Here is a 57,671-nt window from a genome sequence, read left to right on the forward strand (position 1 = left end):
AATAGCCACTCCTGTTCCATAAAATTTGTTCATGTTTAATATTAAAGGATGCTAATATAAGATTTTATAAAGTCCTTAAAAACAAAAAAAACGGAGAAAGCTTTAACCTTATCCGTTTTACTTTAAAAAAAGTAGATTACTTTATGATGCTTTTTTTATTGGCGAAGCATCTACAAATCCTGAATGTTTTTTATTTTTTATATTCCAATCATTAATATCAACCAAACCAGGTTTAGTGCTATAGTGTTTAGGATTTGTAGGACATATGACAGAAAATAGTCCCTTTTCTTGTTTGAGTACAGGCCTTGCTCCACAGTCTTTACAAGGCTCACAGAAAAAATCTGGTTGAATTTCGCAAATTTGAATCATTTGTAGATAATTTTATAATAAACGTCTTTTCTATTTAACGTTTATTTTGTGATAAGGTTTAATTTGTGTTAAAAAAGTTACAACTAAAATTACAAAAAATTAATCTTTCAGCAATTTTAATAACTCAACATCACTAATTATCGGAATATTTAACTTTTGAGCCTTTTCAAGTTTGGCAGGTCCCATATTATCACCAGCCACCAAATAGCTTAGTTTGGCAGATATACTGCTTAATATTTTACCACCATTTTGCTCTATCAACTCTTTTAACTCATCCCTGGAGTAATTTTCAAATACTCCCGAAATAAGAAAAGTTTTTCCGGTCAGGTTTTCGCTTTGCAATATAACTTCTTTTTCTTCAATAAAGAATTTAAGTCCCTGCGAAATTAATTTTTTAATTTCTTCCACATGTTTTTCATTATCAAAATACTCACGCAAGCTTAGGGCAATACGATCTCCAATTTCCTCGGCAGAGATTAGTTCATCATAAGTTGCTGCCATCAAATTGTCAATAGTTTTAAAATGGTTAACTAATTTTTTTGCCACTGTTGCTCCCACATAACGTATCCCTAAACCAAACAAAACTTTGTCAAAGGGCATTAGCTTTGATTTTTCAATACCATCAAGCATGTTATTGATCGATTTTTCGCCAAAGCGGCCCATTTGCTTCAGTTCAGCACTATGCTTATGCAGCTCATAAATATCACTAATATGATGTATGAAATTACGGCTGTATAATGTTTCTATCGTTTCGTCGCCTAAGCCGTCAATGTTCATTGCCTTTCTGTCAATAAAATGCTGCATTTTTCCAACAATCTGTGGTTGGCAACCTTCATCGTTAGGGCAATACCATGCGGCTTCACCTTCTTTACGTTCAAGTAAAGTATTACATACCGGGCAATGGCTAATATATTTTATAGCCTTATCTGATGTTCTTTTAGCTAGATTTACGCTGATGATCTTTGGAATGATCTCGCCGCCTTTTTCTACATAAACCCAATCATGCTCGTGTAATTTTAGGCGCTCCTCAATTTCATCGGCGTTATGTAGTGTGGCGCGTTTAACGGTTGTGCCTGCTAATAATACAGGCTTTAAATTAGCCACCGGCGTAACAGCACCTGTACGGCCTACCTGGTAGCTTACGCTTAATAATTCTGTTTCAACTTGTTGTGCCTTAAATTTGTAAGCTATTGCCCAACGCGGTGATTTTGCTGTAAACCCTAGTTCCTGTTGCTGCGAATAATTATTCACCTTAATTACAATACCATCAGTATCATAGCTAAGTGTATGCCTTTTTTCATCCCAGGTATTAATAAATTTAAGCACTTCGTTAATATTACCGCATAATTTACTGTGCTCATTTACCGGGAACCCCCAACTTTTTACTGCTTGCAAGCTTTCCCAATGAGTTTTAAAAAGCGGCTTATCCGTATATAAAAAATACATAAAACTATCCAGCGGGCGTTTAGCTACTTCGCCTGAATCCTGTAATTTTATAGTTCCCGATGCAAAGTTTCTTGGATTGGCGTAAGGAACCTCGCCATTTTCAATCCGCTCATTATTTAAACGCTCAAATGCTTTAAGATGCATAAATATTTCGCCACGAATTTCAAAATGTTCCGGATAATCGCCGCTTACAAGGCGTTTAGGGATACTATGGATTGTACGGACGTTGGTAGTTACTTCATCGCCCTGAACGCCGTCTCCACGTGTTACAGCACGTACTAATTGGCCGGATTCATATGTTAGGCTCATGGATAAGCCATCAAACTTAAGCTCACAAACATATTCAAAATTATCGCCTATGGCTTTGCGTATACGCTGATCAAAATCAAGCAGTTCTTGCTCATTATAGGTATTTCCTAATGACAGCATTGGCCATTTATGCCTTACAGTATTAAACTCCTTGGTTATAAAACCGCCAACTTTTTTTGAGGGGGAATCAGGCTCTGCAAATTCAGGAAATTGTTTTTCGAGTGAAATTAACTCTTCGAGTTTCTTGTCAAAATCATAATCAGAAACAGTAGGCATTGCCAGAACATAGTAGTTATAATTATGCTGTTTTAGCTCTGCTGAAATGGCCTGTATCCTTTTTTTTGCTTCTTCGGGTGACATGCAGCGAATATAATAAATTAGATAATGAGCTGTGATTTATTACCGTGAAAATCAAGCTTTCACCAAAAACATTATTCTGTTAAACTAGTTGTTGTTAAACCATTTTAAAATTTAAGTATCTCATTATTATTAAACAACAATTATCTGTTATGAAAAAGTTAGGTAAAATTTTAATGTTATTTGTTGCAGTATCAGCATTTACTGCATTAAAAAGTAATGCGCAAATTATTGTAAGAGTTAGGCCTCCGCGCCCTGTTGGGGTTGTTGTAGTACACCCACCTGCTCCGTCTCCGCGCCATGTTTGGGTTGCTGAAGAATGGACCAATGAAGGCGGACACTATGTTTATCATGCAGGCTATTGGGCTCTGCCTCCGCGCCCGCATGCAGTTTGGGTAGCCGGCCACTGGGCTAACCGTCCGAGAGGTTATGTTTGGATTCGTGGACACTGGGCATAATTACTTTATAAATAAGAAAGGCGATACTTAACATATCGCCTTTCTTATTTATAAAAATTTAATGAATTATTGTTTCTTAAGCATAGCCTCTTTAATGTATTTAACAGGAGCGCTTCCATAGCTTAAAAATTTCTCATTAAAAGCTTTAAGATCATACTTATCACCCTGATCTTTTTTCCAGGTTTCGCGCAGATCCATGATTTCTTTATAACCGGTAAAATAACAATCCAATTGCACGCTGCTTACTGTTACACGTTTCCATTTATTTTCTGCTTCAGCCTTTTGCTGGAACGCTTCGTGTGTAAGTAATTTGATCGCGTCAGGCTCGGTCATACCACCTGCATGAACGCTGTAATCTAAAATAGTGTTGCATACCGAACGCAAATGCCATTTGTACCACATTAACCTCATTTCAGGCTCGCTGCTGTCGTAGCCTGCATCCATCATCATTTGTTCACCGTATACCGCCCAGCCTTCAATCATGGCATTGTTAGCTAAAACGGATTTTATTAAACTTGGCGATTGATTAGCATAAATCAATTGCACATAATGGCCTGGTATAGCTTCGTGTATGCTTAAAATTTGTAAAGTGTAGTTATTGTATTCCCGCAGATAGCTTTCGGCTTTTTCAGGGCTGTACCCGGCTAAACTACCTACATTATAATAAGAGTTGCCATCTTTATCATAAGGGCCTGGCGAACTCATTGATGCGCCTGCAACACCTGCCATATAAGGCGGTTCTTTGCGTATAATTAATGGTTTGGATGCATCAAGTGTAACCAGGTCCTTGGTTCTAACAAAGTTTGTTAACTTAGGTATCGTATTTTCAATTGCTGATTGAAAGTTAGCCACAGTAGTGTGCTGTGCCGAAATGGTATCCAACAGCTCACCAATCAAATCTAAACTATCCTTTGGCATTGCTTTGGTTCCAAAATATTTTGGCCATAGTTGTTTACTTAGTTTGGCCATTTCACGGTGCACATATTTTTTACGTTCCATTGCGGCATTAAATATTTGCTGCGAAGTATATTGCGACTGCAACTCATACTTAAGCTTATCATCATAAAGCTCTTTGCCTAACCTAAAGCTTCGGGGGTGATCGTTCTTCATGGTTTTTAGCCATGAAGCAAAACCTTTTATTGCACTTGCTGAGGCTGTTGCCCTGTCGAGCATCAATTTTTTTTCTGCATCGGGGATTTTGGTTTTGGTTAATGAATCGGCAAAATCCTTTTCGAAAACACCTACACCCCCGTCTAGCTGGTCAGCAGCGAGATTTGTAAGTTCAACCACCGGGTTTTTAATTTGCTTTTCGGCTTCTTTATAATATTCGGGAATGAAAGACATTTTTTGGTAGAAGTTACGCAACCGTTTTTCAAGCGGGGCGTAATGTTCATTCAAAATAGTAGCAAAAGAGCCGATGACATTATATTCACTTGGGTCCCATTCGAATTGTTTTAAGGTAAGAATTTGCCATTGCGAATACTGCAATTGATTTTGCATCAGGTAATAATCTATCCTGTTTGCCTGCGATAACTGTTCAACCGAATAATGCGCCAAAGAGTCAAGCTGGACTTTGTCAAAATCCATCATTTTATCACGACTTTTATTACTTGGAACTACCAATAAGCTATCATATTTATGATAGCCTACAGAGGTTGCCCAGTTAGGGTCTTGTTTCCATAAAGCATTCAGGAATGAGGTTTCATATACCGTAAATGCGGCATCGTCTTTAGTAGTTTGCGGGCCTACAGAGCCATCTTTTTTACAGCCTGTAAAAAAGATGGCTGCAAACAACAGGGGAAAAATCAGTTTATTCACCATCGGATCAATCAAATTTTCAGAAGAGGTAAACTTAAAACATTTAGCCGAAATATATCGGCTAAATAAAATCACTTAATTAAATATAACAACTGTATTTGTAAAAGAGGCAATAGGTTAATTTTTAATTATCGGCAACTAAAAATTGTTACAATTGTTATCAATAAAACTTCAATAATGAATAATCAGAATAAAAAATTAGTAAACGAGCTATCTAAATTGTTAACGGGCGGAGGTGCACATGCTAGTTTAAAAGATGCTTTAGCTAATCTTCCGGTCAATCTTCTTGGGGAGAAGCCTCATGGCTTGCCATATAGCATTTGGCAATTGGTAGAACATATACGCATAGCGCAATGGGATATGTTGAACTTTTGTATTGATCCTTCGCACAAATCACCAAAATGGCCGGATGAATACTGGCCTAAGGAAAATGCTCCTAAAAATGAAAGTGATTGGAAAGATGCGATCAATCAAATTAATAATGACAGGGATGAATTTATCTCAGTGATTGAAAAAGGGGATTTATATGAACCAATATCTGGTGGAAACGGGCAAACACTTTTACAGGAAGCACTACAAATGGCCGATCATACCGCTTATCATACCGCAGAAATTATTGTTATTAGAAGATTATTAGGTGCCTGGAAAAAATAGGATGGTTTAAATTATCTTTGCTAAAAATGCGATGGATAATTTAAATACAGCTTTAATACATGACAGTAAAACTTTTGAAGAAATAGTTTATACCGAAAAGGGAATTAAAGGCCGTGAATTTCAAAGCTGTAATTTTAAAAAATGCGACCTTTCAAATACCGATTTATCACACAATAAGTTTTTAAATTGTGTATTTGAAGATTGTAACTTATCCATGATCACATTAGATGGGTCTACACTTAATGATGTGACTTTTACAAACTGTAAAATGTTGGGTATTAATTTTACTAATGCTTCAAGCTTTTTGTTTAGTGTAAAGTTTGATGGCTGTATTTTGGATTACTCGTCATTTATGGGGCGAAAAATGCTTAAAACACCCTTTATTAAATCTTCACTAAAAGAAGTGACCTTTAGCCAGGCTAATTTAGCAGGATCATCGTTTGATGGCTCAAACCTAATGGATACAGTATTTAACCGCACCAACCTAAGCGCTGTTAATTTTGTAACCGCTTATAATTACAATATCGAGCCGGAGCTAAATATTGTAAAAAATGCGGTTTTTAGTTCTCAGGGCTTGGCTGGCTTATTAAGCTCTTATCAAATAAAAATAGTTTAATTATTTACTTAAGTTTCTGAATAAAATCAACAACTGTAATTACCATTTCTGCACTGAGCGGCAGCTCCGGATTTTTATATGTGGCCAGGTTTTGTTCCTTGTCAATTGGCGCGTCTTTCAACACATAATTCATTCCTCTAATTAGCATGTAATCAGCGCTGCCTTTAGCATTTTTTAATTTTTGACCATTGTCAATGCTTACTTTTAAATCATTTGAGCCTTGCACAATAAGTATCGGTATTTTTAGCTTATGCAATTCATTTGTAGGATCATACCTGCACCACGACATGATATAACTTTGAATGCTCGGCCTTGCAGTAGCATATAATTGAGGATCAACGTTATAATTTATCTTTCCTCTTTTTAAGCTATCCAATACATTCTTTATGCCTTCAGACAGAAAACCTGGCTTATCTTTAAATTCTTCAGTTAACACCTTCTCGCCCGGTACCCCATAACCTTCTAATGAAATAAAGCCTTTTATAGGTTCGTCATGCGCTGCCAACATGCCAACCAATGATCCATCACTATGCCCAACTAATATAATTTTTGAAAAGCGCTCGTCACTGCCCAACATATCTATTAAACTTACTACATCGTCAACGTTATCTTCAAACCTCAAATCTTTCTCTTTTTGCGAGCCGGCAATTTGGCCTAACATTCGCTTATCGTAACGCACAGAGGCGATACCATTTTTGCCTAAACTGTAGGCAAGCATTTTATACATATTTGTATTTAAGCCGTTGGCGCTGTTGCCATCACGGTCTACCGGCCCTGCCCCTGGTATAATTATTACTACAGGTATTTTTCCCGATGTATTATTAGGAATAGCTAAAGTGCCCGAAATTGTAGTAGCTAATGTTTTTAAAGTAATTGGCGTTTCTGTTACTGATGGGTCAGCCGGGAGAGCGGCTGATGTTTTGGATTCCTCGGGTGTTAATCTTAAACCTGTAAGCTTGTTTGTTTTATCTAATGCGATATTTAGCAAAAAAACAGCGTTCTGAAAAGTAGCTCTGTATATGCCAAGCGGTTCATTATATTTTACAAATTCAGTTTTATTTAAAGTGCCTAACTGGGCCTTTAACTGGGTTGTTGTAGTTTTAAATTGATTTAAAGGCAGGGCGATTTTTAAATTACCGCTAAACATATCAAATACACTATCCGGCTTATCAGCATTGTAAAAATTCTTAAATTTATTAACAGCAACGCCATAATTAAGCGGCTCGGGTTGTGCAAAAATAGTTACTGCGCAAAACAATATTAATATTAAAAAAGTAAATTTCCTCATGTTAAATCTTCACAATAGCAGGGGTAAATAAAGCTCCTAATTTAGGTATAAATTATATACATAAGCTGCAATATTGTTATATTGAAAATTTTAGTGTTAAATTTTTATTGTTAACTTAGCATTTAACTTTACTTACCTTAACACAAATATATAACAGTTCTACTGACCTTAATTAATGAAGCTTTTAACCAGATTCCTTTTAACCGGAGTCATTGTAATTTTATATACCTTTTCATCCGCGCAAAACGGATATTTTATAAAAGGCAAAGTTTTATTGAGCAGTTCATTATTGGCTGAAGGTGCTACCGTAACGATATTCAACTCATCCGATTCAACAATAATAAAATCCATAGCCTGTGATAAGTTGGGCAATTTTGGATTTAGTGGCATAAAAAGAGGGAGCTATATTTTTTCCGCTAAAAAAATCGGATACCGAAAATTTTACAGCAACCCATATTTAGTTAATAGTAACATCACTATAAAAGATATTACCCTGGTGCCCGAAATCAATACTTTAAATGAAGTAAGCGTTACAGGTAAAAGAAACTATATTGAGGTACAGCCAAATAAAACCGTATTAAATGTTGACAGAAGTGTGCTCGCTGCAGGGAACTCTGTATTTGATATTTTAGCTACTGCTCCAGGTGTACGGATTATACAAAATGGCATCTACATAAGGGGTGGCCAAAAAGCATTGATTGCAATAAATGGTAAATCAATTGGGCAGTTAAATGATGAACAATTGGCCGATTTATTAAAGAGCTATCAAAGCAGTATGATAAGCCAGATAGAAATCATCACCAACCCACCTGCAAGGTATGATGCTGCCGGTGGCGGAGTGATTAATATCATTCTTAAAAAAAGTAAAGATTACGGCTTTAAAGCCAATATTACGGAAAGCGCAGCAGGCGGCCAGGATTATAAATTTAATACCGGGATAAATTTAAACTATCGAACAAAAGATTTTAATTTTTTTGGTAGTTATAATTTCGCTTATAGCAAAACTCCCCGGGTGCTTGATATTGACAGGACCATTGACACAAGCAAGTTAAATGAAAATTACAAAAGCACTTCTTTTTTAAAAAATAATGGCTTTAACGGTGGCATAGATTACAATATCACACCTAAACAAACAATTGGCGGTTTAGTATTTGGTTATGATAACCTGTTGGGAATTGATAAAGGAAATATAACAAACATTCTCAATAATAGTGTATTGGACTCCAACATCATTACCAAATCGCACATTAACAGGTCAATAGCTAACTTAAATTATAACTTTAATTATAGGGGCAGTTTTGGAAAAAATGATAAAACTACTTTAGGAACTGATTTTGACTACTCAACTTACCGAAGATATTCTTCGGAACTGCTGGATAATGATTTTTTGAATGTTGATGGCTCCACATATCGCGATCCTTTATTTTATATGGATAATTCACCGTCTCAAATTAATGTCAGATCAGAAAAAATTGACTTTACTCAGGCATTATCAGCAACGGGAAGCTTAAGTGTCGGGATGAAAAATAACCAGGTAAACAGCAACAATAATATTGAATTTGGCCAACGTTCTGACGCAACTTTAACTTTTACTCCTGTACCTTCTCTAACGGATCATTTTATTTATAACGAACGCATCAATGCAGCCTATTTGGGTTATTCTGATAAATATAATAAAACCAATGTTTCGGTAAGTTTTCGCGGCGAGCAAACAAATTCATATGCCGAATCACTCAATCCTAATAAAACAATATTACGCAGTTATTTTGACTTATTTCCAAATTTAGAAATCACACAGCCTGCTAATAAAGATAATATCTTGATATTTGATTATAACCGACGGATAGTAAGGCCTAATTACCAGGACTTGAATCCATTTGTTTCTTATATTGATCAATATTCCTACAGTACCGGCAATACTTTATTAAAACCTGAGTATTACACCACTTTTCAGGTTACTGATATGTTTAAGGATAAATATAAATTAGACTTAAGTGTTGCTATTGTAAATAATTTTTTCGCCCGAATTTATGAGCAGAATGATACTACAAAGGTATTCCTGACAACCATGGCCAATATTGCGACGCGTTACGAATATAATGCGGAATTTACGATGCCGGTTAATATTACCAAATGGTGGAATGCTGATATTTATTTATTAGCATCATATCAACAGTTCGACTATTTTGATCATAATGTCGGGAATATATCGACAACTGATTTTGAAATGCGAATATTGCAGAGTTTTACATTATCCCCAACAGTAAAAGCTGAATTATATACAGATTGGGAGTCACCAACTTATTATGGAATAAATCATTATTCTTCTGCGTTTCAAAGCAGGGCAGGCGTAAGTAAGGTTATATTAAATGGTAACGGAAGCATAAAATTGGCCGTAAGCGATATTTTTAATTCTGAAGACTACAGGTACACTTCGCAATACACCAACTTAAACCTTACCGGATTTGAAAAAACAGGAAGCAGGTTTGTAACTGCTACTTTTACTTATAAATTTGGTAAACAAAGTGTTAAGACTTCAGTCAAACATAACAGTGGTGACAGTGACGAGCAAAAACGCTTAGGCGGCAGTAATAATGAAAATTAAAACCTACCCCGCCGCATGGCCGCTGATTGAGCTTAATATAATGATCAGTAATACTAATAAGCTGATTCCTATATATAAATAGTCTTTCTCTAAAATGAAGCTTATAGCAGAGAATACGATCCTGACAATTGGTGTAGCGATCAGCAAAATAATACCTGCTTGTATGATTGATCTCCCTCTGAAATTTAGAATGCCTGGTATAATCCCATTGAGCTGCACAAAATCAGGCACACCGGTAAATTTAGTGTAATTAGGGACAGACTCGCCATGCCGGTATAAGTATATAAAACCACCAAAAAATACCACACTTATTGATACAATTACACCAATACGCAATACCCAGCCAATAATTACCTGCATATCAGTATCCTTAAAAACTGCTTTACCTGCCATATTGTTATATTTTACCAATTATACCATTATAAATTAATTGTGATGCCAGCCCCATTACCACTACCACAAATACCCAGCGCAACCAACCCGATGATTTTGTTTTAACCAGTATTTTTGAACCAACTAACGCACCCACTAATACGCCAATAACCACTGGCATGGATATGGATGGTTCGATATAACCTCGCTGCAGGTATACCACAGCACTTGCTGCCGCTGTAACGCCTATCATAAAATTGCTGGTTGTAGTTGATACCTTAAAAGGGATACGCATTATGTTATCCATGGCCAGAACCTTGAGTGCTCCAGAGCCGATACCTAACAGGCCTGACAATAATCCTGCAAAAAGCATCATGATGAAGCCACCGCCAATATGGCTTACACTGTATTGAACTATTCCATCTTCACCCGGATAATTTCCATTAAGCTTTAATCGGTCGGCCCAAATGTTTTTTTGTTTTACGATTATTTCAGCTTTTTTTCTGAGGGTTAATAAGGCTGAAATAATTAGAATAATACCCAATATAATAGCTAAAAAATGAGTGGGGATGTACACCGCTATCATAGCGCCTGTAACGGCACCAAGTGTGGTGGCCACTTCTAAAAACATGCCGAGCCGCATATTGGTTATTCCCTCCTTAACATAAGCCGCTGCCGAGCCGGATGACGTGGCAATAACTGAAACCAGTGAAGCGCCAATAGCGTAGTGAATATCTACATGTAGAAAAACTGTAAGCAATGGGATAATTACAAAGCCACCGCCCAAGCCCGTTAATGAGCCTAATAAACCGGCAATGCACGAACCAATGAGTGTAATAAGGGCAAATTCAAGTACCGGCATATGTCAGAATAAGAAATTATAGCGCAAAAGTAAGCATAAATTTATAGCGGAAATCATCCCAATTGCTAAACTATATTTTACAATAATTAAACATAAACCCAACAACAATAAACTTATGTTAGTGTTTATAAATCAACCTTTAAATATATTTTATGGCTAACAACAAAATACAAGAACTTTTAGGCTCAGATGCCGATAGCTTGCTGCAACACAAATGCACAACATTCTCAAAAGATTTGTTGCATATTCCCTCTCCAGCTTTTATTGATGATATATTTATAAATAGTAACCGTAACCCGCAGGTGTTGCGCAATTTGGCTGCTATACACAATCATGGTCGGCTGGCAGGTACTGGCTATATGTCCATTTTACCGGTTGACCAGGGGATCGAACATACCGCAGGCGCATCTTTTGCTAAAAATCCATTGTATTTTGATCCGGAGAATATTTTAAAGTTAGCCATTGAAGCAGGTTGTAATGCAGTAGCAACTACGTTTGGAAACCTGGCTATCGTGGCTCGCAAATACGCGCACAAAATTCCGTTTATTGTTAAAATTAATCATAATGAGCTGCTAACTTATCCCACAAAGTATAAACAGATTATGTTTGGTTCTGTTGACGATGCCTGGAACCTTGGCGCGGCTGCAGTAGGGGCAACCATTTATTTCGGTTCTGAAGATTCGGATAATCAAATTATTGAAGTTTCTAAAGCATTTGAACGCGCGCATGAATTAGGTATGGCAACTATTTTATGGTGCTATACCCGTAATAATGCGTTTACTAAAGACGGTGTTAATTATGAAACTGCTACTGATTTAACCGGCCAGGCTAACCATTTAGGAGTAACTATACAAGCAGATATTATCAAACAAAAACTGCCCGATGTAAATGGTGGTTTCACCGCGATAAAATTTGGCAAAACTGATCCTTTAATGTACAGTCAGCTTACTTCGGATAACCCGATTGACATGTGCCGTTACCAGGTTGCAAATTGCTACATGGGCAGGGCAGGGCTGATCAATTCAGGCGGAGAATCACATGGTGCAGATGATATTGCTATTGCAGTAAGACAAGCAGTTATAAATAAACGTGCAGGCGGTTCAGGAATAATTATGGGGCGTAAATCATTTCAACGTCCGTTTAAAGATGGGGTAGACCTTATAAACCTGGTTCAAGATGTTTATTTAGATTCATCCATTGATATTGCTTGATCAATTATCATTTTAATCACTTTTTTCGGCTTTAATTTTTTTTAATTGGGTTGAATTAAGATATTTGATGCAGACGTTTTAAAGGCGTATATAATTTCTCTTATGGTGCAAGGGTAACATGTCTGATTCTGGTTCAGAAGATCGTGGTTCGAATCCATGTAAGAGAACAAAATAGAACTATTATAATATAGTAGCCATTAACGCTTCCTACACCACTTGTTAATACATTATTAGTAATATGTATGATAAATTGAATTTGGTAGATGATAAAAGCAAATCACAGCTTTTACATGATAGTTGAAGGTCAGCATGCCTTTATTGACTACAGGAAGGTTGACAATACTTATTCTTTGATACATACTGAAGTGCCCGAAGCATTACAGGGCCGGGGCATTGCAAGTGCTCTTGTGGAAAAGACTTTTAAATATCTTGAAGAAAACAATTTCAAGATGCGCCCTTATTGCGCTTATATCCAAGCCTATTTGAAGAAAAAGCCAGAGTGGAAACGTTTAATAGATAAACAGTAAACTTATTGAGATATTAGTTTAATAATCTGATTATTTTTATTCAATTTTTTTAATAAATAAAAAAGGCGCATTTCTATGCGCCTTTTTTATTTAAATTTCGACTTTCGGAGTCTCCGTGATCCCGCTGGGACTCGAACCCAGGACCCCAACATTAAAAGTGTTATGCTCTACCGGCTGAGCTACGGAATCTACTTTTATCGCTTCCGATTAAAGTGGTGCAAATATAGGACTATTAGCCATTGCATGCAAGCGTTATTTAAATTTATTTACAAGTAAATAATAAGCGCTTCATTGTCAACTTTCTATGGCTTATAAATGGCAATTTTACCGCCATTGCCTGCCAATAAAATTAATTTGCCGTGTTTTGCTTTACGACAAACGTTAAAACTTGTAGTATCAAACTTTGTCCAGGTTAAGCCACCATCGATACTTAAATTTGAACCGGGTGTGCCTGTAGCCAATAATGTATTATAATTTATATACTCTACACATGATTGATAGCCGGCCGGCATTATGTTAGCTAAGTGCCATATCTGTCCGCCATCATTAGAGTAACATGCTGTGGAATCAATCTTTTTATCATGTTGGTAATCACCGCCTACAACTACCATATTTTGACCGTTTATGGCAATTGAAAATGCACCTTCACTTGCCTGTCCCTTATATACCGGAACCTGATGATGTATCCAACCTCCATATTGATTAGGTATATCAACTTCAGCAGCTGAACCTCCGGTAGCAATAACCATATTGTCATTTATAACACGCAGGCATGTGCTGCTTGCCGCAAAGGCTGCTTCTCCTGTTAAGGCAACAGGATTGTTTTTGTAATTATTCCATGATTCACCAGCATCTTTGGTTTCCAGCAACAAAAATCTGTTTTTTATAGGGTCGCCTAAAATATAGCCAAGCTTAGAATTTGCGAACACCATTGCGTCTAAAAAATAAGCAGAGTCAGTATTTTTATATTTAAGTTGCCAGTTTATACCGCCATCTGTAGTTTTTAGTATAGCGGCTGGCGTGCCGGAACTCATAATAATTGCTTCTTTATCTGAGAAAGCCTCTATACTTCTAAAGTCTGAAGTTTCATAACCTTTTACTTGCTGCCAGGCCCAGGTTTGCCCGCCGTTTAACGTAACAGCTACATATCCTTTACTACCGCTTATCCAGGCTGTTTTGTCATCTACAACGCTAAGGCCTCTTATACTTGTTTGTTTGCCTTGTTGCAACAAGGTAATATGTTGCGCTTTTAGGGTAGATAAACTGAAAAGCAATAGTAATAGTATTGCTAATTTAATTTGTTTAACTGGCATAACTGGTTTATAATTCCTGCCAAATTAAGCCTTCATCTATCAATTTACAAATCATCAGTAATAATTATATTTTTGAAGCCGCTTTTTAACCGAAAAAAGTATATTTGCAACCTGTATAAGTTAAGTTCGGAAGGGCTAAATTTATACATGAATGCCCGGATGGCGAAATTGGTAAACGTTGCGGTCTCAGAAGCCGTTGAGAATTGTCTCTTGAGAGTTCGAGTCTCTCTTCGGGCACATTTGTTAAAAATAGAAAGTCTTTAGTAAAGCTCAAAATAATTTAATTCTGAACTTAAACTAAAGACTTTCAATGTATTAGGCCCGGGTGGCGAAATTGGTAGACGCACCATCTTGAGGGGGTGGCATTCGTAAGGATGTACGAGTTCGAATCTCGTTCCGGGCACATTACCCTCAAATAAATAAAAATTCAATAACTTCAGCCCAATGTTAAAACCCGGCATAACCCGTTTTTTACTCGCGGCATTTGTGATATTCTTTCATATCAGTAAATTTTTTTTCCTGGGTCGGTTTGCTGTTTGCAGTTTTTTTATTTTGAGTGGATACTGGATAACCCTAATGTACGAAAAGAAATACGCGCATAAAATTAGGCCGTTAAAAGTGTTTTATATTAGCAGGATTTGGCGGTTATTTCCGGTTTTTTATACATTTACAATTATTGGTTATATAGTTTGGTGGTTGACAGATAGTAGCGTTTATACACAAATAATCAATTTACACGGATTGGATAATGTTGTATTTTGGTTATCTAACAGTATCTTGTTCACCTATTATAGTTTTCCAAAAGTTAATATTCTGGTGCCCGCTTGGTCATTAGATATTGAATTGCAGTTTTATATATTGTTCCCCTTGCTTTTTTATATTAGTTATAAAAACTATAAGAGGCTTAACTATTTTTTTCTGATATTGTTAATATCATCCATCTATTTGTCAATAAGTTATTCAAACGTGTGGGTGAAAAACTCAATCCTTGTTTATCTCTATTTATTTATATTAGGAATGATTATCTATTTCAGGAATATTCAATTTAAGCCGATGACTGAAATGATTAGTATCGGAATTGCTTTAGTTGTAATAGCGTTGCAATATGTTTTTCCATATTCTATTAGACACTATAAAGATGAAGCTTCAATTTATTACATTTTATTGAGTTTTATTTTAGTGGCTTTATTTGTACCTACATTAGCAAATTCCGTAAAAAAAGCATCTGATAAGAATGATAGATTTTGGGGCGAAATGTCATTTCTTATCTATTTATCCCATTGGGTTTGGATAAAACCTTATGGAATCCTTTCGGCAGGCACATCTGCACTGGTGCACATGTGTTATTTATTCGTTTTTTTTTGCAGCTACAATATTATCATCTTTTATTATATATAAGTTGATCGATAGGCCTATGGAAAAACTCCGCCACCAATGGATCAGCAAACAGCCTTAACTATTTAAGCAGCAGTTTTAGCAATATTTTGATAGTACCATTCCAATAAATAAACCCCATCGCTCCAGGTTAACTTGCCGTCGGCTGCAACCTGTGCAATTAATATTGAAATGTTATGCAGGAAGGCATTTTGAATATCGCCATCTAAACCTTGTAATACTTTTATGGCACAAGCAGTAATTTGTGCCGGATCGGTAAGGCTTCCGCAGCTGTCTGCTAATTTCAACTCTGTTAAAACTTCGGGTATTTTGGCACGAAGCAATGTTACAATGTCTTCGCCAATTCCATCCGGTATAATTGCAGATAGGATGTCTGCTTCGGGGCTGTCGACAAAGGTTTTGATACTTTCGGTTACTGTAACGCCTATGTGTATAGCGGTTTTTAATTCTGATGGAAAACCATCGAACAAGTCTTTAATTCCTGCCCATATTTTTGTTAGAAATGTTGTTAAACTCATGATTTTAATGTTAGTTGTTTGTATTTTATTTCCTGTAATTGTTGCTGGAGGATATTTACTTCACTTTCCAGCACTTTAAGCCTGATCTCGTTTACGCGATCAGTTGTTTCCTGTTTATTGCGGAGCTGCGACATGTCATTTTTTAGGTTGAAGTAAGTTGTCATTACAGATGCAACTATGCTTGCAGTACTCACCACCGTTACAATTATGTTTTTAATCGTGATGCCCTTTAGTTCCTGGTGTTCGATCGCTGTCATTTAGGTATAATTTATTAATCGTTTTTGCCAAACCTTACCCCATTCGGCAAATCCTGCATCTTGCCGGTAACTGGCCTCGCGTTCTGCATTGATCTCGGAGTTCAATAATTTAGGTGGTAACGCATTAAATGCGTCTAAGGTGGCAGGGCCAATTTTTTTGTCGGTAAGTAAAGGCTTAATACCTGATTGAGCTGAGAACATAACGTAATTGCAAGCGACTTGCATGAATTTTCTCGCCATGCCTTCGCCCTGGTTAACCGAGCAATCGAACAGGTTATCGGCTAATTGCTGATCGTTCACATGATCCAGGCTAATTGTATCCCAATAGTTTGTTTTATAAAAACGCTCTATATTGTTTTGCAGCAACAGGTTTTGAGCCAGCAACAGGTTCATTTTGGCAATATTTAGTCCCGGGTTGTTCTTTTTAATCGGATCGATTATTTGCCATCCGTCCCATTTTGGATTTGCGCCGCGATCAATACCACGATAAGTTTCTTTTTCGCCTATTCCGGGGTTATAACCACCCTCATTACCGAGGATGGTTATTTTATAGGCTTTGATAAAATCAGCCATAAATTAATTATTTATCGGATTTTTGATAGATGCCGGAGTAAAGAAATTTTTACTGATGTAAGCTACTCCTGCACCTAATGCAACCGTGCCTATAAGTTGCCAGTTAAAATTGAGTGAGCCCGCTTGTAAACTGGTTTGAATTGTGGCAATTACAGCGCTGCCTATTGCTACAATTAATCCCTTTGCAAGGTCCTTTAGGTCAATGCGGTATAGATCTGATGTTTTCATGTTTTTATAGTTTTATATTTATTATTGATTATTGAGGAAAATATTGTTGCGCTTTTGCATATTTGAGAATGCAGATATTAAACCTGATTCACTAAATGTTAAGCCGGATCAAAACGTTTAGGAGCAAACTATTTTCTGATATCACAAGTGTCCCCGAAATACTTCAAACTGCGCATTTGCCCGGGTTAGATGGTTTGCGTGGAGTGGTTATGGTTATACTTAGCCATACATTTATGCATACTGCTTATACCAAATGGTTTACCGGCAGTATAGGTGTATGGATTTTTTTGTAATAAGCGGGTTTTTAATAACCACTTTACTCATTAAAGAAAAAATAAGTACCGGCCGTATATTATTAAAAATGTTTTACTTACGGGCGGGTGTTTAGGATTATACCTTTAGCTTATTTATTATTGTAGTAGCTATACTTAACCATTACCAGCATTTAGGTATAAAGCTTATCTCATTTACTTCAGCGGCGTTACTTATACAAAATATACCGCTACACGGGTTTTACAACTGGTACTTTGAGCATTTTTGGAGCTTATCTGTAGAAGAACAGTTCTACCCGGTTTTTCCTTTTTTATTGGTTTATGATGGCCTGGCAAAGTAATCACGTATTACACGTAATTATTTTTATAATTATAAACCTGTACCACTTATTGGAAAATAGGGTATTAGTTTACATTGGTGTATTATCTTACAACTTATATATATGGCAGCAATTGTTCGATAATGATCAAAATTGGCTCGTGCATACGAACTCAAAATGGATACACTTATTGATAATATTTATAACAGCCAACGCATCTATTATCTTTACGAACGCTTTTTCTTAAAAAATCAAAAAGCGATTTATAGTTAAGATGTAAAGATTAGGTGATATGAAATTTAAACTTTTCAAATAAAATTGACTGAAATTTGGGTTGAGTTTTTTTGGTCTAAACGATCCAATTCTTTACCATTGAGATCGTAAATTTTTGCGTTCATATTTTTAAGAACATTAAAGACATATTGCGGATCTCCAATCCCATTAAAACCTAATTCATGTAATTCTATTACAAATGTGAAGCTACTGACATTATTAACGTTTTTAAGTTCTTTTATAATTTGAGTTTCGTAACCTTCTATATCAATTTTAACAAGAGTATTTATTCCTTTAAATTCATTTAAAACATTTGATAACTTTATAATATTTACTTTATCGCCTACGTCAGAGATATGACCTGTAACTGAACCAGTGGAATCAAATACTATTTCTCCATCATAGTTTCCGATAGCAGAATTTATTACTACACATCTGTCCGAAATTTTGTTACATGCCAATGACTTTTTAAGTAATTTGACTGCCTGTTTATTAGGATCAATAGCAATAGATTTTATAGTCTTATTGTTTAGCAATGTACCTATCGTCATCACTCCAATGTTACTTCCTATGTCTATAAAAACATCATGATTTTTTGAAGTTTTATGAATGTAGTTTTGTATATCAATATCAAAATTATTATAATTCCTATCACTAGTCCATGCCCAAGAATGTTCAACTGCATTCAAGTATATATTGCCATTATAAAACTTTTGTTTTATATCCATTTTTTTAGCTATTTTTTTAGCTATTTGTCTACAGAATTTGAATTTATGCAAAAAATTGATAATTTTCATTAAGTGTTTTAATATATAACAATTATAACGAATTGTTAGAAGGATTTTATAACATAATTCAATGAAGTAAGATCAGTAACCATATTTATTGGTTTTCCATGGTTGTTGTTATTGCTCATATCTCTTATGCCCAAAAGCACATTACTGCCGTCTTGTAAATTTGAAAGTCCGACATTTCAAATTACTCAAATTTATACCATACAATTAATTTATCAGTTCTTAAAGGATAGGATCTACAACCATTATTCCAACTTTGGATTATATCTGAATCAGATAATGTTTCTGAATAAATTCGAAATTCATCAGTAAGTCCTGTGGCATAAACATTTTGAGTTGTTGAAGCAAAAAGGTTGAATAATTCAAATAAACTGTTATAAGGAGTCGTTAATATACTGGCTGAAGAAGTCGCCTTTCCGAATACATTGCCATTTAAATAGCCTTGAGCGATTCCCTTCTCTAAGTCAATGGTAATAGCTATATAATTCCTAATTCCGTTAACCAACGGTGTTAATGTCAGAAAAGATATAATTGCTCCAGCGGTTTGCCGAGTTATGAAAAAACTATTAATTATAATTTGGGCTCTAATCTCTGAACCATTGCCCTCTCCATTACTGGTTGGATAATTATCGTTGTACTGTAGCCACCCCTCATTATATTGAAGTGTATTGTCGAAATTATCCAAAACTCAAAACTCATTTGATGAGGTAATGTTTTGTGTGTAAGATGATGACAGGCTGCCGGAGCCTATGCAATCGGTGTCGGTATCGTATAGATAGATCTTGTAGGGTGTGTTTTGGTTCATAGTTTTTAGTTGGTAGTTCATAGGTCATGATTGATATTGCATGAGCTATTGGTATTCTGATATCTGATTTGACGGCCTGTCTTTCGATGGCTTAATATGCCGATTGGCATAATTCAAAGGTCGGTATAAGTTTTTAATAAAGTACTGACACTATTTTGTCAGTAAGATTGGTTTTTTGGATCCACCGATTTATTTTTTGGCCTTAACCAATTTAAGTTGGTTACAATGGTGGGGTTTTGGTTTAATTCAAAGATCGGTATAATGTTTTGAATTAGTACTGACACTATTTTGTCAGTAACATTTTGTTTTTTTGATTTCACCGATTTTGGTGTGATTATACCGATGATGGTTTGGTTTATTCAAAGATCGGAATAAGTTTTAATAAAGTACTGACACTATTTTGTCAGTAATTTATATGCGGGGACAAAGCCGATAGTTGCTTGAGAATAAGGTTATAATTACTCACCCAATTATGCTTCATTGTTCGCCTCTCTATGCCTTGAAGAAAGATCTGCTAAAATCCTTACCTTATCGGCCTCAAGATCCTGTTCCAGCGAATATTGCTGATGATACCCTTGTTTGGATCAGTGCTGAACCAGGTGATTATCGCTTTGCCAATAATATGATCTTCCGGCACGTAACCCCAGAAACGTGAATCTAAGGAATCGTGGCGGTTGTCGCCCATCATCCAGTAGTAATTCATTTTAAAGGTGTAGGTAGTTGCTTTTTGTCCGTTTAAAGTAAAGCCGCCATTTGTTTTGCCTAATCGGTTGTGTTCATATTGTTCTATAGCCGTACTGTATAATGCTATGGTTGAATCATTCAGCGGAATGGTCATGCCTTTTTTAGGTAAAACCAGCGGACCGAAATTATCAATGTTCCATTTAAATTTTGGATTGTGCGGGAAAACTTCTTCATCGCGCTGACCAGCCGGGGCAACTACAGGGGTAATGCTTTTTATGTTGGAATAACTTTTAAGCGTAGTTAGGTTATCAACCGGGATGATCATTTCATAAGCATTAGCTGCCGATTGGTTAACTATTGTAATGTTAAGATCTTGGAATATTTGCGGGTTAAACTCCTGCCCGTCGGTTATTACAGTGTATGATGTTTGTGCTTTTGGAGCATTCGGTTCCGGTTTGCCATTGATGTACACCTGTGCGTTTACAATGCTCAAAGTATCACCGGAAACTGCCTGGCAGCGTTTAATCAATGTAGTTTGCTGATCTATCGGTGTGCCTGTTTCTGATGGTTTATTAAAAACTACCACATCGCCCTTTTTTACCGATGTAAAACCCGGCAAACGGAAATAGGGCAATTGTACGCCGCTCCAGTAAGTTTTAGCACCATACATTTCGGGCTCGGTAAACGGAATAGAAAACAGCGTGATTGGCATACGTGCGCCGTAGCTGAACTTGCTTACAAAAAGGTAATCGCCGGTTAGCTCGGTGCCTTCCATTGATCCTGAGGGAATTGCATAGGCTGAAAACAATAACCCACGGATAATAGTAGCTGCTACAAAAGCGAAAATTAAGGCATCTATCCACTCACGGGTTTTTGATTTTTTAACTTTTGGTTGGGTTTTATTGTTTTTAGAGAAGAATTTCCAATTCATGATAAAACAAGTTTATCACTTTAGATTGAAACGGGCAAATCTTGTTACAAAATTATCAGTTTTAGTTTTCCTCAAAGCTGTTTAACGCGCGCCAGATGGTGCGTTCATCCTTCCTGAATTTTAAACCCGCCTCCAGTACAGCCTGACTTTTGCTGAGGTTACGGGTTTTGATCTGTGCCTGGATCCAAAGATAAATCTCACGATAAATAAATACCTTAGTTGTAATAAACCCGGCTTTGTACATGGCGGAGAAAGTGCCTTCGTCGAATAATGAGTTTGCAGTTTGAATATTCATTTTTTTTAGTAGCAAGTATTTAGTAGCAAGTATTAAGTATCGAGTATCAAGTAGTTAGTATTTGGGACGGTATCAAGAGCTAAATACAAAGAGCCAGGGAAAAGTCTTGATACTATGTACTAGCTACTTAATACTGTTAAAGGTTTACCCTGTTGATGGTTTGGGCGAGTATATTTTGCTGGTTGTTGATGTCTTTAACATCTACATAAACAGGAGGGAAGTTGTTTACCATCTGGTAGGCTATAGAGTTGGCCAGGTTTTTATTATCCGTCACGGGCTGATTGTAGTAACGGTTGGCATCGCCGCCATCAGTAAATATTCCACCTACGGCAAAGGCTCGCCCGCTTGTACTTGTTGAAAAATCACGACCGCCAAAACCAACGTTGATGGCACTTACCAGGTTACGCGCCCATGGATCGCGCATGGCTTCGGACACCACGATCCCTTCGCCGGAGCGTAGGTAGGCGTTAGTATTATCGGTGCGGCTGTAACCGGGTAGCACGCCACCACGCCCGTCGGAGGTATAATGCAAACCTCCTTTGGCATAGGCAGGTGGTTTTTGTGATGCTATTTTGGCAATTTCAACAGCAGTTTCGGCTATAATTCCCGGTATTACCAATGGCGCTAAAGTACCTGTTTGGGATGTAGCTTTGGTTACTGCCAAGGCGCCGTTTATTACTGCCTGCGCTATTGAAGCTTCCTGTTCTTCTTTGAATGCTTGTTTTTTTACGGCATCCTCCTGCTTTTTGTATTTGGTTTGTATGGCCAATCGTTGTGCCGAGGTAAGGCTGCTATTATTTAATTCGGCATCTTTATCTTTTTCAAGTGCAGCTATTTTTGCTTCGGATTGTTGCTTGATGCTGTTTTGCAAAATTGAAAATGTTGTCGACGATACTTGTTGGGCTGTTTGTATCTCAAAGTTTTTTAGGTCATCTGCGTTCTTTTTCTTTTTTTTATCATCGTCACAATCGCAGGTGTCACTATCGGATATTGGCTTGACGGCGCTTCCTGAAATGTTAGCCGGGCCGATAATGTTATTTTGTAAATTATCAGTAGATTGTCGAGATTGATCTGTACCCGATGCCCAGCTTAGCGAATTTGTCCCGTTCGCCGGTGCTAAAATATCTTTTGACCTTTTGTGTAGTTTTTCTAATTGTTTCAGCTGCTTTTTAGTGTTATCTACAACTTTTTTGCCGTATCCCTTTATGTTTTTTTCGCTTTGTGCCGCCATTTGGGTACCCTTTTGGTAAGCGTCCCCCATCGCTTTTACAGTTCCCTTTAAACCTTTAACCGTCTCTTTATATGCACCGGCAATTTTACCGGTGGCATTGGTAACACCCGTTGCAGCTTGTATGGCGCCATCGGTCACTTTTTTAAAATCAAGATGTAAAAGCCCATCCAAAATAGTTGCAAAGGCGGTAAAGCGGTTGATAATATTTTCCTCCACCATTTTGCCTAGTGATTCAATAGTATCTATGGGGTGAGAAAAAGCATTTATTATCGTATCCATAAAGGAATGGATAAAGGTTTCCACTTTGTTCACTACTACGCCAATTGCTGAAATGGCTCCCTGCAGCACTTTTGAACCTGTTGATGTTTTTATAAAATAATCAAACATCATTTGCAATACCTGTAATAAAAAATCAAAGCCATCAGCTTTCAGTGCTTCACCAACGCCGGTTAAACCGTCTTTCATAACTGAAAGACCTGTTTTCATGGCGTTAAATCCTTTCGCTGCATCCTGTAAACTCGGCCCGAAAATGCCTGATACATCTTTGACCTCATCAAATGATGTTTTTAAATGATCTATGGTAGCCTTATGTAAATCAAATGCTGCCCGGCTTTGGTCAACATTTGTGATTTGTTGCGCAAAGGATGCACCGGTGGTGTTTAAATCGCTTGTTAATTGTTGGGCTGCTTGTGCACTTTTAGCCATATTGGCTGATTGTCCCTTGATCGCATCTGAAGCCGTATCTATACTGTTTCCCTGTTGTTTTAAGGTTTGGCCAAGTGTTGTTAACCTGGTGTTTAATTCCGCAGCTTTTGCTGAACTATCACTTGTTGCCTTTGCATGTTTTTGTTGTTGCGAAGAAATTGAGGAAAAGGCAGCACTGCCATTTTTTGCAGAATTGCTTAAGCCATTTAATGCCGATGTATGATCAGCCAACTGCTTACTTGCAGTTTGTAATGCCTTTTGATAAGCATCAATTTTAGTACTCAATCCTTCGTAGCTTGCTGAGTTTTGCTGCCCTGCTTTTGTTGTGCAAGTAACCCGTTGATAGTTTTATTTAAGGTACTGATATTTTGTTCAATATCGCTTGTATCCGATGTTACCTGTATGGTAATATTTTTATTTAAATCATCTGCCATGTTAAAATTCATTATTATGTATAATATGCCATTTGGCATATTTGTATTTTAAAAATAAGCTCGTATAACGAGCTTATTCAAGTGATTAATAATCGCTTTTGTCTTTACTTTTTTGTTTATCAATAGCTTGTGAAAATAATGCCGCGTCTTGATAAACAAGTTTCACAGTTAAAGTCAGATCTTCTTTTTCTATTGAAGCATTGATAGCGTTATCATTCGACGCTTCCCAATAAGTATTAAACTCTGCTGCGCCTAATACCAAAGCACCTTGTTCATGTCCATCCCCTTCAACATAAGGAGCAGTAAATTTCTTTGTGCTCTCACCTTTACCATAAATGTCATTTAAATCGCTAACTAAACTGTTGTAATATTCAATAGCATGATTATTATCAGCAGGTGTGAAGGTAAAATCGGCTTCAAAAGCTTTATTATCTACAAACCGAACAAAAAAGATCTCTGTTTCCCTATGTCCTAAACTAACATTGTCAAATGCAATATTATCAGCGTCTCCGTTAGTGTTTACTTTTCCCCCACGTGCTTTAATTGCTGCTATAACTGCAGCTTTAGTGCTGCCAAATTTAATTCCTAAAAATCCATCAATAGGTTTTGTTGTTTTGTCTGTTTGTGAAAACCCTAAGATTGGTAACAATAATAATGCGATGAGTAAGATTTTTTTCATTTTGTAATAAAGTTTAATACCGTAAAAATAATAACTAAAATATATTTTGCAAAAAATATTAGCAAAATATTATTTCCGTTAGTTTATCCTAACAGTACCAACTCCACTTTGCAGGGTTGCCCTTTTCGCCAGCTATCAATTTTATTAATGTAAAAATAAGCTTTGTGTTGGGCTAAATAAATGGGTATCAATAAGTCAAGCTCGCAAATATCGCGTGGCGACAGCAAGAAATACCGTACGATCACTTTTGTGTTTTGTAATATTTTTTGCAGCTCCGTATAGTACTTTGTTTTTAGTCCTGGCAATTTTGTGTTAACTGAATTGCCGGCAGATGTGCCAGTTGCTGGCAAATACCAGCCCCATAATTTTGCCTGTGAGGCCACGGGCATATACTTTCCAAAGCTCTTCGTCGGCTTCCTTCAATAGTTCGATTTTATCACGTTCGGGTTGTGTCAGAAAAGGGTTATGGCGATGGTCGGAGATGATCAGTTCCACATTATTTTTGCCGATCAAATGTTCATGCACCCAAAAGTGACTGTTGGGATTATAATCAATAAATACACGTTTGCGGGTGCGTAGCGATAGCTCATTATAAATATCGTAAGTAATCCCATTGGCCTCGTTAATAAACAAATAGTCCCTTTTACCAGACTTAGCGTCCTGCGCATCCGTATAGCTTTTAAATTCTATGATCGTTCCGTTATGAAACTCGAATACGCGGTCGGTTTTATTATAATTTTTGATCATTGCTTTTAGGTGTTCGGAATTATTATATATGTTCAGGGCATCGCGCAATGCACCGGCTTTTAGGTTCGGGATATCCTGCCCAACAATGGTGATCACCTGCTTGTGGTTCTCGCTGGCAAGGCAGAACAGTACCTGCTCAATAGCATAGGTTTTGCCGGAGCTTGTACCGCCTTGGTTGATGACCACCTGGGCAGTGGCGTTGTAGTTTTGTTTGAAAAGTATGGTTGAGGTCAAGGTTAAAGGTTAAAGGTTAAAGGTTAAAGGTTAAAGGTTAAAGGTTATGATTGGTATGTAGATTGGCATTGTTCGATTCTGTTTCTTATATAATAACTTCCTTTTCATTTGTAACTGGTTTAGGCCCGGATTCAATTATTTTTATACTAAGTGTTTTTAACGCGGTGGTTTCTTCGGGTTTTTTGGCTTCGGGTTTTTCATTCCAACCCATGCTTTTCAGCGCGAAGATGGCGCCGCTGGTGGAGTGCTGATGCAATCTGCTTTCATATACGGCCTGTATACGCAGGCAGCCACGTTTCAATATATCGGCAAACTTGCCTCGTCGCATACAGTTGTCAAAAACCTCGCGGCTGCTAAAACCGAGGAATAAGGCAAGTCCGCTGATAGTGGCCAGTTCAGGTTCGCGCTCGCATACTTTGGTGCGGGTTGGTTTGCCGCCTTCTGTTTTGGGCGCGACTTTGGTCATGCGGTATTTTCCTTTTATATGGATAAAATATTCGTCGATACGTGATGCAAGTTCAACAGGTGTGAACTTTGGGTATTTGGCTTTCATAAGGCTTATGATAAAAATGCCGATTGGCATAATAGATATTCAAAGATAACTAAAATAATTAGTATTGCAAAGCAATTTTCAAAAAATATTAAAATGGAAATTTATGAGGGTAATTATCAGTTTTCTGGCTGATTTTTTGATGTAATAATACTGTAACGTTAAATATTTGTTAAAAGTTACAAAGAAATAATTTCTGCACAACCATTTTAACTAAATTCACGTATAATTATAAACAAAGGGTTATCATCTGCTATGGGTCATAAAAGGTTTACTAAAATTGTCATCGTACTATTTCTGCTACTCTGTGGCGTAATCGTATCATGCCAGAAAGACCAGGAAGTTAGCGACACGTCTTCGAGTAAATCTGACAGCACTTTTACCGCCCCTGATAACTATCTTGCTGTAAAAGGCACATTAAAAATTACCCTGCCTGATACTACTTATAGCTTTGATGCTTCAACTGATTCTATTGCCTTTGTAAATGTACACAATGGCAATAACCAGTATTTTGGTATTACAGCCATCAATAAAGCACATAATATGAGCTTCGGCATCAGCAGCGGGGGCTATGCCCTGAGCAATATCACCACCGATGTAGCAGGCAGCCAGTTCATCCTGCAACAATCAGGAAGCAAGCCGGTTAATCAATATGCACTTGTGAACTCCACAGGTGTACAGGATTACGGAAAGATCAGCCTTGGCGCTTACAAACAGGATAGCACATTGGCCAAGGGAACATTTTACACTTACCTGGTTAAATCTGGCATAAACTCAACTCCCGTTAAAGTTAAAGGTACTTTTAGTTTGCAACTAAAATAGGGAGCGGGTGTTCAGAGCGGGAACGAAGTGCCTTTCCATTGATCAAACAGCGGGACGTTTTCCATAATTAATTAAGCTTCACTACCTAATCTCTTATCTCCGTTGCTTAATCTCAAGCAATAGTAACGTTAAAGTAAAAAAGCGTTTTAGCTCGGTTTATTAATGCCACCGATAGCCCGAATGCGGCGTTTTTTGTGTATCTTTGAGAAATTTTAAAACATTGATGAAAGTATTTATTGCAGGCTTGCCACTTGAAGTGGATGAGGCCGAGTTAACAGCTGTGTTTGGTGATTTTGGGCCGGTTAAGTCCCTCAGGATCATTAAAGACCGCGAGACAAAAGAGAGTAAGGGTTTTGGATTTGTGGAGATGGTGAACGAGGATGAAGCTAAAGAAGCTATCAGGTGCATGAATGGCGCCAGCTACTATGGCCGTCGTATTACTGTAAACGTTGCCGAAGACAAAGGTTTTAATGGCGGTGGCGGTAAAGGTGGCTTTAGGCACAATTAATCGCTGCTGATAAAATATTTATTCTTTTTCAAAGCCGGGCAGATGCCCGGCTTTTTGCGTTTAACCGGTTTCGCAAACGAAAGTTTGATAAACAACAAAGCCCCGAATATCGGGGCCTTGCTTTTTTATAGGTAGATAGAGAATTGGATTATCTTGGCGTAGAATCCGGAACTTTGTTAGGTGTTGCTGTATCATCAGGAACATCCTCTTTAGCCGGTTTCTTAAACTCGAGCTTACCAAATTTATAGTTTAAGCTTATACCAAATGAACGGAACGGAACCTCGCGCGTGCTGGTTTGGTAAGAGTTACCTGTATTGGTAGTGGTAGTTTGCGCAATGTAGCTGGCAAACGGATTGGCAGCTGTTATGCCGATGCTTGCCGTTTTTTTCCAAAACTGTTTACGTACCGCGAAGTTGTAAAACGAGAACGCCGGGCTTTCACCTTGTATTGTGCGTTGCGATGAACGGTAGTTGCCAAATACCTCGGCAGCAAAGCTTGGAGCAAACTCGTAAGATGCATTCAGGTTAAGGCGGTAGGCGAAACCGCTAACTCTTGTAGGGTCACCGGGGTTTAACGGATCAAACGGATTTTTCGAGATCCTGTCGGCAAAATAGTTGTTAGACCGCAACGTAAGTTTACCGGCCGGGATCGAGAAGTAAAGATTCACACCTTCGTTTGTTTCTGAACCGATGTTGGCACGGGTTGTTAACTCTACGTCGGTATAATCAGTACCGTTAACCGGTAATATTGAGTAAAAAGTGGTTAGTGACTGAATATCATTAGTATTATACCTGTAAAATGCAGATACATATAAGCTTGGGCCGTTGTTAAACGATTTATTGTAACCCAGCTCATAGTTATGTCCATATTCAGGTTTCAGGTTCGGATCGCCGGTGCTGATATTATGTGGGTCAGAAACATTATAAAAAGGATCTACATCGCTATATTCCGGGCGTTGCAAACGGTAGCTGTAACTGAATTTTACTGACTCATCGTCGCTCAGTTTATGCTGTAATACAAATGATGGCGCTAAGATCCCGTATCCAGGTACGTTGGTACCTGGAAAGCTTGAGCTTGTTGTAGTATACTCATAACGTAAACCAGCCATACCGTTTATAAAATCATGAAAGAGCGAAAATGTGGTTGAGGCATAATAGGCATAGATCTGCCTGTTATAACCGAAATTATAAGTTTGGGCAGGGTCAGAGGTGATGTTACCATTATTTAGTAAGGTATCAGTAATGACACTATTGCTGATGTCTTCAATAGTAGCTTTTGCACCTGTTTGAAACAGGAAATTTTTGCTGAATGGATATTTGTAATCCAGGGATATATCAGTTTCCCTGTCGGTACCAGGGTTGGTACTCATTGAACCTGAAGTTGGCGTATTTCCATCTAAATAAACTGTTTGCTGAGAAGCATAGTTATAATTACTCCCAAGGCTCGTATTTACCAGGAAATCAAGTTCCTCATCTTTCTTATCGAAAGATTTCTTGTACCCTAAACTAAAGTCGCTCGAGTTAGCATGGAAATTGCTTGAAGAGGAAAGCGTACTCAATTGATCCTGCAAAATATCGTTTGATATCCCGGTTTTTATTAGCTCCTGGTTTGTTGTGCCCACGCTGGTGTTGCCAAAATGATTATAGCTGAATGATGCCGTTAACTGGTCCTTTTTAGTTACATCCCATTGAAAATTAATTCCTGATTGATAACCGCTCCTTTTAAAGGCGCTGGATCCATTTTGCAGCTGGTCAGTTTTATTGCCTAAAGAGTCTGTCGATCTTGTTTCAGAATGATTAAGCGTTGTGGTGTTGATACGCTCATTACCATTAAAAAACGCACCTACGCCAAAATTTCCTTTTTTGGCGTTAAGGTTAAAAGATCCGTTCTCTAACCTTGTACCTGCTGACAGGTTAACCGAACCGTTTACACCCTGAACATTACTTTGCTTTAAAATAATATTGATGATGCCGCCGGTGCCGGTCGCATCGTACTGAGCGCCCGGGTTAGTGATCACCTCGATGCTTTGGATCTGGCTGGCAGGGATAGATTGCAAAGCCTCGGTAAGGCTTGATCCGAAGATACTTGATGGCTTGCCATTGATCAGGAAACGGATATTGGTGTTACCCAATAACTCAACGTTACCATCTATATCCACTGATATTTGCGGTACTTTTTGCAATACGTCAATAGCCATACCGCCTTGAGCAGTAAGATCGTTTTGCGGGTTGTAAACCATCCTGTCAATTTTATTTTCAACAGTTGGGCGTTTGGCTGTTACCACAACGTCCTGCAGTTGGTTTTGGCTAGGCGCGAGCGCTACATTTCCTAATGACACCGAAGGCGCTGCATCGGTAATTGATACGTTAAGTGTTTTTGCCTGGTAACCTATAAATTCAACTTTTACGGTATAACCGCCCGCAGCCAGGCCAGCAAGAACAAAATTTCCCTTATCATCAGTTACTACACCATTGAATGGGGCGGTAGCACCTTGTTTAAAAAGGCTTACAGTAGCATAGTTAATTATTTGCTTGGTAGCAGCATCGGTAACTTTACCGGATATTTTGCCTTTATTTTGCGCATTTACAGAAAATGCAAAAACGATTAGGCAGAATGATAGTGCAATAGTACGCATGAGGGCTGTTTTAAATGTTTTGCCGCAAAGGTGCAACTTAAACTCTGAAGAAATCTTGTTTATAATATATATGTTACAATGTAATAGGTTTAATACTATAATATTTACATTTCAATAGCCTTTGGTTGTATGATTTTGATATTTATTAACTTATTATAGGTTATGATTGGCAAAGTAATATTATCTAATGTGTAAAATTTAAACATGATAAAGCAAATCCGGGATGCCTGTATCAGGTGAGGATAAAAGTTAACTGTATTATTTTTAGGTTTTTTAAAAGCAATGCTTTGAGATTTATAATTAAATAATTATCAACAATGATTTTTGGGACGGGTGTTACGAAAACAAAATTTGACTTCAGATTTATTTCTTTTCTGATGAAATAAGAACCATGAAGGTTAAAAAGTTAATTATAAATAAATAGAAAAAATCGAATTTGTCGTACCCTGCGTAAATAGTATCAGGTATCATATAAAATGTGGATTAATAAAGTATGTTGCTTTTTTGTGATTACATACTTTTATTAAATTTTGAGGCTAACGATACTATTTATAGTATAACCTAATCATTATTACTTCGTATAAAGGCTGTGGATAGTTTAGCTATGTTGATTTAATTTGTTAAGATTTGAAAACACAACTATTAAAACTTTTATTTATAAGCGGTTTCCTTTTCCTGGGATTAGGGAAAGCTAATGCGGCACTTACCTTAGGTACTGCTTCAACTACAGGTTTAGCATCCGGAACGCTTACCAATAATCAAACAGGCTTGGGTATATTAGGTTTTAGTGTAAAAAGTACTGGTGGCAATACTGGCATAAATTCCTTCAATTTTTCAAGTACAACTACTTCACCAGCAGGTGCAAACATAGGTACTTATTTTACCAACTTCCAGGTTTACGTAAGTACTACAAATAGCTTTGCAAGCGCAACTGCTATTACCGGCGGCGGTATAGTTTTTACTACAACCGCGGCAACCACTATCACTGTTACCAATGTGGGGCAAACTATACCTAATAATAGTACCTACTATTTTTTTATAGTAGCGGATTTTTACGACAATTCGCCGGCATCATCCAACACATTTAGCTTAACACTTAAACAAGTTAACGGTGCTAACGTTACAAATGAAACCGGTCCGGTACTTACACTGTCGTCACCACCGGTCATATCATATACCTCACCGGCAACATATCTTATAAATACGGCAATCTCAACATTGTCGCCTACAAATACGGGTACTGCAGTAGGAACCACCGTGGGTTATGGAGCCATAACAAATTTTGTGGCAGTTACTGCATCTCCGTACGGCGTAGCAACTGATGGTGACGGCGATGTTTATACAGCAAGCTCAACAGGTAAATCAATATACGCTTATACCTCAGCGGCTGCCGGCGGCTCCATAGCGACTACAACAGGTACATCTGCTCCACAGGAAGTTGCCGTTGATGGCGAAGGATTTGTTTGGGTATCTGATAACACGGCTAATAAGGTATATAAATATAGTATATCCGGGGGCTTGATCGCTTCATATACCTTAACAGCCCCATTAGGTATTGCATTTGATTACAACAATAACGCCTATGTAGTATCAAACAACAAGGTTTGGAAAATACCGGCAGGTTCAGCTACAGGTTATACGGCTGTGGCGATAACTACTACAGGTGTATCAATAACAGGAGCTTATGGTATTGCTATTGATCCATCCGGTAATATCTTCGTTTCTATAAGTACATCAACTACCTTACTTAAAATTACAAATGGCGTGAGCGGCGGAACAGTTGCATCAACCGTTGCAACCAGTTTAAAGAACCCAAGAAATTTATTTGCTGATGCTTATGGTGATATTTACATAGCGGATTATGGCAACAGCGTAATACAGGAATATCAGCCAAGCGGGTCAATAGCAGTGGTGCTTTCTGGCTTGAGCGGTCCAAGCGGTGTAAGCATCGATCCTAATAACATTATGTACGTTGCTAATACAGGTACCAATTACATTGTTAAAGCAGTTTTAACCGGTGGCTACACCATTAACAGTAATTTGCCTACCGGTTTATCATTTAACCCGGTTAACGGGCAAGTTACAGGTACGCCTACAGTTTTTTTCGGCCCTACCACTTACACTGTTACGGCATCAAATTCAATAGGTACATCTGCACCTGCAACATTTACTATTGCATGCAGTCAAAACGTTAATAATGCTGCTTATGGTTTTTCACAGGCTATAACTTTGAATAACGGTAATTTTATGCAGGTAAGCACTACGCTTAACAATTTTCCTTATTTACTTTACATACAAGAAAAAGCATTAAAAACCGATTCGGTTTGTACCGATAATATAAAATATCCAAACGGCCCCGCCGGCACAGGGTATGATTTTGCTTTTACGCTTAACGGCAGCACCACAGAGTTGTTTTACCAGGTAGAAAGTTATAACCCTGCTACAGGAACCTTATTGGCCTGGGTAAATTTGCCAACATTACAGGCTGGTGCAGTGGCAGTGAATTTTTACTTTGGTTCCAACACGCCAAACCACCCAACTACTTTTACCCAAGGCACCTGGGCGAGCGATTACCAGGAAGTTTATCATTTTGATGAAGCCGCAGGCAACGGGGGGACAATTATTGACGCAACCATTAACGGGAACAACGCCACACAAAGGGATTGTACATCATCTACAGGGCAAATTGGGGGGGCGTACATTTTCTCAGCTGCGGGTGGGAAAACTGATGCCCAAATGACAACGCAGGCAATAAATACCAATTTAGCCGGTTCATTTACGCTATCTGCCTGGGTTGAGCCTACTTCTTATCCGACGTCAAACCCGGGTTCCGGCTCTTATGATTATAAAATAGTAACTAATGAAAGCCAGTACACCGGAGGTGGTTATAAATCAGGTTTGTATGGAAATACAGCGACTACTGTATATCCCGAAGTTGAAACACGTGCCAATAGCGGTGCCGTTACTTTGGACAGGAGCAGCTCAACATCGCAAACAGCTGTTAAAAGCACCAATGCTTGGCGGTATGTTCAGGGTGTTTACGATAATTCTACAGGTACATTTTATTCATACCTCGATGGTAGTTTAAATAATTCATCTGCAGGCGCGCCGTCAGGCATCAACGGAGAAAATCTTTCTATCGGGTCGGATTTTACTGCGGGTAACTATTTATATGGCTTAATGGACGAGGTGAGGATATCTTCAAACGCTAAATCGGCAGATTGGATACAAGCTGAATTTCTTAACCAGAAAGCACCAACTAAATGTACTGTGGTTAGTACTACAATAGGAGAGGTATCGCCCGCTAATGTTTATGCCATAGGCGGTTCGGTTACTTATGCCTGGATCGGAAACTCAACAGGTACATCTGACCCTACAAGCGCGAATAATTGGTATTTTGAAGGTTGTGTTGGTGATACTGTTGCAACAAAATACATAACCGGTAGTTTAAACAAAACACCTCCCTATGACGGTACTGCAAGTATATATGTAAGTGGTGGTACTTACCCTTTAATTCTGCCAAACTTTAATACAAGTTTTTCTGTAAATTCATTAACATTGGCACCTAACGCAAGTATGTATCTGTATGGTAATGCATTATATGTGTTATGCCATATTTACGCGGGAAATGGTACCGGCGGAATACTTTCTTCAGCTACCGGTTCCGGAGGCGCGATCACAGCAGCTACAACCGGGGGCGTTGGCTTTGCAGGAAGCCATTATCCCACACAATATTTTTATGGCGTTGCGGGTAGCCAAATGAACCTGGCTAATTTTGTTGCCGGTAATACTGGCGGCAATACTGAACTGGTTGGCGGGCAAACTAATATTTACAGCGGCATTAATCTTTCCTCGAACAATTTAACTGTTGATGCTGCCGCCACGCTTACTCTGAAATCAAATGTATCGGGTACGGCAAACTTTTATTCTATCCCATCAGGCAGCCAGGTGAACGGCATTGTTAATGTAGAACGTTATATTGACGGAGGTACAGGTTACAGGGGGTATCGCTTTTTATCTTCACCGGTAAATATTAGTGGGGTAGTAAATCAAACCAGCACACAGGCCAATATTGATCTTCATTATTTAACAGCCAATATGATAACCGGTGGACCAACCGGGACCGCCGGCGGGTTTACACTAACCACTACAAACCCGCTGATGTACTTATTTGACGAAACACGGCCTGTAAATCATATTCAATATACAGGTGGCGAGAACGTCGGTATCAACTCCATTTACGGTAATACGCCGACCTATAGTGTCGTTACTTTACAACCTAACGTTGCAAGAACTCAAAATAGCCCTATTCTTGTGCCGGTGGGTAATGCTTACCTGGTTTATTATGTTGGCAATACAGCCGCCGGCGATGCGCTTACCACCGTAACCCCTCATGGATCAACAGTTGTTGCCAGTGGCACGCTCAACCAGGGTACAATACCGGTTTACGTAACTAACGGCGTTACCAGCAGCCAAACGATGAGTTATACGCCTATAGCCACAACAGGAGCAACTGTTCCGGGTTTGCATCAAATTGGTAATCCTTATGCTTCTACAATAGATCTAAATGCATTTTATGCTGATAATTCAACTTCTGTTACATCCGTTTTTGATGAGCTGCAGGCACCAAATGGCGCCTATCAAAGTTATAATGCCTCATCGGGAGCTACATCGGCAGCTACGGCAGGCCGTTACATAGCCAGCGGACAAGGATTTTTTGTGCATGCAAGCGCTGCAGGTCAAAGCATATCTTTTAAAGAAACGGAAAAAGCTGTTGTACAATTAACCTCATCAACTTCGCCACCATTATTGTTGAATCAAAAATCAAAAACCCCGGTAATCACGGCTTCGGCAATGCTGCCTACAGGACTTTCAGGTTTACATCTTCAGCTTAACCAGGACAGCCTGATCTACACGCAAACAGGTATTTATTTCAGCCCTACATGGAGTGATAAATATGTGCAGAGCGAAGATGGATTGGATCTTGATGGTACATCTGTATACTTATCCAGCTATTCATCAGATCACCAACGCCTCAGCATTAACCAGCTCGGTGATTATAGTAAAGGAAAAGTGGTTAAGCTATATGTTTCAGCTGCAAGCTACGGCAATTATTCCCTCAGCCTTGCTGATATCAAAAATATAGATACCTTGTATAACGTTTACCTGCGCGATCATTATCTAAAGGATTCTGTTAACTTATTACAGACCAAGAGTTATCCATTAAGTGTAACCACCGATACAGCATCCTATGGTGCTAACCGTTTTGATTTGGTAATAGAGTTAAAACAACTGCCACCTTATCAACTATTAACTTTCGGCGGGCAAAAAATAACCAAAGGAGTGCAGTTAAATTGGATGGCTAATAATACCGGAAATTACACAGGTTTCTCTTTACAAAAGGAAGCTGCCAACAGTACCTTTAACACGATATACAGCACGCAAAGCACAAACGTTAGCAATTACAGTTATATTGATACTAACCCTGTTGTTGGTAATAATATTTACCGCCTGGCTCAAACTGATGCACTTGGAAATGTTACTTACTCGCAAATAGTAACAATAGGCTATAGCAATGTTTCGTCGGGTGGGTTATTCAGTATTTATCCAAATCCGGCAAGTGATATTATTAATATATTAGTAAATTCAACCCCGCAAACACCATCAACCTACACGGCAAATATTTACAACAGCGCAGGTATGCTGATGATTGAGCGTACATTAAATACATTTAACTGGACGCAGGATGTAAGTAATTATAAAGAAGGTGTATATGTGATTGTGCTGAAAGATGTTAATGACAATGTGCTGGCTAAATCAAAATTTATAAAAAACTAAATTAAGAATGGTAATGTGTAAGAGCAGTTATTATAAACTCAAGAAAAAATTAACTTTAATTTTTATTCTGGTACTATTATTATGCCCAACATTAATTTTTGGCCAGGGACCTAGTAATGATCCTAACCCGTGCGATTTTAATGGTGGCGTTACAGGCAACAGTACCGTATGCCCGCTTGATACGTGGGTTTGGGTGCTTGTTATTGGTGCGGTAGTATTGGGCGCAATTAGCCTCAGCCGTAAAAAGCCTGTACAGCAGCCGAGATAAATCGGTAAATATTTTACTTGTCGGGTAGCTTCTAGACTGGCTATATTATATCCTAGGTTTTTATTATGCTTATTTACAATTATTTATAAAATAACTTGTTTTTTAATAAAATCATCAAACAATTAGCCAAACTATTTGTAGTAAGGTAATATTGATGAAAGATGGAAGAGATTGTAATATTCAGAATTTTTTTAATGTTCCCTTTAATAGGGTTAGTTATACCTAAGGCAGGTATTTTATTTGAAGGTGCTAAAGGTTCTGTTTCAGTTGGCGATATAATAATAGCTACAACTATAATTATAAGCATGATAATTTGCTCAATAGGTATTTCTCTTCATAAAAGAAGAATTGGTACTGTTAAAGAGTCGGAGCCACTAATTAGTTGGTAGTAAATTGCAGGCATTATCCCGCCTTTTGATTCCTAGCGGAATTTTCACTTTTTATTTCTTGAAGTTCAATTTCATATGCCCGCATACGTGCATGCAAAATATCAACCTCAGTGCGTAACATCTGTATCTCAGTAATTAGCTTTGTGGAGTCGGGTTTATTAATAATCTTATCGCCTGAACCTAAAATAAGCCACTCTGGTGAATACTTTAATTGAAAACAAAGCTTGCGGATGAGGTAATAACTCATTTCCTGTTTACGGTTGATCACCTTACTGATAAAACCCTGATCAACGCCAATGGTGTTAGCTAAACCAAGTTGGCCACCATGTTCTTTTACAATTACTTTTAAACGCCTTATTACTGCTTCATCAGTCATAACTGATGCAATAATAAACAATGTAGGTATAAAAGAGAAAATTACTTGTTACGATTGTTGCAGATCAGGATTTGATCTGTTCAAAATTCATATGCTTAACCTGGTTAATGCTAATTATTAAATTATTAAGCTTTGTGTTATAATGCGTTAATGCTATTTCACCGTTATTATATTGATTAATCAATATAATAAGCTGTTCAGCCAATAGTTGCCTTGCGCCTTCGTTAAGGTTTACCCTGCCGGTAATCGGTCCATTTATGCTGCTTGGCGAAATGTCGCCGTATATGCTGTTATAAAGTTTGTTTAACTTTTGTTCAACAGCGCGTTGCAAAAATAAAGGTTGGATATTATTTGTTTTTTTTAAAATGCCTTTTACTTTTTGATTCTGTTTAGTATCAAATTTTAGTATTAAGAATAATATTGTTGTTGCCGATATTAATAATATCACAATGCTTTCCATTTCCTGAGCCCGTTATTTAATATTAAATGAGATGCATGGTAAATTGCATCTTGCTTTTAATATTATACGGAAAAGCACTTGGAGGTGTTTCGATAAATGCAGGCGAATTTGATTAAACAAAAAAAGCGGCCTATAGCCGCTCTAATAACAATAAGATAGCGTGTTATAATTTTTTAACTAAACGATCCATTTTATATTGAAACGTAGAACTACGTATTTCTCCTTTTTCATAACTGTTAACCAATTGCAAAATCTTACTCTCAATGGTCTTTCTTTCATTTTCATTTACCGGGCTCCATCGGTCAAATTGATATTCAAGAGCCGTAATTGTAAGTAGTTGCCTTAAATTATCAGTATGTAAATTTGATGTAACTCGGTTTTGTTCTCTTTTGTAAAACTCAACAATAGCTATCGCCGCAATAATTGTAATGATTATATATATTAATTTGCTATCCATTTTTCTATAATTTATTAAACTAATTGGTAATAAGAATTTGATGAATTCTTAACACTAATAACGTAAATAAAATAGATAAGATTTTATAAAATAGCGCTTTGCTGAATTTTTAATAAAAATTTCGTTATGAGGCTCGAAAAATAAAAAATCTATATCTAAAATATTATTTTGTTATCAACTATTTAGCTTGTAACTGAGCAATTAGTCGAAATCCTCTGATTTTTTACAGTAGATATTAGATTTTTTGAACCTAAATTCTATAAAACGAAGCATTTTTAAAGCTTAATTACACAACACTTCATTTACAGCTATTTAATTTGATAAATTTAAATCAACTTTTCGTAACAGTAAAAACGAAGATTTGGCCTAAAGGATAATGTGATTTCACCTGCAAATTCATAACCCAGCTTAGGAAATAATATGCGGGTAGCTTTATTGTTACTGTTGGTGTCAATTCTTAAGATGTTTATGCCACGGTATTTTGCAACCAGCTCTGCTTGCTTTAATAAATTCTCCGCAATCCCCATTCGGCGATGGTTAACACTTACAGCAAGGCGATGGGTAACAATGGCGGTTTCGTTTATATCCCAGCCAATAGTGGCATATTCAGTATTTTGATCGGTTGTTATAGCAGTAACGCCGCCTATTTCACCATCAATTTCGGCAACCCAAAGCTGGCTCAATTCAACATCTTTTTTAAACACTTCGGCATTAGGATAAGTATGATCCCATTGAAAATTGCCTGATGCCTGCATTACCGGGACAACACCGGCAACCAGTTCCATTACAGGTTCAATATCTTCAAGTGTAGCAAGGCGGATAAGCATGGCACGAAAATAATCATTCGGATAATGCGAAAATTAAACGAAATGTAATTTTAAACCTCACTGGCCTTCCTCATCATAAACCCGTTCAATACCCTCTACAGCATCAAAATAATCCAATACCTTTTTGTAGATCTCCTGGTCCCTGCCATCAACCCACCTTAATGAAACAAACACCTGTTTGCCAAAATCGGAATCAAATTTTAATTCGAAAATCAGCATGGCTGAACTGCGCCCCGGTTTTAGCCCTATGTCCTCAATATCTTTCCAATCCAGAATAATGTTACGGATGTAATCTTTAAAGCCGTTCTCGTCAAGCTCAAGTGCAACCTCGCCCTTTAAAGCAGGTGCCAATCTGCTTACGATCATCAATCCCAAAAGAAAAAGCAGGAACAAGATAAATACGCCGAATATGCTTGTCCCTAACATATCATGCGCCAAGTAATTGCTAATGGAGGTTTTTAGCAATAACAGTATAAGTATAATCAGAAGCGCAAGAGCTGCATAACCTGACTTTCTGCTGTACATGAATTTGACAACCTCTGGCGGCATAGTGTTGATTTTAGGATTTAATAAATATAGTAATTCTTACTGAACGGCTTTCGCCTTAATGATTGTGCTTTTTGTGAATATCTTTAACCAGGCAAAGCTTCTTGATCTCGTCTATTTTTACCACAAACGGAGCGTACTTTAAACGGTTGCCACTCATTTCTGTAATATTATCCGAGTGGGCGATCACTTCATCCGGGTTATCACCTGGAAGCAGGCGTTTATACATACGGTAATCTCCCCACTCAATATAATACACCTCGCCGGGTAATATTTTTTTATCATGGATGATCTTTAACGCCACCCAGCAGCCGTTCTCGAGATAAGGATACATGCTATGTCCCCAAACCGGTAAAGCGAAGTCACATTCCTCTATTCCCGGGAAATTCATTCGGCCTACGCTTTGGGTGTCATTGATGTCATTATAAACTTCGACGCCAGAGGCTGTCGCGATAATTTCGTACATCGGGATGCCCGGTTCTGCTTGTTGTATTACAGTATTTTCAGTGGGTTTTTGCGGAGTAAGATAATCTTTATAAATTTCTTTAAATCTCCTAAGTTTTTCCGGGTCGATATTTTGCCGGCTTTTAATGATCTCTGTTATAGATGCTGTTGAGTTAAATCCCAGCGCTTCTGCCAATTGAATATTCCCTGAAAATGCCCTGCCTTTCAATTGATTATATAGAATAATGAACTCCAGTGTCTCCGGGCGTATCTTTTTAATTTTGGTTGGTTTTGAGTGATCTTCCATCGCGTATCCAAATAAGTTTTCAACAATTCTTTAATTTAATACAGATATTTCTTTATATTTATATTGTCAAACAACGCTAAATTATACTTAATAAATAGATAATCCAAATGTTTTATAAAGAAATTAAAGAAATAATCCAAATAAATTGCTCATTGCTTTATAATTATGCAATACACCCCGGATAAAAGAAATAATAGATACAGAAACACGGGAAAGATAAGACGAAGAAAGAATTATAACACAACCTAAGCCATGTATATTGCCTATTCCGCACTGCAAGCTGCCAGCCAGCATGGTGCAACCAAACAAGCCGAATCACAATCAAACGAAGTCCATTTACGCTACCAGGCTTACCAGGCCACCTGTAGCAAATACCAACGCGAGATCGCTGAGATCCAAAAGTACTTCCCGGGATGGACACCGGCATTTAGATAGAAAGTATCAAATACGTAGTATCAAGTATCAGGATTTTTTCCGGGCGGATACTTATGCTATTTACTTTTTACTTTCTACATCCCAAATGATAATAGTTGCCTGATAATAAATACACTATACTTAATGAAACTAACACAAAAACTAAAAAACCAGCTATGGTGGCTCATCATAACTGTTGACTACAATTACAGCCGCATCTGCATTGCCGACCACGAGATCAATGGCGAAATACTAATCCTTTGGCTGGAAGACAAACATGATTTTAAAAACTCGCTTGATGATTGTTTGCAGGTGGATATCCCGCTTAAGCAATTTGCCAAAGTAATTAAAACTGAAAACCTGAATAGCTACGAAGGCACCAAGGTTCATCCGACTAAAAAATATGTTTACAAGGATAGAATAGAGATCAATAAACCCATCAAATGGTACCAGGAAGATGCCAGCACAACCGAGCAACAATGGGCAAGAGAATCGATGCTGAAATCAATACTTACCCAACTGGTGGAAACTGAGGTATATGATGGCAGCAACGATGAAATGCTTTTTGTTTAAATCAATTATGCCAATTGGCATAATTGATTTATTTATTTCAGAATCTATTTCCACATCGTCATTGCGGGCGAAGCGTGGCAATCCCTTACTTACAGAGTCGTAACCATGCAAAGTAGGGGATTGCCACGTCGTTCCTCTTCAGCAATGACGAGTTAAGAGCGGAATATCCCCAAAAACAAAAAAGCCGAAGAAATATTCTCCGGCTTTTAAAAAGTTATTTTAATCAAGCTTATGCGCCTGTTAAAGCTGCTGCACCGCTCACAATTTCTGTAAGCTCTGTAGTGATGGCTGCCTGGCGTGCCTGGTTGTACGAAAGTTTTAATGCCTTCAATAATTCACCGGCGTTGTCAGTCGCTTTATCCATCGCCGTCATACGTGCGCCATGCTCAGATGCATGCGAATCTAATACGGCTTTATAAAGCTGGATCTTAATATTTTTAGGGATCAACTGTTCAACAATCTCTTCTTTCGATGGCTCTAAAATGTAATCAACCTGTGTGGTTGTTTTATCTTTATTTTCAACAGGTTTTTCCGGCTTTGGAACCGGTAATAATTGCTCAGCCACCAAAATCTGAACAGCAGCATTACGGAACTGGTTATAAACCAATTCAACCCTGTCATACTGGCCTTTTAAAAAGCCTTCCATAATTGCTTCAGTTATTTTTGAAACATTCTGAAAGTTAAGCTCCAGGTACACATCGTTATTGTTGCCAATAACATTGTATTTGCGCCTTTGGTAGTATTCCTGTGCTTTTTTACCAATTGCAACTATTGATACATTACCCGCGTGAAGCTGGTTGCTGTATTTTTCGGCAATAAGGTTATTGGCGGTTTTAATAGCATTCATGTTGAATGCACCAGCTAAACCACGGTTAGAGTTTACTACAACCACCAACACTTTTTTAGGCTCACGCTCCTGGAAAAAAGGTGATGAACCTTCTTCCAAACTTGCAGACAGGTTTGCCAGCAGTTCTTTAAGCTTGTTTGCGTAAGGGCGTAAAGCTATAATTGCGTTGGTAGCACGCTTTAACTTAGCAGCCGAAACCATTTTCATGGCCTTAGTGATCTGCTGTGTTGAGCTTACCGATGCTATCCTGTTTCTTACTTCTTTTAAATTAGCCATTCTTTTTTTGAGATGTGAGATGTGAGATATGAGATATGAGATTTCTCCCCGTCTTAATATCCAAACTCATTCTTATAAATATTAGATGTGCTATTGTCTCAAATCTCACATCTAATATCTCAAATCTAATATTAGTATTTTCCTGCCAGTTCCTTAGCTACTGTTTCCAGTACGCCGGTGATTGTGTCATCAAACTTACCAGCTTTTAAAGCTGCTAAAGTTTCAGGGTGACGCTCTTGTAACTGGTCAGTGAATTCTTTTTCAAATGTACGGATGTCCTTAACAGGCACGTTACGCATTAAATTCTTAGTACCTAAGTAAATAATTGCAACTTGTTTTTCAACTGTTACCGGTGAAAACTGGCCTTGTTTAAGGATCTCCACGTTACGGGCACCTTTATCCAATACAGTTTTAGTTGTCGCGTCCAAATCAGATCCAAATTTTGAGAAGGCTTCAAGCTCGCGGTATTGCGCCTGGTCAAGCTTTAAGGTACCTGCAACTTTTTTCATTGATTTGATCTGCGCGTTACCACCTACACGTGATACCGAGATACCTACGTTAATAGCCGGACGAACACCCGCGTTGAATAAGTTAGACTCCAGGAATATCTGTCCGTCAGTGATCGAGATCACGTTAGTTGGGATATACGCCGATACGTCACCTGCTTGTGTTTCGATGATAGGCAATGCGGTTAATGAACCACCACCTTTTACAACCTCTCTTAATGATTCAGGTAGATCGTTCATTTCTGCAGCGATAGAATCATTCTGGTTGATCTTAGCGGCACGCTCTAATAAACGGCTGTGCAGGTAAAACACGTCACCAGGATAAGCCTCACGGCCTGGTGGGCGACGTAATAATAATGAAACCTCACGGTAAGCAACCGCCTGTTTTGAAAGATCATCATAAACGATCAGAGCAGGGCGTCCTGTATCACGGAAAAACTCACCAATAGCAGCACCGGCAAATGGCGCGAAGAACTGCATAGGAGCAGGGTCGGCAGCGGTTGCAGCAACTACTACTGAGTAAGCCATAGCGCCGTTTTCTTCTAATGTACGAACGATGTTCGCAACAGTTGAAGCTTTTTGGCCGCAAGCTACGTATATACAATAAACCGGTTTACCGGCTGCATAAAATTCTTTTTGGTTGATAATGGTATCTATACAAACCGCAGTTTTACCGGTTTGGCGGTCCCCAATTACCAGCTCACGTTGTCCGCGGCCAATTGGGATCATCGCATCGATAGCCTTGATACCTGTTTGCAAAGGCTCAGTTACCGGCTGGCGATAGATAACACCCGGAGCTTTACGCTCGATAGGCATTTCATAAGTTTTACCGGTGATCGGTCCTTTTCCGTCGATAGGCTCGCCTAAAGTGTTTACAACACGGCCAAGCATGCCTTCGCCAACGTTAATTGAAGCGATCTTTTTGGTACGTGTTACCGTGTCGCCTTCTTTTACGTTGTCCGACTGACCCAGTAATACAACACCTACGTTGTCTTCTTCAAGGTTAAGCACGATGCCTTGCAGGCCATCAGCAAATTCAACTAACTCGCCTGATTGTACTTTAGTTAACCCATAAACACGGGCTATACCATCACCCACCTGGAGCACGGTACCTACTTCTTCTAATTCAGATTCTGACTTGAAGCCCGACAATTGCTGGCGCAATATTGCTGATACTTCATCTGGTCTTACCTCTACCATTTTTTAAATTTTATTTAGAGTTTTGATTTTTTACTTGTTTTAGATAGCAGCTTGTGAAAATTCCTTTTTCAACTTGGTTAAGCTACTTGATATACTGGTATCAACCTGCATGTCTCCTACGGTTAAAATAAAACCGCCAATTAATGCCGGGTCTACCTTGGTAGTTAATATTACAGTTCCTTTGGTTGATGCTTGTACGTCGGCAATAATTGTTTTCTTATTAGCCTCTGATAATTCAGTAGCCGAAACAACTGTTGCCTTTACAATATTATTGATAACATCATATTGGTTAACAAACTCCAGCGCTGCAGGGTATAAAACTTCAGCACGGTTTTTATTTACCATCAGTTTAAAAAACGCCATGGTTACCGGGCTAACTTTACCATTAAATATTGCTTCCAGTATGTTAATCTTTTTATCGTGATAGATAATTGGATTAACCAAAACCGCGTTAAGCTCCGAATTTGCCTTTATGGTACGTATAAAAAACTCCATATCGTTATTTACCTGCTCTAAAGCTTTTTGCTCTATCGCAAGATCAATAATCGATTTGGCGTACCGTATTGCTACCGTTATTTCTGACATATTTTTTTAGATGTTAGATATGAGACGTGAGATATGAGAAAAAGTCTCAAGTCTCATATCTCACATCCCATGTCTTATAATTTTACTTCTTTTAATAGTTCTGTAACCAGCGCATCTTGTTTGCTGGCGTCTTCAAATTGTTTGCGCAATACTTTTTCAGCAATTTCTATTGAAAGTGTAGCAACCTGGTTTTTAACATCAGCAATAGCCAAAGCTTTTTGCATGTTAATTTCAATGCGTGCATTCTCAATCATTTTAGCGCCTTCCTGTTGTGCAGTTTCTTTTGCTTCACCAACAATCCTATCTTTAAGTTTGCGGGCTTCCTGCAAAATAATATCGCGCTCGGCACGGGCATCTCTAAGTAATGATTCGTTCTCGCTGGTTAAGCGGGCCATTTCTTCCTTAGCAGCTTCTGCCTTCATCAAAGCGTTCTCAATGTTTACTTCACGCTCATTTATCGCACCTAATATTGGTTTCCAGGCAAATTTGCCTAATAAAAACAATAATATCAGGAAGGATAGGGTGGTCCAGAATACTAAACCTAATTCGGGTGTAACTAACTCCATAATGGATATATACTTATGTTAGATTTATTTTTAAATAATTTCTTTTCAAAAAACATTTCCGGAGCCAATCGCCCCGGAAAGTTTTTTGGATTTTTTTAGCCTAAGAAGGCAACAACCACCGCAAATAACGCAACACCTTCAACAAGGGCCGCAGCGATGATCATGTTTGTTTGGATTTTAGAAGCAGCTTCTGGTTGACGGGCAATACCTTCAACAGCTTTACCACCGATTTGGCCAATACCGATACCTGCACCGATAACAGCTAAACCTGCGCCTAATGTTCCAAATTTACCAACTACTCCAGCTGCAGCTGCTGCTTGAGCTAAGGTTCCGATCATTCCAATCATTTTGATTAAATATTAATATATGTGTATGTAAAAAAAATTAAATTTCATGTTGCTCACCGTGATGCTCCTGTATAGCCATCCCAATAAACAAGGCAGTTAACATTGTAAAGATGTAAGCCTGTAAAAATGCAACCAATAATTCCAGCACATCCATAAATACTACGAATAATACTGATGCAGGTGATACCGCTATCGATTTAAATATGAATATCAGCGATATTAAGCTTAAACCGATAATGTGGCCTGCGGTTATGTTTGCGAACAAACGTATCATCAAAGCGAAAGGCTTTGAAATGATACCGATCAATTCCACAGGTACCATGATGATGTATAACCAAAGCGGGATATCAGGAGCAAAAATGTGTTTCCAGTAGTATTTATTACCACTAAAGTTGATCACCAATAAAACAATAAATGCCAATGAAAAAGTAACCGCTATATTACCGGTAAGGTTAAAGCCTCCCGGAAAAAATGGCACAAGGCCAAGCAGGTTATTGATCAGGATAAAGAAGAACAAGCTAAGCAACAAGCCCATATACTTACCATACTTAACACCAATATTGGGAATGGCTACATCATCGCGTACAAACACAACCAATGGCTCCATAAACGATTGTAAGCCTTTTGGGGCTTTGCCAACACGTTTTTTATATGATGCTGATACGCTACCGAAAATAATAATTAATAATATCATCCCCAGCCACATGCTTGCAACGTTACGGGTGATAGAGAAATCATATACTTTTTTAGTGGTATCAACTTTGCCAGAATCATCAGCAATTTTAACTTTATTTCCTGCCAGGATGTAATCGTTTTTACCGTGATATACCGCGTCCTCCTGCAAATTAGCCGATGAAAATACCTCTAATCCTTTGCTTGTATATAAAATTACCGGTAATGGTATTGCGAATGGTTTTACAAAAGGTAAACCCACATGCCACGAATGCGCATCGCCAATGTGTTCAAAAATTGTAGGCTTTGGATCGAATGGTTTATCCTTGGTAGAATCGGCTTTTTCCTGTGAAAAAGAAAACGCCGGAATCGCTATTAGCGCTATAAAAAGCGCACAAATACGTGAAAGTCGTGAAATTTTTGAGTTCAGAATCAACCTTTTTTCCATTTAAAATGAACTTTTTTACCTTGAATTTTGGTTGCGCAAGTTACGCAACAAACCGTAAATTTCAAAGGCCATATTCAAGAAATATAAATACATAAAATCAACCATGAAAACTATCTTCAGGGGCTTGGTTTCTTTTATGAAGATGAGGATAAAAACAAGCGTGGCCAAAAGCTTGAACGTAGTAGCCGCCAGGAAGGCCTGGCCATACATTTCGCTATTTTTTTGCTGTACAAGCAGTACTGCCATTGTGGTCATCAATGTTAACACAGCGAGGAAAATAAATACGCCCCAAAAGTCTGTTACAAGCCAATATCCATTCTCAACATATGTTAATATAATTGGCGGCACAGCAAGCAATGCGCTAAATATTATAAATTGCAGTAATACTTTATATAAGTTCAATTTTTAAGAGATTTAAATACGGTATAAAAAGAAATAAATACGCCAATAAGCGACAGCAACGCGGTTACCCATTGGGTTTGGTGCTGGTCTGCTTTATCAATCCGGTGGCCTGCATAGGTAAAAACGCCAATAATGGCGATCATCTGGAAAGCTAACCCTGTAAATTTAACATAGTTATTAGGTCCGCTGGAACGGTCAGGTCCGGCTTTTTGTTCATTTTCTGGCATGTGCAAATTTATTAATCCTATTGCATACTATTTAGTATTTTAGCAAAGCTTTTATAAACGAATATACTTTGAGGCAAGTTTTTACACCCTTTTTATCAAAACCAATTAAGTATTTGCTTTTGATCCCGCTTGCAATCGGGGTCTATTTTTTAGGCTGCTCTACAGAAAAACATACCGGGTTTAACCGCGGCATGCAGAATTTAACAGCCCATTATAATATCCTGTTTGATGCCAACCAAATACTGGATCAAAAACAAGCTGATTACCAACTTAGCTTTATAGACTCTTATAATGAATTGCTGAACGTTTACCAGGATACCCTGAATACACGTGCTAATTCTTTAGATAAAGACCTGCAAAGCGCGGTTGAAAAAGGCAATAAGATCATCGGTTATAAAGATCAAAGCCATTATGTGGGCGATGCTTATCTGGTTTTAGGAAAAGCAAACTTTTTAGGCTCGCAATATTTTAATGCCAACGAGTATTTTAATTATGTAACTGAATCATTCAGGGAAAATAAAGACCTGGTTGAAGAAGCTATGGTTTGGAAAGCCCGTACCTTAATGTACCTGAATAAATTACCGGCAGCAAAACTGGTTATAGATACCGCCCTGGATAGCATCAACGTTAAAAAACACATTGCTGCGGATGTGTATGCTACCAAATTACAGTACGATATTGATGTGCAGGATTACACCGATGGCGAAGCAATGGCAAAATTAGCCGTTCAGTATTGCCATACCACTAACCAGCGCCTGCGCTGGACGTTTATTTTGGCGCAGTTAGAAGAACTAAACAATCAAACTGCTGATGCTTATGCCAACTACACTAAAATAGCCCGGAGTAATGCTGTTTTCGAAATGTCATTCAATGCTGATTTGAACAGGATCCGTATTGAGGATGCGCAAAATGGCGTGAAGATCAGCCGGATTGATAAACTGCGCAGCTTGCTTAAAAACCCGAACAACAAGGAATTTAAAGACCAGATATACTACCAGATAGCGCAATTATATTTTGCTGATAAAGCGATTGATAACGCGATCAAAAATTATAAGCTGTCTATTGCTACAAGCGTTAAAAATCAAAACCAAAAAGGAATATCATACCTGCGTGTTGCCGATATCAATTTTAATATTAAAGCAAACTATGTTGTTGCCAAAAAATATTACGATAGTACGTTAACTACGCTGTCGCCAAATTATCCCGGTTATTCACTCATCCAAAAAAAGACCAACAACCTGCAATTGCTTACCGACCGCCTGAGGATAATAGGGCGCGAAGATACCCTGCAAATGCTGGCAAAACTTGATGATAAAACCCGCCGTGCAAAAATTGATACCATGGTATTGCAACATACCGAGCAAATGGAAGCCGATGCAAAAAATGCGGCTGCCACCAAAGCAAACAATAATATTGGTGGGGGTAATTTATTTTCTAACCCGGGCGGTGGAAACAGTACATTTTATTTTTACAATTCAAACGCGGTAAGCCAGGGTTACCAGGAGTTTAAACGTTTATGGGGCAACCGAAAATTAGAAGACGACTGGCGTCGAAGCGGGCGTAACCAGTCAAACTCTGCTAGTACAGCGGTAAGCCCGAACCAGGGAACATTATCAACCTCTATCCCGACAGTAAGATCTACAGAATCAGTCGCGGCTGCCAACTACAGGCAGCAAATAGTATTGAATTTACCTACCACGCCCGACCTGGTAGCACAATCAAACCTGCGCATTTATAATGCTTTGTTTGATATTGCTAATTTTTACCGTGATATTCTGGATGATAAAAAGGAAGCCGTTAATACCTATGAAAATATATTAAAGCGTTTCCCCAATAGCCCTAACCGGCCGGCTATTGATTACAGTTTGTACCGCCTTTACTCGGAACTTAACAGTGATCAAGCGGATAAATACAAAAATGAGCTGCTGAAAACCTACCCTGAAACCGCTTTTGCCAAAGTGATCCTTGATCCTGATTACAGTAAAAAAAATGGTGATAAAGAATCAGAATTTAAAGCTTTATATAACCAGATATATGACCTGTATGCTAAACGAAGATACAACGATGTAATGGCTCGTGTTGATGAGGTGATGAAGCAATATCCAACTAACTCGTTAGCTGCCCAATTATATTATTTGCGCGCGATATCTGCCGGGCATAGTGAATCTACACAACAATTTAAAGCCGACCTGGAACAAATCGTAAAGAATTATCCTAATGATAGGTTGATAGTTCCACTGGTTAAACAGCACATAGATTATATTAATGCCAATTTAGTCGATATGTCGGCCAGGCATAATGCATTGTTATATGCGGATACCACAGCTGTGCCGTTTGCACCGTTGGTTGAAAATAAAAAAGAAACACCCTACCGTGTACCCGGCAGGCATTTTGATTTTGATAACCAGGTTGCCGATGTTCGCAAACCGGTTAAAAAGCCCGATTCAGTAAAAACACCGGAACATGCACAAGCAGCACTGAATACCCCGGTTACTGTTGCCGCGCCGGTAAAAAAGCAACCTTATTCATCAAAGTTGTTTTCAATAAAGGATAGTACCAATTACTATTTTATTATAAATATAAGTAACGATAACACTAATCCCGCATCTTCACGTTTTGGTATCGGGCAGTTTAACCGTGCAAATTTTGATAATAAAGGGATTACCCACCAATTGATGCAGGTTGGCGATAATAACCGTTTTATATATATAGGGCGTTTTTATAGTTTAAATGATGTTAAAACTTATGCAAGGGCTATTGTACCTTTGCTGCCGGAAATTATGAAAATACCGAAGGAAAAATACACCTTCTTTATTATCACCAGGGCAAACTTAGATAAGTTAGTAGACAAGAAAACAATAGATAGTTACGTGGATTACTATCAAAACAATTATTAGTATGCAAAAAAAGGAAGTTAAGCTATCACCGCAGGAAATAAAAAGATACAACTGGCTGATATGGAAAATAGCCATTGGCTGCGTGGTGCTTTTTGCTTTGCTGATAACGCTTACCGCTTTCGGTTTATTTGGCCCCTTGCCGCCGTTCCGCGATCTGGAAAACCCAAAAAGCAACCAGGCATCCGAGATCATATCATCCGACAAAAAGGTATTGGGCACTTATTATGTTCAAAACAGATCAAGTGTAACTTATAAAGATCTTTCGCCTTATTTGGTAAATGCTTTGGTAGCTACTGAAGATAACCGCTTTTACAATCACTCGGGCATAGATTTTCAACGCTCATTCAGTATTATTTTTTACAATTTGATAGGTAAGCCGCAAGGTGGGAGCACCATTACCCAACAGCTGGCAAAAAACTTATATAATGGCGGCGGCAGCCACAACCCGTTTGTGCGTATCACACAAAAATTGAAAGAACTGATCATTTCTGTTCAATTGGAAAGGCATTACACTAAGCAGGAAATTTTAACCATGTATTTAAATACAGTGGATTTTGGAGCCTATAATACTTACGGTATAAAATCAGCGGCCCGCACCTATTTTAACACTACGCCGGATAAGGTTAGCCCCGATCAGGCCGCTTTATTGATCGGAATGCTCAACGCGCCGGGTTTATATTCGCCTATCAGGCACCCGCAAAACGCAACTAACCGCCGGAACCTGGTTTTAAAGCGGATGGGTGAGGAGGGGTATTTAACTTCAGGCCAGGTTGATGAGTTTAAACAAAAGCTGCTTGGCCTTGAATTTACGAGGATAGATCATAATGAAGGAATAGCCCAGTATTTCAGGGCGGTGCTAAAAAAGGAGATACAGAAAATATTGGTTGATAAATCCATCACAAAACCTGACGGTACACCCTATGATCTTGACCGTGACGGCCTTAAAATTTACACCACGATTGACGCTACCATGCAGCAATATGCCGAAGAAGCGCAACGTGAATATATGCGCGATTTGCAGGCACAGTTTAATGAGCACTGGCACGGGCATAGTTTATGGAAAGAAATCAAAAACTATAAGTTACTGCTTGACGAAGGTATGCGTCGTAGTGATAGGTATAAAGAACTGGTTTCCGAAGGTAAATCAGAAGATGAGATCAGAGACAACTTTAATACACCTGATTCTATAAACCTGTTCACCTGGAAAGGCGATATAGATACGGTAATGAAACCCATAGATTCAATTGTTTATTGCAAATTACTATTGCGTAATTCACTAATGAGTATGGACCCGACTACAGGCTATATTAAAGCTTGGGTTGGTGGTATAAATTTTGAACACTTTCAATATGACCAGGTAAAGGATGGAGCGCGACAGGTTGGTTCCACAGCTAAACCGTTTACTTACGCGGTAGCTGTGCAACAACAAGGGTTTTCGCCATGTATGGAGTTTAATAATGTTCCGGATACAATTGATTACGAAGGAATGAGGTGGTGCCCGCGTTCAGGCAAAACGGAAACGATACCTGGTATGTTAACCATGAGGGAGGCGTTAGCGCATTCCCAAAACTGGATAACTGCTCACATTATGAAAGAGGTAACCCCACCGCCTGTTGTGGAGTTGATTAAAAGAATGGGAATTACTACGGACGTACCGGCATATCCATCTATTTGCCTGGGTAGTTTTAATGCATCCGTTTTTGATATGACAGGCGCTTATGGCGTTTTTGCGAACCATGGTGTTTGGACACAACCAACATTTTTACTGCGAATAGAGGACAAAAATGGCAACGTATTATACACCAATCATACGCAGGTTAAACAAGCAATGGATGAGCAAACGGCCTATGTAATGACTTATATGCTAAAAGCGGTAGTAACCGATGGCACTGGTGCAAGAATGGGCTTTAAATACCATTTATATAACCCGATAGCAGGTAAAACCGGTACGCCGAACGATAACTCGGATGGTTGGTTTGTAGGTTATACGCCACAGCTGGTAACCGGTGTATGGACTGGTTGCGAAGACCGTGATATCCACTTCCGTACGGAAAGATTGGGCGAAGGTGCTAATACCGCATTGCCTATATTTGCACTCTATATGCAAAAAGTGTATGCAAATACATCACTTGGATACAAAAAAAATATTGACTTTGATCCTCCAAAGGGCGGGCTCACGATCACGCTGGATTGCGGTGCGTACAGCCAACAGCAACAAGGGACCAATCCGGTTGATAAGAAATTAGAATTTTAGAGACAACTGAAAAAACGTCATTGCGAGGAACGAAGCAATCTCTAAATTATACAGGGCGAATGTGCCTAAGTAGAGATTGCTTCGCTCCTCGCAACGACGTGCGAATAGTTGAGTTAAGATAAGTAAATAATGGCTGAGAAATTTGATTACCGTGCCGCTTTAAAAAATGTGCCCCATAAGCCCGGGGTATACCAATATTGGGATAGCGAGAAGGAATTGATTTACATTGGTAAAGCCAAGGATTTACGCAATAGGGTATCGTCATACTTTAATAACCCAAATGTTAATGCAAAAACACGGGTTCTGGTTTCTAAGATCCGCGATATTACTTTTACTATTGTTGATACCGAGGTTGATGCCTGGCTGCTGGAAAACAGCCTGATCAAAAAGCATCAGCCGCGCTACAATGTGATGCTCAAGGATGATAAAACTTATCCCTGGATCATTATTAAAAATGAAAATTACCCGCGCATATTCTGGACGCGCAGGATCATCCGCGATGGTTCAAAATATCTTGGCCCTTACGCGTCGGTTAGCATGATGCACAATATTTTGGGCCTGATCAAGGAAACTTATCCATTGCGCACCTGCAATTTGGCGCTCACCCGCCAGAATATCGAAAAGGGCAAATTTAAGGTTTGTTTAGAGTACCAGTTAGGTAATTGCAAAGGCCCCTGCCAGGATTTTCAAACCGAAAGCGATTATGACCATAACATTGGCGAGATAACCGATATTCTCAATGGTAAAATAGGGGCGGTGCTGCGCGGTTTACGCGCAGATATGGAAGAAGCGATAAACAGTATGAATTACGAATATGCCCACAAATTAAAGCGTAAATTTGAATTGCTGGAGAATTACCAGAGCAAATCAACAGTAGTAAATTCGTCCATAACTGATATCGATGTATTCAGTATCGCTTCTGAAGAAAAATATGCCTTTGTTAACTTTTTGAAGATAATGAATGGCACCATCATCCAAACCCAAACCATCGAACTTAAAAAGAAACTGGATGAGACGGATGAAGAACTGCTGACACTGGCCATATCGGAATTCAGGAGCCGGTATAACAGTCATTCTAAAGAGATTATTGTGCCTTTTAAGGTTGATGTTGATGATAGCTCAACCATCAAATTCACGGTGCCTAAATTAGGCGAGAAGAAAAAACTGTTGGAACTGTCGCAAAAAAATGTCCAGTTCTTTAAAAAGGAAAAGATAGACCAGTACGAAAAGCTAAACCCAGAGGTAAGGACCGAACGTTTGCTAACCCAAATGATGAAGGACCTGCGCATGAACCAACTGCCAAGGCATATCGAATGCTTTGATAACTCCAACTTCCAGGGTAAATACCCGGTATCGGCAATTGTTGTTTTTAAGGACGGCAAGCCATCCAAAAAAGATTACAGGCATTTTAATGTAAAAACCGTGGTTGGTCCGGATGATTTTGCTACGATGGAAGAAGCGGTCCAGCGCCGTTATCGCCGAATGCTGGATGAAGGAACCGAATTACCGCAATTGATTGTTATTGATGGAGGCAAAGGGCAGCTATCATCTGCTATGAAAAGCCTTAAACTATTAGGGATAGAAAAGCAGGTTACCGTTATAGGTATTGCCAAAAGGTTAGAAGAACTTTACTATCCCGGCGATCAATATCCTTTATATCTTGACAAAAAATCAGAAACTCTAAAGGTCATCCAGCAACTGCGTGATGAAGCCCACCGTTTTGGTATCACCTTCCACCGCAAAAAACGCGATCAGGGCACTTTAGTTACCGAACTTGACCTTATTGATGGCATAGGCAAAACCACATCAGGCAAACTGCTTAAATATTTTAAATCGGTTAAAAAAGTAAAAGAGGCAACCGAGGCTGAACTGATGGAAATTGTAAATACCAAACAAGCTAAGGCTATCGTCTCTTATTTCCAGGAGAAGGCGGCAATTCAATAATCATTAATAATATCATAGTGATAAATCGTTATTGAATTTTATAACCTGTTTGCCGTAGTCAATTACTGCTTTATATCTCATTAAAATATCGCCGCCTAATACACCTAATACTTCGGGATGGCCCATCTGCGTGTAAGCAATATTTATAGTTGAAAGATCGAGTACTGCAACCTGGAATTCAGGGACCTTTAACCTTCCAATATGCATATCATGTATAACAGCGGTGAAGGATTGCATATTGTTGGTCCCTAAACCGGTGGATAAAACATCACTATTGTTAATGAGTGCTTTTTTGTTGGCCTTTAACAGGAGTGTTTTATCAAAAGCGGTTTTTGATGCACCGGTATCCAGTACAACAGTAAATGGCTTGCCAAATATTTTGATTGTTAACAAAGGATGAAAGCCATCGCTGTTAAGATCGATAATTTGCAGGGGTACGGTTATTCGCATGGGTAAAGGTAGAAAAATCCAATCGATCAATCCTTAGTGGTAGCATCATCAGCCATCTCAATTATTATAGCATCCATGCGGTCAAGTTCAGTTTCAATATGCTCCAGGATCTGCGGGTCAGGATCTGATTTTAGCATGGTGGTTAATCCTTTCAAATTAGCCAGTGGACTGCGTATCAGGTGCGATTGTTTCCAGGCCATATCCTTAATACTATTGATGTGGCTTTGAATATGCTTATAAGCAGTTTTAAGGTTTTGTTCGGCATTTTTACGCTCACTAATATCGTATAGTGCCATTAGTATGCCTAAGATCTCTGTACTATCGCTGGTTATAGGATAAAGGCGAACATAATACCAAAGCGTTGAGCCGTCTTCCTGCGGGAAATTAACCTCGAAGTTGATATTCTCGCCATTTAAAACCTTATTAGTGAACTTGTGTAACTGGGGAAATCTGTCAGGCGGAAAATAGTCGGATAAATGGCTATTGCTTTCAGGTTTATACCCGTATCGATAACTAATAAATTCAACGGCTTTTGGATTAAACACCAATGCGGTTAAATCTTTATTGAACAAGCCATAAGCGGTATCGGTGGTGTTTAATATGGCCTTTAAATTAGCTTCGGATTTTTTAAGTAATTCCTGGGCTTTATATTGTTCGGTTATATCAATTGTTTGTGATAATCTTACAGGTTCCCCTTCAATTACAATATCATGCGTAGTAAGCTGAACGATGATGACAGTGCCATCCTTTTTTAAATGCCTTGCTATCCGGGTTTTGTTCCTGTCATCCTGGTAGCCTCTTAGTTGCAGGTCGCGGTCTTCGGGTAACCGCATCGCCGTGGCATCCATGTTCAGTAATTCTTCCTTGGTATAACCGTATTGTTTGGCTGCGGCGTCATTTGCGGCAATAAATCTAAGGCTATCCTTGGCTATCATAAACATGGGCACCGGGTTGCTTTCAAATAGTACCTTATATTTTCTTTCCGATGCTTTTAATTCGTCTTCAGCCTTTCTACGCTCGGTAACGTCCATCATAGACCCTATAATGGTTGGTACGCCGTTCATCATGGCCCGGCTTCCATAAAACTCTATCCAATTGCTTGAACCGTCTTTCTTTTTACCCTTGGTTTCATAACGAACGCTATCGATCTTACCCTCCATTCGTAGTTTTACCTGCTGGTTGGTGTAATCACGGTGGGTATCGTAAATAATGGTATCCAAAGGTACAGTATTAGTTAATTCCTCCTGTCGGTAGCCAAATATCTCAGCAAAACGCGGATTTACATAAATGAACTTACCATATTGAACCATGTAGATGCCCACCATTGATTTTTCAGCGATGGATTTAAATTTAAGCTCGGCTTCCTGTACCTCCTGCAGCATTTTGTTACGTGAGGTAACATCGCGTGCAATTACCATTACCCGGTCATCAGGAAAAACCTTAACGTTAACTTCGGCCGTAAAAGGTTCTCCATTTTTTTTGATAAATTTCCGTTCTATAGGTGGTTTACCAAGGTAAGACGATATTTCGGGCAGGGGACTGTTTTTTAATTCTTCGGGGTCAAGTACTTCTATCACATTCATTTGCAATAGCTCATCTTTACTATAACCGGTCATTTGGCACATGGAAACATTTACCTCGGTAAAATTTCTTTCGCTGTCCATTAAATAAATAGCATCTGTAGCCTGATCAATTAGTGAATGATAGCACTGCTCGCTTTTTTGGTATTCGGCTGTGCGTTCTTCAACACGCTTTTCCAGCTCAGCATTTATGATAAATATTTCCTCTTCTGCAAGCTTGCGCTTGGCGTCAATTCTATTTAGCCAGTTGGCTGTGTTCCATATCAAAAGTGTGGTTGCTATTAAAAAGCATAATGCCAGCAGCGACATCTCGATATCGATAGATGAAAAGATCCTTGAATTATGGGTTTCTAACTTTAACGCTCCAAAAAACAGGATCATAAAAAAAATAAGGGTTACCAGCCTGCGGGCTAACTGGTTGCCTACACGGTCGCCGGTAAAAATAGCAGCCAGGCCAAGGCTCGGATTTAGGAGTGCGGCAGCTAACGATAACACTAAAAAAAATACGGCAGTAGAAATTGCCATAGAGGTTACATAAAACAGTGAGTTATATAACGCTACATTATACAAAAAGCCAATAATAGCAATGGCCGAGATTAAGGTAACCGCGTGAAAAAGATATTGTGAGGCGATATGAAGATAGCGTGAGTTAAAGCAAAAAAACAATAATCCAACACCTAAAAGGCCAAAATTTAGCGAAGCATTAAATGCCATGCGGCCGGGATGTGGCATAACTGCAATAAGCGTGCTTGGATCAGTTGCAAATAATTGATCTATACCTGTATTGATATTAATAATATCTTCGGCAAGCGTTAATAACCCAATAACTGTACCTGCTAAAGCAAGCGCAAAAAATAAAGCAGATCTGCAGTTTTTAGGGTGCAGTTGTGCCGATAGCAACGCGCCGCTCAGCAAGGCAAAGCACAATGCTGTATTGAATCGCATGGGAAAGCCGGGCAGCAAGCCCGAAAGCGCCGTGATTTTAAATATCCAGCCAAACATAATAATGCAGCTTGTAGCCATTATGGCCAGGCTAACCCAGGTGATTATTTTGTTCTTTTGCGGAATTTGCATTTATCTTATAATACGGCTAAAAGTTTATAAATGTTCAGGTAAAAACCAGGCAATTTCATTTATAATTGGATCGCGATATTAAAGTTAAAATTAAATCACTTGAAAGAAGAATTTTTATAAATTGGAATGTTTTTGTAAATCAATGCGTTGTGAATATAAACTATACTCACAACGCATTAATCAGATTAGAAAGGATATCCTATAGCAAGGTTAAATACCGAGTTGCCAAAACTCAGGTTTTTGATTACATCCCGCTGACCCGAAGGCAGTGACGGATTGATAAAAGCAAAGCCCAGATCGGTACGTAATATCAATACCGACAAGTTGAAACGCAAACCGAATCCGCCATCTACGGCCATTTGGCTTAAAAAGTTTTTACCAAAGGCAGCGCCCGGCAAACCG

The 57,671-nt window shown here is 38.4% G+C and carries 58 protein-coding genes and 3 tRNA genes (2 of these 61 cut by a window edge); 20 read left to right on the forward strand and 41 right to left on the reverse strand.

The window, feature by feature from the left end:
- From dapA to ligA, 3 genes are all read right to left on the reverse strand, one after another.
- Positions 1-33, reverse strand: partial view of a 4-hydroxy-tetrahydrodipicolinate synthase gene (dapA, locus tag ACYZ0U_RS06445; protein ID WP_461451032.1) — the 5' portion only. The gene continues 849 nt to the left of window position 1, outside the view; only the first 33 of its 882 coding nucleotides appear in the window; it begins with the start codon at positions 31-33; its stop codon lies off the left edge, out of view.
- A 108-nt stretch (positions 34-141) separates the two neighbouring features.
- Positions 142-369, reverse strand: a complete 228-nt coding sequence (locus ACYZ0U_RS06450) for a hypothetical protein (protein WP_461451034.1) — start codon at positions 367-369, stop codon at positions 142-144.
- Positions 370-468: 99 nt separating this feature from the next.
- The gene (ligA, locus tag ACYZ0U_RS06455) at positions 469-2,484 is read right to left on the reverse strand and encodes an NAD-dependent DNA ligase LigA (protein ID WP_461451036.1); all 2,016 of its coding nucleotides are present in this window, start codon (positions 2,482-2,484) and stop codon (positions 469-471) included.
- Positions 2,485-2,633: 149 nt separating this feature from the next.
- Between ligA and ACYZ0U_RS06460 the strand changes: the two genes are divergently transcribed.
- Positions 2,634-2,939, forward strand: coding sequence for a hypothetical protein (locus tag ACYZ0U_RS06460; RefSeq protein ID WP_461451038.1), 306 nt, complete (start codon positions 2,634-2,636; stop codon positions 2,937-2,939).
- Positions 2,940-3,005: 66 nt separating this feature from the next.
- Here ACYZ0U_RS06460 and ACYZ0U_RS06465 read toward each other — a convergent pair whose 3' ends face one another.
- Positions 3,006-4,760: a DUF885 domain-containing protein gene (locus ACYZ0U_RS06465; RefSeq protein WP_461451040.1), complete on the reverse strand. Its 1,755-nt coding sequence runs from the start codon at positions 4,758-4,760 to the stop codon at positions 3,006-3,008.
- A 174-nt stretch (positions 4,761-4,934) separates the two neighbouring features.
- Here ACYZ0U_RS06465 and ACYZ0U_RS06470 point away from each other — a divergent pair, with 174 nt between their 5' ends.
- Together ACYZ0U_RS06470 and ACYZ0U_RS06475 are read left to right on the forward strand one after the other, a co-directional pair.
- Positions 4,935-5,411: a DinB family protein gene (locus ACYZ0U_RS06470; RefSeq protein WP_461451042.1), complete on the forward strand. Its 477-nt coding sequence runs from the start codon at positions 4,935-4,937 to the stop codon at positions 5,409-5,411.
- Between the two features lie 31 nt (positions 5,412-5,442).
- Positions 5,443-6,027 carry a pentapeptide repeat-containing protein gene (locus tag ACYZ0U_RS06475; RefSeq protein WP_461451044.1) on the forward strand — a complete coding sequence of 195 codons (585 nt, stop codon included), beginning with the start codon at positions 5,443-5,445 and terminating at the stop codon, positions 6,025-6,027.
- A 4-nt stretch (positions 6,028-6,031) separates the two neighbouring features.
- On the opposite strand, the gene ACYZ0U_RS06480 is transcribed toward ACYZ0U_RS06475, so the two are convergent.
- Positions 6,032-7,315 carry a serine aminopeptidase domain-containing protein gene (locus tag ACYZ0U_RS06480; RefSeq protein ID WP_461451046.1) on the reverse strand — a complete coding sequence of 428 codons (1,284 nt, stop codon included), beginning with the start codon at positions 7,313-7,315 and terminating at the stop codon, positions 6,032-6,034.
- A gap of 175 nt (positions 7,316-7,490) precedes the next feature.
- On the opposite strand from ACYZ0U_RS06480, the gene ACYZ0U_RS06485 reads away from it, so the two are divergent.
- Positions 7,491-9,920 (forward strand): outer membrane beta-barrel protein, encoded by a 2,430-nt coding sequence (locus tag ACYZ0U_RS06485; RefSeq protein ID WP_461451048.1) that lies wholly within the window; start codon positions 7,491-7,493, stop codon positions 9,918-9,920.
- Between the two features lie 3 nt (positions 9,921-9,923).
- On the opposite strand, the gene ACYZ0U_RS06490 is transcribed toward ACYZ0U_RS06485, so the two are convergent.
- Together ACYZ0U_RS06490 and ACYZ0U_RS06495 are read right to left on the reverse strand one after the other, a co-directional pair.
- On the reverse strand, positions 9,924-10,313 hold the full coding sequence (locus ACYZ0U_RS06490) for a DUF1634 domain-containing protein (protein ID WP_461451050.1): 390 nt from the start codon (positions 10,311-10,313) through the stop codon (positions 9,924-9,926).
- Between the two features lie 4 nt (positions 10,314-10,317).
- Complete coding sequence (locus ACYZ0U_RS06495; RefSeq protein WP_461451052.1) at positions 10,318-11,154, reverse strand: sulfite exporter TauE/SafE family protein; 837 nt, start codon at positions 11,152-11,154, stop codon at positions 10,318-10,320.
- 152 nt (positions 11,155-11,306) lie between these two features.
- Here ACYZ0U_RS06495 and ACYZ0U_RS06500 point away from each other — a divergent pair, with 152 nt between their 5' ends.
- Together ACYZ0U_RS06500 and ACYZ0U_RS06505 are read left to right on the forward strand one after the other, a co-directional pair.
- Positions 11,307-12,365, forward strand: coding sequence for a class I fructose-bisphosphate aldolase (locus tag ACYZ0U_RS06500; RefSeq protein WP_461451055.1), 1,059 nt, complete (start codon positions 11,307-11,309; stop codon positions 12,363-12,365).
- 263 nt (positions 12,366-12,628) lie between these two features.
- Positions 12,629-12,892, forward strand: a complete 264-nt coding sequence (locus tag ACYZ0U_RS06505) for a GNAT family N-acetyltransferase (protein ID WP_461451057.1) — start codon at positions 12,629-12,631, stop codon at positions 12,890-12,892.
- A gap of 116 nt (positions 12,893-13,008) precedes the next feature.
- On the opposite strand, the gene ACYZ0U_RS06510 is transcribed toward ACYZ0U_RS06505, so the two are convergent.
- Positions 13,009-13,081 (reverse strand) — tRNA-Lys (locus ACYZ0U_RS06510).
- A gap of 113 nt (positions 13,082-13,194) precedes the next feature.
- Positions 13,195-14,205: a YCF48-related protein gene (locus ACYZ0U_RS06515; protein ID WP_461451060.1), complete on the reverse strand. Its 1,011-nt coding sequence runs from the start codon at positions 14,203-14,205 to the stop codon at positions 13,195-13,197.
- Positions 14,206-14,358: 153 nt separating this feature from the next.
- Here ACYZ0U_RS06515 and ACYZ0U_RS06520 point away from each other — a divergent pair.
- The 3 genes from ACYZ0U_RS06520 to ACYZ0U_RS06530 all read left to right on the forward strand — a co-directional run bounded on the left by ACYZ0U_RS06520 (position 14,359) and on the right by ACYZ0U_RS06530 (position 15,603).
- Positions 14,359-14,442: transfer RNA gene (locus tag ACYZ0U_RS06520), tRNA-Leu, on the forward strand.
- 82 nt (positions 14,443-14,524) lie between these two features.
- Positions 14,525-14,608, forward strand: a tRNA-Leu gene (locus ACYZ0U_RS06525).
- Between the two features lie 41 nt (positions 14,609-14,649).
- A complete protein-coding gene (locus ACYZ0U_RS06530) occupies positions 14,650-15,603 on the forward strand; it encodes an acyltransferase family protein (RefSeq protein ID WP_461451062.1) in 954 nt (317 codons plus the stop codon).
- Positions 15,604-15,665: 62 nt separating this feature from the next.
- On the opposite strand, the gene ACYZ0U_RS06535 is transcribed toward ACYZ0U_RS06530, so the two are convergent.
- Genes ACYZ0U_RS06535 through ACYZ0U_RS06550 form a run of 4 tightly spaced genes read right to left on the reverse strand, consistent with a single transcriptional unit; the run spans position 15,666 to position 17,176 of the window.
- Entirely contained in the window at positions 15,666-16,118 is a 453-nt protein-coding gene (locus tag ACYZ0U_RS06535) for a hypothetical protein (protein WP_461451064.1), read from the reverse strand.
- Entirely contained in the window at positions 16,115-16,375 is a 261-nt protein-coding gene (locus ACYZ0U_RS06540) for a hypothetical protein (protein ID WP_461451066.1), read from the reverse strand. Before ACYZ0U_RS06540 ends, ACYZ0U_RS06535 begins: the two co-directional genes overlap by 4 nt.
- A complete protein-coding gene (locus ACYZ0U_RS06545; RefSeq protein WP_461451068.1) occupies positions 16,376-16,948 on the reverse strand; it encodes a glycosyl hydrolase 108 family protein in 573 nt (190 codons plus the stop codon).
- A 3-nt stretch (positions 16,949-16,951) separates the two neighbouring features.
- Complete coding sequence (locus tag ACYZ0U_RS06550; protein ID WP_461451070.1) at positions 16,952-17,176, reverse strand: hypothetical protein; 225 nt, start codon at positions 17,174-17,176, stop codon at positions 16,952-16,954.
- Positions 17,177-17,271: 95 nt separating this feature from the next.
- On the opposite strand from ACYZ0U_RS06550, the gene ACYZ0U_RS06555 reads away from it, so the two are divergent.
- Positions 17,272-17,469 (forward strand): hypothetical protein, encoded by a 198-nt coding sequence (locus ACYZ0U_RS06555; RefSeq protein WP_461451072.1) that lies wholly within the window; start codon positions 17,272-17,274, stop codon positions 17,467-17,469.
- A 607-nt stretch (positions 17,470-18,076) separates the two neighbouring features.
- Here ACYZ0U_RS06555 and ACYZ0U_RS06560 read toward each other — a convergent pair.
- The 10 genes from ACYZ0U_RS06560 to ACYZ0U_RS06605 all read right to left on the reverse strand — a co-directional run bounded on the left by ACYZ0U_RS06560 (position 18,077) and on the right by ACYZ0U_RS06605 (position 26,133).
- Positions 18,077-18,838, reverse strand: coding sequence for an FkbM family methyltransferase (locus ACYZ0U_RS06560; RefSeq protein WP_461451074.1), 762 nt, complete (start codon positions 18,836-18,838; stop codon positions 18,077-18,079).
- Between the two features lie 181 nt (positions 18,839-19,019).
- Positions 19,020-19,520 (reverse strand): LamG-like jellyroll fold domain-containing protein, encoded by a 501-nt coding sequence (locus ACYZ0U_RS06565; RefSeq protein ID WP_461451076.1) that lies wholly within the window; start codon positions 19,518-19,520, stop codon positions 19,020-19,022.
- A gap of 3 nt (positions 19,521-19,523) precedes the next feature.
- A complete protein-coding gene (locus tag ACYZ0U_RS06570) occupies positions 19,524-19,661 on the reverse strand; it encodes a hypothetical protein (protein WP_461451078.1) in 138 nt (45 codons plus the stop codon).
- A 502-nt stretch (positions 19,662-20,163) separates the two neighbouring features.
- On the reverse strand, positions 20,164-21,255 hold the full coding sequence (gene lepB, locus ACYZ0U_RS06575; protein WP_461451080.1) for a signal peptidase I: 1,092 nt from the start codon (positions 21,253-21,255) through the stop codon (positions 20,164-20,166).
- Between the two features lie 61 nt (positions 21,256-21,316).
- Entirely contained in the window at positions 21,317-21,550 is a 234-nt protein-coding gene (locus ACYZ0U_RS06580; RefSeq protein ID WP_461451082.1) for a hypothetical protein, read from the reverse strand.
- 136 nt (positions 21,551-21,686) lie between these two features.
- A complete protein-coding gene (locus ACYZ0U_RS06585) occupies positions 21,687-23,771 on the reverse strand; it encodes a hypothetical protein (protein WP_461451084.1) in 2,085 nt (694 codons plus the stop codon).
- Positions 23,768-23,920, reverse strand: coding sequence for a hypothetical protein (locus ACYZ0U_RS06590; protein WP_461451086.1), 153 nt, complete (start codon positions 23,918-23,920; stop codon positions 23,768-23,770). Before ACYZ0U_RS06590 ends, ACYZ0U_RS06585 begins: the two co-directional genes overlap by 4 nt.
- Positions 23,921-24,005: 85 nt before the next feature.
- A complete protein-coding gene (locus ACYZ0U_RS06595) occupies positions 24,006-24,599 on the reverse strand; it encodes a hypothetical protein (protein ID WP_461451088.1) in 594 nt (197 codons plus the stop codon).
- A gap of 312 nt (positions 24,600-24,911) precedes the next feature.
- The gene (locus tag ACYZ0U_RS06600) at positions 24,912-25,580 is read right to left on the reverse strand and encodes a phage terminase large subunit (RefSeq protein WP_461451090.1); all 669 of its coding nucleotides are present in this window, start codon (positions 25,578-25,580) and stop codon (positions 24,912-24,914) included.
- An 85-nt stretch (positions 25,581-25,665) separates the two neighbouring features.
- Entirely contained in the window at positions 25,666-26,133 is a 468-nt protein-coding gene (locus ACYZ0U_RS06605; RefSeq protein WP_461451092.1) for a terminase small subunit, read from the reverse strand.
- Between the two features lie 252 nt (positions 26,134-26,385).
- Between ACYZ0U_RS06605 and ACYZ0U_RS06610 the strand changes: the two genes are divergently transcribed.
- Positions 26,386-26,952 carry a hypothetical protein gene (locus ACYZ0U_RS06610; protein ID WP_461451094.1) on the forward strand — a complete coding sequence of 189 codons (567 nt, stop codon included), beginning with the start codon at positions 26,386-26,388 and terminating at the stop codon, positions 26,950-26,952.
- A 223-nt stretch (positions 26,953-27,175) separates the two neighbouring features.
- Positions 27,176-27,460, forward strand: a complete 285-nt coding sequence (locus ACYZ0U_RS06615; RefSeq protein WP_461451096.1) for an RNA recognition motif domain-containing protein — start codon at positions 27,176-27,178, stop codon at positions 27,458-27,460.
- A gap of 148 nt (positions 27,461-27,608) precedes the next feature.
- Here the strand turns inward: ACYZ0U_RS06615 and ACYZ0U_RS06620 are convergent, their stop codons facing one another.
- Positions 27,609-30,095, reverse strand: coding sequence for a TonB-dependent receptor (locus ACYZ0U_RS06620; RefSeq protein WP_461451098.1), 2,487 nt, complete (start codon positions 30,093-30,095; stop codon positions 27,609-27,611).
- A 627-nt stretch (positions 30,096-30,722) separates the two neighbouring features.
- Here ACYZ0U_RS06620 and ACYZ0U_RS06625 point away from each other — a divergent pair.
- From ACYZ0U_RS06625 to ACYZ0U_RS06635, 3 genes are all read left to right on the forward strand, one after another.
- Positions 30,723-35,933, forward strand: coding sequence for a LamG-like jellyroll fold domain-containing protein (locus ACYZ0U_RS06625; RefSeq protein WP_461451100.1), 5,211 nt, complete (start codon positions 30,723-30,725; stop codon positions 35,931-35,933).
- A gap of 13 nt (positions 35,934-35,946) precedes the next feature.
- A complete protein-coding gene (locus ACYZ0U_RS06630; RefSeq protein ID WP_461451102.1) occupies positions 35,947-36,201 on the forward strand; it encodes a hypothetical protein in 255 nt (84 codons plus the stop codon).
- A 161-nt stretch (positions 36,202-36,362) separates the two neighbouring features.
- Complete coding sequence (locus tag ACYZ0U_RS06635; protein ID WP_461451104.1) at positions 36,363-36,590, forward strand: hypothetical protein; 228 nt, start codon at positions 36,363-36,365, stop codon at positions 36,588-36,590.
- A gap of 13 nt (positions 36,591-36,603) precedes the next feature.
- On the opposite strand, the gene ACYZ0U_RS06640 is transcribed toward ACYZ0U_RS06635, so the two are convergent.
- From ACYZ0U_RS06640 to ACYZ0U_RS06665, 6 genes are all read right to left on the reverse strand, one after another.
- On the reverse strand, positions 36,604-36,966 hold the full coding sequence (locus ACYZ0U_RS06640; protein ID WP_461451106.1) for a hypothetical protein: 363 nt from the start codon (positions 36,964-36,966) through the stop codon (positions 36,604-36,606).
- 64 nt (positions 36,967-37,030) lie between these two features.
- On the reverse strand, positions 37,031-37,426 hold the full coding sequence (locus tag ACYZ0U_RS06645; protein WP_461451108.1) for a hypothetical protein: 396 nt from the start codon (positions 37,424-37,426) through the stop codon (positions 37,031-37,033).
- 163 nt (positions 37,427-37,589) lie between these two features.
- Positions 37,590-37,883, reverse strand: coding sequence for a hypothetical protein (locus tag ACYZ0U_RS06650; RefSeq protein ID WP_461451110.1), 294 nt, complete (start codon positions 37,881-37,883; stop codon positions 37,590-37,592).
- 326 nt (positions 37,884-38,209) lie between these two features.
- Positions 38,210-38,710 carry a GNAT family N-acetyltransferase gene (locus ACYZ0U_RS06655; protein WP_461451112.1) on the reverse strand — a complete coding sequence of 167 codons (501 nt, stop codon included), beginning with the start codon at positions 38,708-38,710 and terminating at the stop codon, positions 38,210-38,212.
- Positions 38,711-38,767: 57 nt separating this feature from the next.
- A complete protein-coding gene (locus tag ACYZ0U_RS06660; protein ID WP_461451114.1) occupies positions 38,768-39,259 on the reverse strand; it encodes a hypothetical protein in 492 nt (163 codons plus the stop codon).
- A gap of 55 nt (positions 39,260-39,314) precedes the next feature.
- A complete protein-coding gene (locus ACYZ0U_RS06665) occupies positions 39,315-40,007 on the reverse strand; it encodes a S24 family peptidase (protein WP_461451116.1) in 693 nt (230 codons plus the stop codon).
- A 252-nt stretch (positions 40,008-40,259) separates the two neighbouring features.
- On the opposite strand from ACYZ0U_RS06665, the gene ACYZ0U_RS06670 reads away from it, so the two are divergent.
- Together ACYZ0U_RS06670 and ACYZ0U_RS06675 are read left to right on the forward strand one after the other, a co-directional pair.
- Positions 40,260-40,442, forward strand: coding sequence for a hypothetical protein (locus ACYZ0U_RS06670; RefSeq protein ID WP_461451118.1), 183 nt, complete (start codon positions 40,260-40,262; stop codon positions 40,440-40,442).
- Between the two features lie 123 nt (positions 40,443-40,565).
- Positions 40,566-40,994: a hypothetical protein gene (locus ACYZ0U_RS06675; RefSeq protein ID WP_461451120.1), complete on the forward strand. Its 429-nt coding sequence runs from the start codon at positions 40,566-40,568 to the stop codon at positions 40,992-40,994.
- A 229-nt stretch (positions 40,995-41,223) separates the two neighbouring features.
- On the opposite strand, the gene atpG is transcribed toward ACYZ0U_RS06675, so the two are convergent.
- The 8 genes from atpG to ACYZ0U_RS06715 all read right to left on the reverse strand — a co-directional run bounded on the left by atpG (position 41,224) and on the right by ACYZ0U_RS06715 (position 47,070).
- Entirely contained in the window at positions 41,224-42,117 is an 894-nt protein-coding gene (gene atpG / locus ACYZ0U_RS06680) for an ATP synthase F1 subunit gamma (RefSeq protein ID WP_461451122.1), read from the reverse strand.
- A 131-nt stretch (positions 42,118-42,248) separates the two neighbouring features.
- Positions 42,249-43,823 carry a F0F1 ATP synthase subunit alpha gene (atpA, locus tag ACYZ0U_RS06685; RefSeq protein ID WP_461451124.1) on the reverse strand — a complete coding sequence of 525 codons (1,575 nt, stop codon included), beginning with the start codon at positions 43,821-43,823 and terminating at the stop codon, positions 42,249-42,251.
- Positions 43,824-43,862: 39 nt separating this feature from the next.
- Positions 43,863-44,408 (reverse strand): ATP synthase F1 subunit delta, encoded by a 546-nt coding sequence (gene atpH, locus ACYZ0U_RS06690; protein WP_461451126.1) that lies wholly within the window; start codon positions 44,406-44,408, stop codon positions 43,863-43,865.
- A gap of 74 nt (positions 44,409-44,482) precedes the next feature.
- On the reverse strand, positions 44,483-44,974 hold the full coding sequence (locus ACYZ0U_RS06695; RefSeq protein ID WP_461451128.1) for a F0F1 ATP synthase subunit B: 492 nt from the start codon (positions 44,972-44,974) through the stop codon (positions 44,483-44,485).
- Between the two features lie 95 nt (positions 44,975-45,069).
- Positions 45,070-45,312 carry an ATP synthase F0 subunit C gene (gene atpE / locus ACYZ0U_RS06700; protein ID WP_461451130.1) on the reverse strand — a complete coding sequence of 81 codons (243 nt, stop codon included), beginning with the start codon at positions 45,310-45,312 and terminating at the stop codon, positions 45,070-45,072.
- A 46-nt stretch (positions 45,313-45,358) separates the two neighbouring features.
- Complete coding sequence (gene atpB, locus ACYZ0U_RS06705; RefSeq protein ID WP_461451132.1) at positions 45,359-46,441, reverse strand: F0F1 ATP synthase subunit A; 1,083 nt, start codon at positions 46,439-46,441, stop codon at positions 45,359-45,361.
- Positions 46,442-46,456: 15 nt separating this feature from the next.
- A complete protein-coding gene (locus ACYZ0U_RS06710; protein ID WP_461451134.1) occupies positions 46,457-46,843 on the reverse strand; it encodes a hypothetical protein in 387 nt (128 codons plus the stop codon).
- The gene (locus tag ACYZ0U_RS06715; RefSeq protein ID WP_461451136.1) at positions 46,840-47,070 is read right to left on the reverse strand and encodes an AtpZ/AtpI family protein; all 231 of its coding nucleotides are present in this window, start codon (positions 47,068-47,070) and stop codon (positions 46,840-46,842) included. Before ACYZ0U_RS06715 ends, ACYZ0U_RS06710 begins: the two co-directional genes overlap by 4 nt.
- Positions 47,071-47,189: 119 nt before the next feature.
- Here ACYZ0U_RS06715 and porW point away from each other — a divergent pair, with 119 nt between their 5' ends.
- The 3 genes from porW (at position 47,190) to uvrC (ending at position 54,165) form a co-directional block, all read left to right on the forward strand.
- Complete coding sequence (porW, locus tag ACYZ0U_RS06720) at positions 47,190-49,967, forward strand: type IX secretion system periplasmic lipoprotein PorW/SprE (RefSeq protein ID WP_461451138.1); 2,778 nt, start codon at positions 47,190-47,192, stop codon at positions 49,965-49,967.
- A 1-nt stretch (position 49,968) separates the two neighbouring features.
- Positions 49,969-52,221, forward strand: a complete 2,253-nt coding sequence (locus ACYZ0U_RS06725) for a transglycosylase domain-containing protein (protein WP_461451140.1) — start codon at positions 49,969-49,971, stop codon at positions 52,219-52,221.
- A 129-nt stretch (positions 52,222-52,350) separates the two neighbouring features.
- Positions 52,351-54,165, forward strand: coding sequence for an excinuclease ABC subunit UvrC (uvrC, locus tag ACYZ0U_RS06730; RefSeq protein WP_461451142.1), 1,815 nt, complete (start codon positions 52,351-52,353; stop codon positions 54,163-54,165).
- Positions 54,166-54,177: 12 nt separating this feature from the next.
- Here uvrC and ACYZ0U_RS06735 read toward each other — a convergent pair whose 3' ends face one another.
- The 3 genes from ACYZ0U_RS06735 to tamL form a co-directional block, all read right to left on the reverse strand.
- Entirely contained in the window at positions 54,178-54,615 is a 438-nt protein-coding gene (locus ACYZ0U_RS06735; protein WP_461451144.1) for an aspartyl protease family protein, read from the reverse strand.
- Positions 54,616-54,641: 26 nt separating this feature from the next.
- Positions 54,642-57,269 carry a PAS domain-containing protein gene (locus ACYZ0U_RS06740; RefSeq protein ID WP_461451146.1) on the reverse strand — a complete coding sequence of 876 codons (2,628 nt, stop codon included), beginning with the start codon at positions 57,267-57,269 and terminating at the stop codon, positions 54,642-54,644.
- A 185-nt stretch (positions 57,270-57,454) separates the two neighbouring features.
- Positions 57,455-57,671, reverse strand: the 3' end of a protein-coding gene (gene tamL, locus ACYZ0U_RS06745; RefSeq protein WP_461451148.1) for a translocation and assembly module lipoprotein TamL. Its footprint extends 2,063 nt past the window's final position; the window shows 217 of its 2,280 coding nt (coding positions 2,064-2,280); its start codon lies beyond the right edge, outside the window; its stop codon occupies positions 57,455-57,457.

Source organism: Mucilaginibacter sp. (assembly GCF_965225845.1).
GTDB lineage: Bacteria > Bacteroidota > Bacteroidia > Sphingobacteriales > Sphingobacteriaceae > Mucilaginibacter.

Coding starts and splice junctions, on each gene's coding strand:
- ACYZ0U_RS06450 (WP_461451034.1), bottom strand. CDS start 369: ATGATTCAAATTTGCGAAATTCAACCAGATTTTTTCTGTGAGCCTTGT.
- ligA (WP_461451036.1), bottom strand. CDS start 2,484: ATGTCACCCGAAGAAGCAAAAAAAAGGATACAGGCCATTTCAGCAGAG.
- ACYZ0U_RS06460 (WP_461451038.1), top strand. CDS start 2,634: ATGAAAAAGTTAGGTAAAATTTTAATGTTATTTGTTGCAGTATCAGCA.
- ACYZ0U_RS06465 (WP_461451040.1), bottom strand. CDS start 4,760: ATGGTGAATAAACTGATTTTTCCCCTGTTGTTTGCAGCCATCTTTTTT.
- ACYZ0U_RS06470 (WP_461451042.1), top strand. CDS start 4,935: ATGAATAATCAGAATAAAAAATTAGTAAACGAGCTATCTAAATTGTTA.
- ACYZ0U_RS06475 (WP_461451044.1), top strand. CDS start 5,443: ATGGATAATTTAAATACAGCTTTAATACATGACAGTAAAACTTTTGAA.
- ACYZ0U_RS06480 (WP_461451046.1), bottom strand. CDS start 7,315: ATGAGGAAATTTACTTTTTTAATATTAATATTGTTTTGCGCAGTAACT.
- ACYZ0U_RS06485 (WP_461451048.1), top strand. CDS start 7,491: ATGAAGCTTTTAACCAGATTCCTTTTAACCGGAGTCATTGTAATTTTA.
- ACYZ0U_RS06490 (WP_461451050.1), bottom strand. CDS start 10,313: ATGGCAGGTAAAGCAGTTTTTAAGGATACTGATATGCAGGTAATTATT.
- ACYZ0U_RS06495 (WP_461451052.1), bottom strand. CDS start 11,154: ATGCCGGTACTTGAATTTGCCCTTATTACACTCATTGGTTCGTGCATT.
- ACYZ0U_RS06500 (WP_461451055.1), top strand. CDS start 11,307: ATGGCTAACAACAAAATACAAGAACTTTTAGGCTCAGATGCCGATAGC.
- ACYZ0U_RS06505 (WP_461451057.1), top strand. CDS start 12,629: ATGATAAAAGCAAATCACAGCTTTTACATGATAGTTGAAGGTCAGCAT.
- ACYZ0U_RS06515 (WP_461451060.1), bottom strand. CDS start 14,205: ATGCCAGTTAAACAAATTAAATTAGCAATACTATTACTATTGCTTTTC.
- ACYZ0U_RS06530 (WP_461451062.1), top strand. CDS start 14,650: ATGTTAAAACCCGGCATAACCCGTTTTTTACTCGCGGCATTTGTGATA.
- ACYZ0U_RS06535 (WP_461451064.1), bottom strand. CDS start 16,118: ATGAGTTTAACAACATTTCTAACAAAAATATGGGCAGGAATTAAAGAC.
- ACYZ0U_RS06540 (WP_461451066.1), bottom strand. CDS start 16,375: ATGACAGCGATCGAACACCAGGAACTAAAGGGCATCACGATTAAAAAC.
- ACYZ0U_RS06545 (WP_461451068.1), bottom strand. CDS start 16,948: ATGGCTGATTTTATCAAAGCCTATAAAATAACCATCCTCGGTAATGAG.
- ACYZ0U_RS06550 (WP_461451070.1), bottom strand. CDS start 17,176: ATGAAAACATCAGATCTATACCGCATTGACCTAAAGGACCTTGCAAAG.
- ACYZ0U_RS06555 (WP_461451072.1), top strand. CDS start 17,272: ATGTTAAGCCGGATCAAAACGTTTAGGAGCAAACTATTTTCTGATATC.
- ACYZ0U_RS06560 (WP_461451074.1), bottom strand. CDS start 18,838: ATGAAAATTATCAATTTTTTGCATAAATTCAAATTCTGTAGACAAATA.
- ACYZ0U_RS06570 (WP_461451078.1), bottom strand. CDS start 19,661: ATGAACTACCAACTAAAAACTATGAACCAAAACACACCCTACAAGATC.
- lepB (WP_461451080.1), bottom strand. CDS start 21,255: ATGAATTGGAAATTCTTCTCTAAAAACAATAAAACCCAACCAAAAGTT.
- ACYZ0U_RS06580 (WP_461451082.1), bottom strand. CDS start 21,550: ATGAATATTCAAACTGCAAACTCATTATTCGACGAAGGCACTTTCTCC.
- ACYZ0U_RS06590 (WP_461451086.1), bottom strand. CDS start 23,920: ATGGCAGATGATTTAAATAAAAATATTACCATACAGGTAACATCGGAT.
- ACYZ0U_RS06595 (WP_461451088.1), bottom strand. CDS start 24,599: ATGAAAAAAATCTTACTCATCGCATTATTATTGTTACCAATCTTAGGG.
- ACYZ0U_RS06605 (WP_461451092.1), bottom strand. CDS start 26,133: ATGAAAGCCAAATACCCAAAGTTCACACCTGTTGAACTTGCATCACGT.
- ACYZ0U_RS06610 (WP_461451094.1), top strand. CDS start 26,386: ATGGGTCATAAAAGGTTTACTAAAATTGTCATCGTACTATTTCTGCTA.
- ACYZ0U_RS06615 (WP_461451096.1), top strand. CDS start 27,176: ATGAAAGTATTTATTGCAGGCTTGCCACTTGAAGTGGATGAGGCCGAG.
- ACYZ0U_RS06620 (WP_461451098.1), bottom strand. CDS start 30,095: ATGCGTACTATTGCACTATCATTCTGCCTAATCGTTTTTGCATTTTCT.
- ACYZ0U_RS06630 (WP_461451102.1), top strand. CDS start 35,947: ATGTGTAAGAGCAGTTATTATAAACTCAAGAAAAAATTAACTTTAATT.
- ACYZ0U_RS06635 (WP_461451104.1), top strand. CDS start 36,363: ATGGAAGAGATTGTAATATTCAGAATTTTTTTAATGTTCCCTTTAATA.
- ACYZ0U_RS06640 (WP_461451106.1), bottom strand. CDS start 36,966: ATGACTGATGAAGCAGTAATAAGGCGTTTAAAAGTAATTGTAAAAGAA.
- ACYZ0U_RS06645 (WP_461451108.1), bottom strand. CDS start 37,426: ATGGAAAGCATTGTGATATTATTAATATCGGCAACAACAATATTATTC.
- ACYZ0U_RS06650 (WP_461451110.1), bottom strand. CDS start 37,883: ATGGATAGCAAATTAATATATATAATCATTACAATTATTGCGGCGATA.
- ACYZ0U_RS06655 (WP_461451112.1), bottom strand. CDS start 38,710: ATGCTTATCCGCCTTGCTACACTTGAAGATATTGAACCTGTAATGGAA.
- ACYZ0U_RS06660 (WP_461451114.1), bottom strand. CDS start 39,259: ATGCCGCCAGAGGTTGTCAAATTCATGTACAGCAGAAAGTCAGGTTAT.
- ACYZ0U_RS06665 (WP_461451116.1), bottom strand. CDS start 40,007: ATGGAAGATCACTCAAAACCAACCAAAATTAAAAAGATACGCCCGGAG.
- ACYZ0U_RS06670 (WP_461451118.1), top strand. CDS start 40,260: ATGTATATTGCCTATTCCGCACTGCAAGCTGCCAGCCAGCATGGTGCA.
- ACYZ0U_RS06675 (WP_461451120.1), top strand. CDS start 40,566: ATGAAACTAACACAAAAACTAAAAAACCAGCTATGGTGGCTCATCATA.
- atpG (WP_461451122.1), bottom strand. CDS start 42,117: ATGGCTAATTTAAAAGAAGTAAGAAACAGGATAGCATCGGTAAGCTCA.
- atpA (WP_461451124.1), bottom strand. CDS start 43,823: ATGGTAGAGGTAAGACCAGATGAAGTATCAGCAATATTGCGCCAGCAA.
- atpH (WP_461451126.1), bottom strand. CDS start 44,408: ATGTCAGAAATAACGGTAGCAATACGGTACGCCAAATCGATTATTGAT.
- ACYZ0U_RS06695 (WP_461451128.1), bottom strand. CDS start 44,974: ATGGAGTTAGTTACACCCGAATTAGGTTTAGTATTCTGGACCACCCTA.
- atpE (WP_461451130.1), bottom strand. CDS start 45,312: ATGATCGGAACCTTAGCTCAAGCAGCAGCTGCAGCTGGAGTAGTTGGT.
- atpB (WP_461451132.1), bottom strand. CDS start 46,441: ATGGAAAAAAGGTTGATTCTGAACTCAAAAATTTCACGACTTTCACGT.
- ACYZ0U_RS06715 (WP_461451136.1), bottom strand. CDS start 47,070: ATGCCAGAAAATGAACAAAAAGCCGGACCTGACCGTTCCAGCGGACCT.
- ACYZ0U_RS06725 (WP_461451140.1), top strand. CDS start 49,969: ATGCAAAAAAAGGAAGTTAAGCTATCACCGCAGGAAATAAAAAGATAC.
- uvrC (WP_461451142.1), top strand. CDS start 52,351: ATGGCTGAGAAATTTGATTACCGTGCCGCTTTAAAAAATGTGCCCCAT.
- ACYZ0U_RS06735 (WP_461451144.1), bottom strand. CDS start 54,615: ATGCGAATAACCGTACCCCTGCAAATTATCGATCTTAACAGCGATGGC.
- ACYZ0U_RS06740 (WP_461451146.1), bottom strand. CDS start 57,269: ATGCAAATTCCGCAAAAGAACAAAATAATCACCTGGGTTAGCCTGGCC.